Origin of the sequence: Dermacoccus sp. Ellin185 (assembly GCF_000152185.1) — a bacterium.
Classification (GTDB): domain Bacteria; phylum Actinomycetota; class Actinomycetes; order Actinomycetales; family Dermatophilaceae; genus Dermacoccus; species Dermacoccus nishinomiyaensis.
Map to the genome: position 1 here is coordinate 1 of NZ_AEIQ01000061.1, position 56,858 is coordinate 56,858.

A 56,858-nucleotide genomic window follows, 5' to 3' on the forward strand; every position below is an offset into this window, starting at 1 on the left:
CTCGCGGGGGGCGCTCATCGGGCCGACGACCCTCGCGAACCTCGTCGCGAGCTGCGGGCCGCTGCCCGCCCCGTGGCCGCGAGAGATCCGGGAGGGTTTCGTGGGGTTCCTCGCGAGCGGGCCCGGCATCGTCGACGTGTGGGAGGGCCTCGATCTGAGCGGCATCGTCGACGTCTGGCTGCCCGAGTGGTCGACGGTGCGTTCGCGCCCGCAACGAAACGCGATCCACCAGTTCACCGTCGACCGACACAGCATCGAGGCCGTCGTCATCGCGGCGGGCCTGCGCGAGCACGTGGCACGGCCCGACCTGCTCCTCGTCGCCGCGCTGCTGCACGACATCGGCAAGGTCGCAGGCGCGCGTGACCACAGCGCGGAGGGCGCACCCGTCACGCGCGCGATCTGCCAGCGCATGGGCTTCGATCGCGCCGACTGCGACCTCGTCGAACGTCTCGTGCGCGAACACCTCACGCTCGTCGATCTGGCGACGAAACGCGACCCCGACGACCCTGCGACCGTCAGGATGCTCTGCGAGGCGGCCGGCAGCGCCGAAGGCCTCGACCTGCTCGACGCGCTGACGGAGGCCGACGCGCGAGCAGCGGGACCACAGGCATGGACGACGTGGCGCGCCGGCCTCGTGCGCGACCTCGCCGCGCGAGCACGCAGGCGTTTCGCGTCGGGGGAGACGGTCGCAGGCGTGCCCGCACCTGCCGCGACCTTCGAGGGTGCCTCGTCCCCCGACAGGTCATCGCCCGGGGCGACGGCCGAGCAGCGGCCGTCCGAGGACGTGGCGACCGGACGCGCCGTTTCTCTTCCTGCGGTCTCGCGACCCTCAAGTCGCGCCCCCGCGGCGTCAGCCCAGGCCCTGGGCGAGACCGATTCGGTCGCGGAAGGCGACGGGGTGCAGGCGCAGGTCGACGCTGGCAGCCCGTCGGGCATCGTGAGCGCGGACGAGCGGGGACGCGTCGCGGCGGGGGAGGTGGTCGTCGAGATCGAGCCGCTGGAGGGCGTGAGCGGCGTTGTGACCGTCCGCATCGTCGACGTCGACCGGCTCGGCCTCTTCGCCGACATGGCGGGCGTGCTCGGGCTGCGACGCACGTCCGTGCGGTCGGCGAACCTGCGGACGATCGACGGCCTCGCCGTCGACACGTGGGTCGTCGAGGTGCCGCACGGCGACGTGCCGCGCACGAGCGACCTGGCGCGGTCGCTGCGAACGTTGCGCGAGGGCGAGCGCCTGCCGCTGCGTGCCCTCGAGGCGGACGCGCGCCGTCGCGCCGCCGCGGGGCCGTCACGCGCGACGATGCCGCGGGCGTCCGCGTTCGTCGTCCCGGGTGCATCGCAGCACGCGACCGTCATCGAGGTGCGCGCCGCCGACCGTCTCGGATTGTTGTTCGACGTGGGGTCGGCATTCGCCGCCGAGCGGGTCTCCGTGCGCTCCGCGCACATCGCGACATATGCGGGACGCAGCGCCGACACCTTCTACGTCACGGACGAGCAGGGCTCGCCGCTGGCGCCACCGCACGCGGCGCGCGTCATTGGCGCCGTGCTCGACGCCGTCGGCACCGCCGGCTGACGCATCTCTTCGCTCGAACCGCTACCTCGAGGAACTCCGGCACCCGTCCCCATCGACGATCTGCATCCCCATCCGCGAATCCCGTCCCCCTCTGCGATTTTCGTCTACATCTGCATCTACGCCCATGTGGACGAGCATCGCAGATGGGGACAGTCGCCACGATGCGTCGTTCCTCGAGGGCATTCCCGCCGAGACCGAGCGTCGACATCGACGAACGCCGACGCGACGGGCTCGGCATCGGCGCCACTGCACGGTCGATCTGACGGGGCCGCATGGGAGCGGGTAATCTGGGCCGGTGTTCAATAGCCTCTCAGACCGCCTGACAGCGACCTTCGCCAACCTCAAGGGCAAGGGGCGTCTCACCGAGTCAGACATCAACGCGACCATCCGTGACATCCGGATGGCGTTGCTCGATGCCGACGTCGCGCTGCCCGTCGTCAAGCAGTTCACGCGGGGGGTGCGTGAGCGTGCGCTCGGTGCGGAGGTCAGCCAGGCGCTGAACCCCGGCCAGCAGGTCGTCAAGATCGTCAACGAGGAGCTCGTCGCGATCCTCGGCGGCCAGACGCGGTCGATCCAGTACGCGAAGACGGGCCCGACCGTCATCATGCTCGCCGGTCTGCAGGGTTCCGGTAAGACGACGTTCGCGGGCAAGCTCGCGCGTCGGCTGCGCGACGAGGGTCACTTCCCGGTGCTCGTCGCCGCCGACCTGCAGCGTCCGAACGCCGTGCGTCAGCTCGAGGTCGTCGGTGAGCGTGCGGGCGTGCCGGTGTTTGCGCCCGAGCGTGGCAACGAGGGTGGCCACGACGCGGTCTCGGAGACGGGCGAGGGCACACGCAGCCACGGCGACCCCGTCTGGGTTGCCCAGGCCGGTGTCGCACAGGCGAAGGTACGCCAGTACGACGTCGTCATTGTCGACACCGCGGGTCGTCTCGCTGTCGACGAGAACCTCATGCAGCAGGCCGCCGACATCCGTGAGGCGATCCAGCCGAACGAGGTGCTCTTCGTCATCGACGCGATGATCGGTCAGGCCGCCATCGAGACGGCGATCGCGTTCCAGGACGGCGTCGACTTCACGGGTGTCGTCCTGTCGAAGCTCGACGGTGACGCCCGCGGTGGTGCCGCCCTCTCGGTGGCCTCGGTGACGGGTCGCCCGATCATGTTCGCCTCGACGGGCGAGGGCGTGAAGGACATCGAGGTCTTCCACCCCGATCGCATGGCGAGCCGCATCCTCGACATGGGTGACGTGCTGACGCTCATCGAGCAGGCGGAGCGCGCGTTCGACAAGCGCCAGGCCGCCGAGATGGCGCGCAAGTTCATGGACGAGGAGGATTTCACGTTCGACGACTTCCTCCAGCAGATGTCGGCCATCAAGAAGATGGGCAACATCAAGGGCCTGCTCGGCATGATGCCGGGCATGGGTCAGATGCGTGACCAGCTCAACTCGCTCGACGAGCGCGAGTTCGACCGTGTCGAGGCCATCGTCCGCTCGATGACGCCGTTCGAACGCACGCACCCGAAGCAGATCAACGGTTCGCGACGCGCGCGCATCGCGCGAGGTTCGGGCGTCTCGGTCTCCGAGGTCAACCAGTTGCTGCAGCGTTTCGGCGAGGCGCAGAAGATGATGCGTCAGCTGAAGCGTGGCGGCGGCATGCCGGGCATGCCGGGCATGGGTGCGATGCCTGGTGGCGGCGGTGGCAAGAAGGCGAAGAGCCAGCCGAAGAAGAAGGGCAAGAGCGGCAACCCCGCCAAGCGTGCGCAGGAAGAGGCGGCCGCAGCGGCCAAGGCCGAAGCGGCGCGTGCGGCCGCGATGGAGAACGCCTTCGGCCAGATGAACGACGAGCCCGACTACTCGAACATGAAGCTGCCGAAGGGCTTCGAGAAGTTCCTCGGCCCGGGGGCGGACAAGGACTAACCGCGTCGGTCGTCCTTCGGCCCGGAGGAGTTGTGCAGGTTCGTGCGACCGGTATCGCGAACATGCACGACCTCTCGGGCGATCAGCGCCGACGTCGCGCGATAGTGTCGGTTCATGAATGACGATGTGCTTCACCTCACCGGCTGCATCCTGGCCGGGCCTGACGATGAGGTGGGGGAGGCCTGGGTCGTCGACGGACGCATCACCTACGCGCGTCCCGAGACGAACCTCGACGACGCCGTCGAGCTCGACGGCTGGTTCCTGCCGGGGCTCGTCGACGCGCACTGCCACGTCGGGCTCGAGTCGCATGGGGGAGTGCCGCCCGAACGCGCCGAAGAGCATGCCCTCGCCGACCGCGCGGCCGGCGCGCTCCTGCTGCGCGACTGCGGCTCACCCGTCGACACGCACTGGATCGACGAACGTGACGACCTGCCCCGCATCGTCCGCGCCGGCCGCCACATCGCCCGCACCAAGCGCTACATCCGCAACTACGCCCACGAGATCGAGCCCGAAGATCTCGTCGCGTACGTGCGCCAGGAGGCGCGCCGCGGTGACGGCTGGGTCAAGCTCGTCGGCGACTGGATCGATCGCGACGCCGGCGACCTCACCCCGTGCTGGCCCGCAGAGGCACTGAAACCCGCCATCGACGCCGCCCACGCCGAGGGCGCGCGCGTCACCGCGCACTGCTTCGGCGAGCAGTCATTGTTCGACTTCGCGGACGCCGGCGTCGACTGCATCGAGCACGCGAGCGGCCTCACCGAGGAATCCATCGCACTGTTCGCCGAGCGCGACGTCGCGATCGTCCCGACCCTCGTCAACCTCGACAACTTCCCGACGTTCGCCGCTGCCGGCGAGGCCAAGTTTCCCGCCTACGCTGCGCACATGCGCGACCTGCACGCCCGCCGGTACACCACGATCGGCGCGGCCCGCGACGCCGGCATCCGCATCTACGCCGGCACCGACGCGGGCGGTCAACTGCCGCACGGCCTCATCGCGAGCGAGGTCGCCGAGATGACGAACGCCGGGATGAGCAACAGCGAAGCACTCGCGACGGCGACGTGGGGCGCGCGCGAATGGCTCGGCCACGAACGCCTGACGGAGGGTGCGCCGGCCGACATCGTGATGCTCGACGCTGACCCGCGCGACGACGTGCGCGTCCTCGCCGCGCCGCGCCACGTCGTCCTGCGCGGACGCATCGTCGAGTGAGGCCAAACGTATGAGCAGCGCCGAATTCCTCCACGCCGACGGCGAACGTGTCAGCGTCAGCGTTGCCCGGCGAGCCGACATCGAGCCCTACCGACGCGCGATGACGCGCTCCGCGGCACGCATCGGCTCGTGGAACCCCGTCAATCCGGGCGATCTCGTCCACCACCTCGCGGCGCAATCCGAGAAGCACCGCACCTTCCTCATCCGCGCCCATGACGACGTGCGCGCCCCGCACGACACGGCCGGTCTCGTCGGCTGCGTCAACGTGTCGAACGTCGTGCAGGGGCGGTTCATGAGCGCGACGATGGGGTACAACGCATTCGACCCGTACGTCGGGCGGGGGCTGTTCCGCGAAGGTCTCGCGCTCGTCGTCGACATCGCTCTGCGCCCCACCCCGTCGGGCATGGGCCTGCACCGCGTCGAGGCGAACGTGCGCACGACCAACGCGACGTCGGCGGGCGTCCTGCGGTCGCTCGGTTTCAGACGCGAACGCACCGTCCGCCGCATGTTGTGGCTCGCCGACGGCCCGTCGGGCGCCAACGCCTGGCGCGATCACGACTCCTACGCGATCACCCGCGAAGAATGGCCGGCACGCGCCTACGCCGAGCATGACTCTCCGGCCGGCGTCATCGTCCTCGACGACGCGATCAGTGAACTGGTCGCCGTTGCGCTGGCGCGTGAGCTGACGGCGGTGGCCCTGTTCGGACTGCCTTACGCGGCGGCCCTCGACGTCGCTGCGTACGCCGGTGCGCCGATCGTGTGGTGCGCGGGTTCCTCAGCTGAGCGCGCCCTCGTCGATCTGACGGCTCGCGGCGTGCGCGCCGCGCGGCCCGATGACGTCACTGCCGCGCAACTGCGGAAACTCAACGACAGTCCCCACGATGCGCGAGCCTTCGTCCAGCAGGCGCTGAACTTGCGTCCGCGTCTCAGCTGACCACCGCTTCGAGCGTTCCCCGCCGAACCACACCGGACGTCGAGCCACGCTGAGGTCGCGCCACACCGAGCATGCTGCCGGGCCCTCACCACGCGTGTGGTGAGGGCCCGGCAGCATGCTCGGTCAGCGCGTCACTTGACGGTGACGTTCACCGAGTCCGAAGCGAACTGCGAGCCGTTCTCGAGGAACTTGATCGAGTAGGTGCCCGACTGCTCCATCGGTACCTTGACGGTCAGCGTGACAGCCTGGCCGTCAGCGTTCGAGGTGCCCTTGGAGTCGAGCGTGCCCTTCTTCGACTGTGAACCGTTCGAGATCTCATAGCTGTACTTCGCGCTGGACTTGAACTGCACGGCTGTCGTGAAGTAGACCCGCTGGCCCTTGTACGAGGCGTCAATGCTGCTCGCGTCCTCCTTGCAGAACTGAGCCGACGACACGTAAGCCAGGTTCTTGCTGAGGCACGAACGCGTCTCGTGGCTCGAGGCGAAGCCGATGATGTCGCTCTTCGTCACCTTTGCAGAACTGGCTGCCTGCGAGCTGGGCGACGAAGACGAGTCGGGACTGCTGCACGATCTGGTGACAGTTGGGGTCCCAGGCCGCGGTAGCGGTCTGGGTGGTCATGATGGTCTCGTACTCGATGGGGGTCAATCGTCCCAGTCGGGCTTGGCGGCGGCGTCGATGGTAGGTCCGTTCGATCCAGGTGACGATGGCGGTCCGTAGCTGCTCGCGGGTGGCCCAGGGGCGGCGGTTCAGGACGTTCTTCTGCAGCAGTGCCCAGAAGCTCTCGATGGCCGCGTTGTCGGCACAGGTCGCGACGCGGCCCATGCTCCCGCGCAGCCCGTTGCGGTGCAGGGCGGCCACGAACTTCCTTGATCTGAACTGCGATCCACGGTCAGCGTGGACGATGCACCCGGTCACGGTCATGCCCTGCGCGGCGCGGGCGGCGACCGCGTTGTCCAAGGCGTTCACGGCCAGACGCGACTTCATCCGCGAGTCGATGGAGTAGCCCACGATCCGTCCCGACCAGGCGTCCTTCATCGCGCACATGTACACCTTCCCCTCAGCGGTCTTGTGCTCGGTGATGTCGGTGAACCACACCTGGTTCGGGCCTGTCGCCAAGGTGGTGAACTCGCGGTTGACGAGGTCGTCGTGCACCGACGGTCCCGGACGGCGGGCCTTGGACCTGCGGGGCTTGCCGAAGGAGCTCCACCAGGCGTTGTCCGAGCAGATCGCCCACGCTGTCCGGGCCGACATGGGCTGCCCGCCGTGGTGACGGGCCTCGTCGGCCAGGTAGCGGTACCCGAACTCGGGGTCGTCACGGTGGGCGTCGAACAACGCGTTCGCCCGGTACGCCTGCGCGTACTCGGCGTCGGTGACGGGCTTGGTGAGCCACCGGTAGTAGGGCTGGCGAGCGATCTTCAAGACCCGGCACGTGACCGCGACAGGGATGCCGTCGGCGGCGAGCTCGCTCACGAGCGGGTACAACCTTTTCCCGGCAGGTTCGCCTGGGACAGGTACGCCGCCGCGCGGCGCAGGACCTCGTTCTCCTGCTCCAGCAACCGGATCCGCCGGCGGGCCTCGGCCAGCTCGGCCAGGTCGCTGCCCGACACCGGTATCGGGGGCCGGGTGCCGTCGTCGATATCGGCTTTGCGCATCCACGTCGACAACGTCATCGGGTGGATCCCGAAGTCCTTCGCGACCTGCTCGAGCGTCACCCCCGGCTCACGGTTACGGGCCACGCGCACAACGTCGTCGCGAAACTCCTGCGGATAGGGCTGAGGCATGAGTGCATCCTTCCAGGCCACCCTGGCGGGCAAGCCACGTCAGATGTCACCTATCCGTGCAGCAGTCCCGTCGGTCGATGCTGACGAGCTCGTCTCCGAGGTCGCGGGCGACGACTCGGGCGACGATTCAGCGGCGCTCGACGTCTCGGGCGCAGCCGACGTGGCCTGCGACTGGGCGGCCGTGGGGCTCGACGACATGGGGTTGCTCGGCATAGCGGCGCCCGACGATGAGCTGCCGCCGCTCTCGACGGTGCTGCATCCTGCAAGCGTGAGCGAGGCCAGTGCGAGCGTCGGGACGATGGTTCGGCTGATCTTCATGGCTTCCTCCTGGTTGTCGGTGTCATCATTCTGATGCGTTGGACCCGGATCCGGTTCCATCTCGGAGCAAAGAATTCATGAAGCCTCGATAGATCCTGAATGCGGCCTGGTCTCAGCCGTTCACGACGACCCGGAAGTCGCGCCGCACGAGCAGCTTCTCGCCCTTGTAGACCTCGCAGCGGGCGTCATCGCTGCCCGCGACGGTGATGCTCGCCGTCACCACCCCGAGGTTCTTGTCGACGCGCCCTGCCTCGAACGGGAAGTCGAACACCCGCGTGCCCTTGCGGATCCGGACGCGCAGTGGCGACCCCTTCGCCCCCGCGACGACGGCGGAGCACTGCAGGCCCTTGCCGCGCTCGAGCTGGATCACATCAGAGGTCTCGGCGCACGAGAGCGATTTCTTCTTGTGCCCCGGGGTGTCCTTGATCTGGGTGCACATGCGCACCTGGCTGGCGCCGTCGGCGCCCTGTGGGCCCTTGACCTTGACGGAGCCGCTCACCGGCTTGGCGCCGTCGACGGTGAACTCGCACGCGTAGATGCTGGCGGGCATGGCGGGCGGAGCGACGCCGATGTCGCCGCTCAGTGCGACCTCGCCGTCCGAACCGGGCTTGCCGACGTCGCCGGTCTGCTACGTCAGCTCCTCGCCGTCCTTGAGCACACGCATCTTCACCTTGCGTCCCGGTTTGACCGTGGTCGCGCAGGCGAGGTCGCCCCCCTCGTGATCGGCGTCAGTCGACGCTGATCTCGCCCATCTCGTCCCAGCCGTCGCCCTCGACCTGACGCGAGACGATCTTGGGCGTGGCCGTGAGCCATTCAGCCGTCGACGACGTGAAGGCCTTGAAGTGGTCCGAGGAGACGTGCGCCACGGCCGCGTCGTCCTGGAACGCCTCGACGAGCACGAACTCGTTCGGCTTCTCGACGCTGCGGCTCCACTCGAACCACAGGTTGCCCGCCTCGGCGCGCGTGGCCGCGGTGAAGTCGGCGACGTGGTCCATCCACCCGTCGACCTTGTCGGGGCGGACGTCGAACTTGACAACGATGAAGATCATGGTGAGTACCTCTCGAGTGCGCCCGCTGGACGTGACGATGACGTGCCGTGCACCTGCGCGACGCCACGTCATCTTTCTATCACCTCATACCGACAACGCCCCCGGGCGACGGCTCGACGCGCTCACGCGCACGCAGATCGCTCGCCGTACCCGTCTGCGTCACACGGCCGAGCTCAGGCGACCTCGTCGACCTTCTCCGACTGACGAAGGTCGTCGGAGTCGATGCTGCGCGGCATGCGCAGCCCCTCGTCGAGCAGGAAGCGGACGTAGGCGTAGTTGGAGAAGAATCCGGGCAGCTCGTCGGTGAGCGCGCTGCGTTCGAGCACCTCGCGGGCCTCGTCGAGGCGCTCGGACTCGTCGGCGTCGGCGGTGCGCTTGAGCTTGGTCATCTCCTCGTCGATGACGCGCCCGAGCAGCTCCCGCGTCACCTGCGGGCCCTCGGCGAGCTGCGTCGAGTGGTGCAGCCACTGCCATAGCTGGGCGCGGCAGATCTCGACGGTCGCCGCATCCTCCATGAAGTTGCCGATGGCGACGGCGCCCTTGCCGTCGATCCACGCCGCGAGGTACTGCAGCGCGACGCTGACGTTGTGGCGCACGCCCTGCAGGCTCGTCGTCTGCATCGTGCCCTCGAGGCTGACGAGGGCCGCCGCGTCGAAGCGCTGCGGGCGCTTGACGTCGATCTGGTCGAGCTTGTTGCCGAGGACGTGGGTGAAGGCGGACAGCACCGTGTCGACCATCGCGGGGTGGGCGACCCACGAACCGTCGAAACCCTCCTCGGCCTCGCGCTCCTTCTCGGTGTGGACGACGTTGAGGACGCGGTGACGCATGTCGTCGTCCTGCAGCGTCGGGTTGTTCGCGGCGGGCGCGGCGATCGCGTGCGTGCCGCGCTTGTGCGCCGTCGCGACCAGCAGTTCGGTGAACTCGCGCATGAACGGCGTCGTCATCGTGATGCGCTCGCGGTCGGGCAGGACGTACTCGTCGCCGCGGTGGGCGAAGGTACGCACGTAGCTGAAGATGTAGTCCCAGCGGCCCGCGTTGAGACCGGCGGCATGCTCGCGCAGTTCGTAGAGGATCTCCTCCATCGCGAACGCGGCGGGCAGCGTCTCGATGAGGATGCTCGCACGGATCGTGCCGCGCTCGATGCCGAGGGCGTCCTGAGCCTCGGCGAAGACGTCGTTCCACAGGCGCGCCTCGGCCGCCGACTCGATCTTCGGCAGGTAGAAGTACGGGCCGAACCCGGCGTCGATGAGAGTCTGCGCGTTGTGGAAGAAGAACAGGCCGAAGTCGACGAGCGTCGCCGAGATCGGGCGGCCGTCGACCGTCAGGTGCTTCTCGCACAGGTGCCAGGCGCGCGGGCGCATGATGAGCGTTGGACGCTTGCGCTCCGGGTGCGCGCGGTACTCGCGCACCGCGTCGGCGAGCACGATCTGGCCCTCGATCATGTTGAACCACGTCGGTGACGTCGCGTCCTCGAGGTCCGCGAGCCACGTCGAGGCGTTCGACTCCATCGCGTGCTGCGTCATCGAGCGCGTGACGGGGGAGACGAGCTCGACGCGGCGATCGAGCAGCCCCGGCGCGGCGGGCGCGACCTGCCACGACGCGTCGTCACGCACGGACTGCGTCGCGGGGTCGAAGTCGAGGTCAGTGCCCGTGTTGATGCGGCGTGACAGGTCGCGACGCTGAGCGAGTAGTTCGGCGCGACGCCCGGCGAACGCTCCGTCGAGCCGGCCGAGGAAGGCGAGGGCGCCGGGCGTCAGGATCTCCTCGAACCGAGGGTGCAGCTGACCGCGGACGGTGGGGGAAGAGCTCATGAGCCCTCCTTCGGGTGCGCTGTGGGCGTCGTCGGGGCGACGGCTGGGCTGGGCTTGGACTCCATCATGACCGATCGCGACGCCCGGGCGGGCGGCGCTCGCGACGCGGACACGGCCGCGGCACGCATGGTCGCGGGATCGGGCGATCAGGGTGCGCGGCGCGACGGGGGTAGGGGTGAGCCCCCACCCCCACGCGATCGGAGCCAGGTGATCGCGCGGGGGTGGGGGCCGGTTCAGTGGCGGGAGCAGCTCAGAACTGAGCGCTCTCCGTCGACTCCTTCAGCGCGGTCGTCGACGACTCGGGGTTGAGCGTCGTGGCGACCAGGTCGAAGTAGCCCGTGCCGACCTCGCGCTGGTGACGCGTGGCCGTGTAGCCGCGGCTCTCGGAGGCGAACTCGCGCTCCTGCAGCTCGACGTACGCCTTCATCTGCTCGCGGGCGTAGCCGTGGGCCAGGTCGAACATCGAGTAGTTGAGAGCGTGGAAGCCGGCGAGGGTGATGAACTGGAACTTGAAGCCCATCGCGCCCAGCTCGCGCTGGAACTTGGCGATCGTGTCGTCGTCGAGGTGCTTCTTCCAGTTGAACGACGGCGAGCAGTTGTACGCCAGCATCTGGTCGGGGAACTCGGCCTTGACGGACTCGGCGAACTTCTTCGCGAGCTCGAGGTCGGGCGTGCCCGTCTCCATCCAGATGAGGTCGGCGTAGGGCGCGTAGGCCTTCGCACGCTCGATGCAGGGCTCGATGCCGTTCTTGACCTTGTAGAAGCCCTCGTTCGTGCGCTCGCCGGTGAGGAACTGCTGGTCGCGCTCGTCGACGTCGGACGTGATGAGCGTCGCGGCCTCGGCGTCCGTACGGGCGATGACGACGGTCGGCGTGTTCGACACGTCGGTGGCGAGGCGGGCGGCGTTCAGCGTACGAACGTGCTGCTTCGTCGGGATGAGCACCTTGCCACCGAGGTGGCCGCACTTCTTCTCGGAGGCCAGCTGGTCCTCCCAGTGCACGCCGGCGGCGCCGGCGGCGATCATCGACTTCATGAGCTCGTACGCGTTGAGCGGGCCACCGAAGCCGGCCTCGGCGTCGGCGACGATCGGCACGAGCCACTCATCGACGCTCTTGATGCCCTCGGAGAACTCGATCTGGTCGGCGCGCATCAGGGCGTTGTTGATGCGGCGGACGACCTGCGGCACCGAGTTGGCCGGGTAGAGCGACTGGTCCGGGTACGTCTGGGCGGCGAGGTTCGCGTCACCGGCGACCTGCCAACCGGACAGGTAGATGGCCTTGAGGCCGGCCTTGACCTGCTGGACGGCCTGGTTGCCCGTCAGCGCGCCGAGGGCGTTGACGAAGTCCTCGGTGTGCAGCTTCTCCCAGAGGTTCTCGGCGCCGTGCTTGGCGAGGGTGAACTCCTCCTGGATGCTGCCCTGGAGACGGACGACGTCCTCAGCGCTGTAGTCACGCTTGACGTTCTTCCAGCGCTCGTTGGTGTCCCAGTCCTTCTGGATCTCGGCGGCGCGTGCCTGGATGTTCTCGCCAGTCATGGCTCCTGGTCCTTTCCTCGGTGAAGCCTCAGCCGGGTGGCGGTGGGGCTCGATGTGTCCACTCTGGCCGATCGAACTGGCAAGTAACAAGAGTTTTCCGATAAAGATCTGCGATTATTGACACATCGACAGGTTTTTCGGGGTCTTTGGCCCCGAGTGAGCACGAGGTGACGCATGGCGCGGGCGAAGGTGAACGGTATGAGCGACACGAGCGCACCGCGCGAGGGGCGGCTGTCGCGCCCCCACGTCTCCACCGAGACGGCCACCCGACCCGAGCGCGCCGCACCCGACGCCCTGACGATCGGACGCCGCCTGCGTCACGTACGTCAGGGCGCCGAGCGGACGCTCGGAGACGTCGCGGCCGCCGTCGGCATGAGCCCGTCGGCGCTCTCGCTCATCGAGAACGGCAAGCGCGAGCCGCGACTATCGGTGCTGACGTCGCTGGCCGAGGTGCTCGACGTCCCCCTCGCCGACCTGCTCGCGACCGCGCCGCCGTCACGGCGTGCCGCGCTGGAGATCCGACTCGAACGCGCGCAGCGCGCCGAGCAGTACTCGGCGCTCGGGCTGCCGACGGTTCGGGTCGGGCCGCGATTGCCGACGGAGGCGCTCGAGGCGCTCGTCGGGATGCACGAGGCGCTCGCGTCGATGCAGAGCGAGCGCGCCGCGACGCCCGAGCACGCCCGGCGTGCGAACGCCGAACTCCGCACGCGCATGCGGGAGGCCGACAACTACTTCGGTGACATCGAGCAGGCAGCCGCCGACCTGCTCGCCGGCGTCGGGCATGCGGGCGGGCCGGTCTCGCGCACCTCCGTCGATCGGATGGCGGAGCACCTCGGGTTCTCGCTCGTGCACACCTCGGATCTGCCGAACTCGACGCGCACCGTCAGCGATCTGGCCAATCGCCGGATCTACCTGCCGCAGCCGGAGGCGGGCCAGCACGACGCGCGTTCGCTCGCGCTGCAGGCGCTCGGGCACCTCGTCCTCGGCCACGAGGTGCCGGCCGACTACGCCGAGTTCCTCTCCCAGCGCGTCGAGATCAACTACTTCGCGGCGGCCGTCCTCATGCCGGAGAAGGAGCTGGGGGCGCGGCTGCTCGAGGCCAAGGCGGCCAAGGACATCTCTATCGAGGACCTGCGCGACGCGTACGGCGTCTCCTACGAGACGGCCGCGCACCGGTTCACGAACCTCGCGACGAAGGTGCTCGACATCCCCGTCCACTTCATGCGCATCAGCGCCGACGGCGTCATCTACAAGGCGTACGAGAACGACGGCATCGTCTTCCCGGCGGACGCGACAGGCGCCATCGAGGGCCAGCGGGTGTGCAAGCACTGGACGGCGCGTGTCGTGTTCGACCAGCCCGATCTGTCGCGCTCGTACCAGCAATACACGGACACGCGCTCGGGCACGTACTGGTGCTCGGCGTCCGTCGATCGCACCTCGTCGGGCTTGTTCAGCGTCAACGTCGGCACTCCGTACCAGCACGTCAAGTGGTTCCGCGGGCGCGAGACGACGTCGCGCTCGCAGTCGCGATGCCCCGACCCGTCGTGCTGCACACAGCCGCCGGGGGAGCTGACGGCGCGCTGGGGCGGGCACGCCTGGCCGAGTGCTCGCGTGCATTCGCACCTGCTCGCCGCGATGCCGCCCGGCACGTTTCCGGGCGTCGACGACACCGAGGTGTACCAGTTCCTCGAACGCCACGCGCGCGAGAGCTGACGTCCCTTCCTGATGTCGCCCGGGTTCTCGGGCGCCCGCGCCCGAGAACCCGGGCGACATCACGAGGGAACGCGGCGATTGGGCGTAGCTGGCGCCCTCTGGCAGAATGGCGGGGTACCCGTGTGTCTGCCACCGCAGATGCGCGCCTACCCCGAGTCACGGTTCCCCGCGAGGTTCGGTGTGCGTCCGTACAACGCTCGCCGTCACACCCCCTTCGGTCTTGCCGTGGTTCACACGAACAGAAAGTGAGACCGCCACCATGGCAGTCAAGATTCGCCTCAAGCGCCTCGGCAAGATCCGTCAGCCCCAGTACCGCGTCGTCGTCATGGACAGCCGGACGAAGCGTGACGGCCGCGCGATCGAGGAGATCGGCAAGTACCACCCCAAGGAGGAGCCGAGCCTCATCGAGATCGACTCCGAGCGTGCGCAGTACTGGCTCTCCGTCGGCGCGCAGCCGACCGAGCAGGTCGCCGCGCTGCTCAAGATCACGGGTGACTGGCAGAAGTTCAAGGGCGAGCCGGGTGCCGAGGGCACGCTGAAGAAGGCCGAGCCGAAGGCCGACAAGAAGGCCCTCTACGAGGCCGCTCTCAAGGCTGCGCAGAACGCGACGGACTCCTCGAAGGGCGGCGCCACCACGGCCAAGAAGAAGGCTGACGCCCCCAAGGCCGAGGCGCCCGCCGCCGAGGCCCCCGCCGCTGACGCTCCGGCTGCCGAGGCCGAGAAGACCGAAGAGGCCTGATCCTCGTGCTCGAAGAAGCACTGGAGCACCTCGTCAAGGGCATCGTCGACCACGACGGCGACGTCGTCGTGCGTCACAAGGACGGGCGCCGCGGCGAACTCCTCGAGGTTCGCGTGCACCCCGACGACCTGGGGCGCGTCATCGGCCGCTCCGGTCGCACCGCCTCCGCCCTTCGCACCGTGGTCTCCGCGCTGGCCGGCGGTCGCCCGGTTCGTGTCGACATCGTCGACACCGACCGCGCCCGCTGAGCTGTCGCACCGACGAAACCGCCTCCGCCGTCACGGTGGGGGCGGTTTCGTATTGCCGGATGCGTCGGCCGGGCGAGCGGCCGGGGTGTGGTCGCGCCGCGAAGGGCTTGGGCGCGTCGGGCCGGTGGCGGACCTGCGGGGTGCGCCCGCGACACGGGCGCCAGGGCTGTGCTGGTGCGATGCGACAATAGGCGGCATGGATGACGTCGTCGTGGCACGGATCGGCAAGGCTCACGGGTTGAAGGGCGAGGTGACCGTGCAGCTGCACACGGATTCGCCGGAGCAGCGGTTCGTGCCCGGCGAAACGTTCGAGACGGAACCGGCCTCACGCGGCCCGCTGACCCTGCGCTTGGCGCGCGTTCACAACGGCCTCCACCTGCTCGCCTTCGACGAGGCGCCCGATCGCACGGCCGCCGAAGGGTTGCGCGGCATCAAGCTGCTCGCCGAGGCCGACGACCTCGACGAGGACGACGCCTGGTACGAGGAGGACCTGCTCGGGTTCGACGTCGTCGTCGCCGGTGAGAAGGTCGGCGTCGTCAAGGCGCTCGAATCACGCGAGGTGCAGGATCTGCTCGTCGTCGACGGTGTCGAGGGCTACGACATCCTCGTGCCGTTCGTCGAGGAGATCGTGCCCGAGATCGACGAGGACGCGCGCGTCGTCGTCGTCACGCCCCCGCCGGGGCTGCTCGATCTCGCACGTCCCGATGCGCCCGACGCCCCCGACGACAGCGCCGCGCTCGAGGCCACCGATCCGGCGGAGGCGAACTGAACTCGTGCGCTGCGACATCATCTCGATCTTCCCTGAATACCTCGAACCGCTGAAGCTCAGCCTGCCCGGTCAGGCGCAGCGCAAGGGCCTGCTCGACGTGGCCGTGCACGACCTGCGCGACTTCGCGCACGACCGTCACCGCACCGTCGACGACACGCCCTACGGCGGTGGGGCCGGCATGGTGATGAAGCCGCAGCCGTGGTGGGAAGCGCTCGAGCATGTGCGCACCCTGGGCGACGGCACGCCGACGCTCATCGTCCCCGGCCCCGGTGGTGAGGTGTTGACGCAGCGGCTCGCGCGCGAACTCGCAGACGAGGACTGGCTGATCTTCGCGTGCGGCCGATACGAGGGTATCGACGAACGCGTCTACGAGGCTGCGGCCGACGTCATGCCGGTGCGCGTCATCTCCCTCGGTGACTACGTGCTCAACGGGGGAGAGGTCGCCGTCCTCGCGATGATCGAGGCCGCGGCCCGGCTGCTGCCGGGGTTCATGGGCAACGCAGAGTCGCTCGTCGAGGAGTCGCACGAGGACGGTCTGCTCGAGTACCCCGTCTACACGAAACCCGCGACCTGGCAGGGACGTGAGGTGCCGCCGGTGCTGCTCTCCGGCGATCACGGCAAGGTCGCCGCGTGGCGACACCAGCAGCGCCTCGAGCGGACGGCCGCGCGTCGTCCCGACCTGCTGCACGCCTCCTCGGCCCTGACGCCCGGTGGCGTCGACGATCGCTGGGGCGGTGCCCTGATCGCGAAGGCGACGCCCGCCGACGTCGGCGATCTGCTGACGTGCACGCACGCGTGCTGGCTGCGTGAGGGCATCCTCAACGACACGCTGACGATCCCCGCACAGCACGAGACGGTCGAATCGCTCACGGCGTCGCTCCATGAGTGGGACACGTACGTCCTGCGTCATGACGGCCGGTTCATCGGTTCGGTGCGGGGCAAGCTCGTCGACGACACCTGGCACATCGGCCGGCTCATGGTGGTGCCCGACCTGCACGGACGCGGCCTGGGGCGCGCGTTGCTGGAGTTCATCCAGGAGGTCGCCCCGAGCGACGCGACGCGGTTCGAGCTCTTCACCGGAACGGGCAGCGAGCACAACCTCAAGCTCTACACGAAGGCCGGGTTCCGCGGTGTCGTGCAGCCGAACGGCACGACGGTCGTGTTCACCAAGCGTCGCCGGGGGCGCTGAGCGTCGTACCGCGCCTCTCCATGTACCCACGTCCCTGCCTGCCCGGCGGGCAGGGGGGCATCTTTCGCCGGGGCGCCGGGGCTGCGGATTTCCTCATGGCAGCCGTTCCTGGCAGGATGAACCCTTGCGTCATGTCGCCATGAGTCCCCGCCGCAGGGGGAGTGACTCGTGCGGCAGGTACCCCCGGGGTTTCGATGTAGATCATCCCGGGCATCACCTCGCCGATCACGCGGGTCATGAGACTCGACATGCCGCACGTTCCGAACAGCTTTCCGGCCACCATGGCCGGAACTGACCGTGGCAACCTGCGCGTGCCACAGATACGAGAGATCGACATGAACAAGTTCGACGCGATCGAAGCGGCGAGCCTGCGCTCCGACGTCCCGGAATTCCGCGCCGGCGACACGCTCAACGTCCACGTCAAGGTCATCGAAGGCACGCGTTCGCGTGTCCAGGTGTTCAAGGGCGTCGTCATCCGTCGCCACGGCGGCGGCGTCGGCGAGACCTTCACCGTCCGCAAGGTGTCCTTCGGCGTCGGTGTGGAGCGCACGTTCCCCGTCCACACGCCCGTGATCGAGAAGATCGAGGTCGTGACGCGCGGTGACGTGCGCCGCGCCAAGCTGTACTACCTGCGCGACCTGCGCGGCAAGGCAGCCAAGATCAAGGAGAAGCGCGACGCGGTTCCCGCCAAGAAGGCCTGAGAACGCGCACAGCTCCCAGACGGCTCATGACGTCCATGGACGACGAGCATCACCCCGAAGGCGCGACCCCCACGCGGGGCCGCGCCTTCGGCGCATCCCGACGCACGCGTTCGCTGCGTCCTCGTTCGCTGCGGCGCGTGCTCGGGTGGGTGTTGTCGGGCGTCCTCGTCGCGCTGCTGCTCGTCCACGCGTTCGTCGCGGAGACGTTCACCGTGCCGTCGCGTTCGATGCAGCCGTCGTATCAGGTGGGGGATCGCATCGTGGTGGACAAGCTGCACGATCATCCACGGCGGGGTGACGTCATCGTCTTCTCCGGTGCCGACGTGTTCTACGAGCAGACACCGCGCGACGGGGTGCTCGGCGCACTCGACACCGCCGCGGGGTGGCTGGGGTTCCGCCCGAACGACCAGGACTACCTCAAGCGCGTCATCGGGGTCGGCGGAGACACGGTGAGCGTCGGCCACGACGGTAGGCTGCGCGTCGACGGGCGCGTCGTCGACGAGCCGTATCTGCCCCAGGGGCAGCGACGCGCCTCGGCGGAGCCGTTCTCGGTGCGGGTCCCAGCCGATCACCTGTTCGTCCTCGGTGACAACCGCGACTTCTCGGATGACTCCCGCGGACACCTCGGTGACCCGGGTGGAGGGTTCGTCCCACTCGAATCCGTGATCGGCACCGTCGCCGGCACGTACTGGAGCGCACGATGAGACGGCACGATCGATGACGGGAACGCACGCATGACGAGTTCGACCCCGACCCTGCGCCTCGAACGTCAGCTGCTGCGCACGGGGTACACACTTGTCGCAGGCATGGACGAGGTAGGACGCGGTGCGCTCGCGGGCCCCGTCAGCGTGGGCGTCAGCGTCGTCGATGCGGCGACGTCGACGGTGCCGCAGGGTGTCAAGGACTCCAAGCTCGTGCCCGAGCCGAAGCGCCCCGATCTCGCGCGCCGCGTGCGGCGCTGGGCGCTCGACGGCGCCGTCGGCCACGCCTCGCCCACCGAGATCGACGCGCTCGGCATGACGCGCGCGCTGCGCCTGGCCGGCACCCGCGCCCTCGCGCAGCTGAGCGTGCGCCCGGACGTCGTCATCCTCGACGGCAAGCACGACTGGCTGAGCGAGCCCGAGACGGTCGGACTGCTGGGCCTGCTCGAGCCGGAGAGCGCCCCGACGTGGCACGTCGTCACCCAGATCAAGGCCGACATGCGGTGCTCGTCGGTGGCCGGAGCCAGTTTGCTCGCCAAGGTGGAGCGTGATGCCATGATGGTCGACGCGGCCCGCGACCACCCGGTGTACGGCTGGGGGATCAACAAGGGATACTCCGCGCCCGACCACCTCGCGGCCATCGCCGCGCACGGCGCATGCGACCTGCATCGACGCTCGTGGAAGACTTTCCGCGACACGGGCGCGGTGCCCGCCCCGACGAGCGACGAGGAGTGAGATCCCGATGAGTGCTGAGGATCTCGAACAGTACGAGAACGAGCAGGAACTGGCGCTGTACCGCGAATATCGCGACGTCGTCGGCCTGTTCCGCTACGTCGTGGAGACCGAGCGACGTTTCTACCTCTGCAACGCCGTCGACATGACGGTGCGCGGTGAGGGCGCCGACGTGTTCTTCGACGTGACGATGCAGGACGCGTGGGTGTGGGACATCTACCGCCCTGCGCGGTTCGTCAAGAACGTGCGCGTCGTGACGTTCAAGGACGTCAACGTCGAAGAACTCGCCAAGAACGACCTCGAGATCCCCGACGGGCCGGGCTTCACGAACTGAACCGCCCGGCCTGGACCCTATGGCGCTCGCGCTGTGCGCCGCCGCTCGCGTGGCGCCGGTGTCGACGGGCGGGTCGGCGGCCTGGCGCGTCTCGCTCCTGGGGACGGTGACGGCTGCAGGGGCTGCTCGGACCGTGCTGCACCCCTGTTCCACAGGGTGGCCTCCGGCGACGAGCGCTGAGGTGCCCGCACCCGCTTCGCTGGGGTGCGGAGGTGGTCACCATGACCGACAATTCGACGCGGCCACGCGCCGGGAGCACCACGACTGAGCACGAACTCGCCCGACCTGCCGGGCGGGCGCGACCCACGCGCGAGGCCCCGGCCGCGGCCCGTTCGACCCCCTCGACGGGCGCCGCATCACCGCCGGACCCGCGGCGCACGCTCGGTGCGCAGGGCGAGCGTCATGCCTGTGCCTACCTCGCCTCGCTCGGCTACGAGATCCTCGAGACGAACTGGCGATGCAGCGAGGGTGAGATCGACGTCGTCGCGCGTGACGGGCGCGAGATCGTCGTCGTCGAGGTGAAGACGCGACGCTCGCAACGCTTCGGGCCCGCGGTTGAGGCGGTGACGCACGAGAAGCACCTGCGTCTGCGCCGCCTGGCCTGCCTGTGGCTCCGCGAGCGCGAGGTGTCCGCCGCCGCGGTGCGCATCGACGTCATCGGCGTCGACGTGCTGGCCACCGGCGTCCGCGTCGACCATCGTCGGCGGGTGATCCTGTGAGCTTCGGGATGACGAAGGGCGTCGTCGTCTCCGGCATCGAGGGCACCGTCGTCGACGTCGAGGTGAGCGTCGGGCAGGGGTTGCCCCGCGTCATCATCTCCGGGATGCCGGACACGGCGATCTCGCAGTCGCCGAACCGTTTGCGCTCGGCGATGATCCAGTCGGAGCTCGCCTTTCCGGACACGCGCCTGACGATCAACCTCGCGCCCGCGTCGCTGCCCAAGGCCGGTGCCGGGCTCGACCTCGCGATCGGTGTGGCCGTGCTCGCCGCGACCCGGCAGGTGGGTCCTGCCGAGGCGGCCGGCGTCATGCACATCGGTGAGTTGGGGATGGACGGCACGGTGCGGCCCGTCCACGGTGTGCTCCCGGCCTGCCTCGCGGCGTTGGAGGCCGGGCAGCGGGAGGTGATCGTGCCGACGGCGAACGCGGCCGAGGCCGCTCTCGTGTGGGGGCTGAGAATCCACCCGGTGCGCTCGCTGTCGGACGTCGTGGCGTTCCACCGAGTCAGGGCCGAAGGACGCACTCTCGACCTGCCCTGGCCGGAGCCCGCCGACGACGACGTCGAGGCCCCGCCCAGCGACGACATGCGCGACGTCGTCGGCCAGTACGAGGCGCGAACCGCCCTCGAGGTGGCGGCGGCCGGCGGGCACAACGTCTCGCTCATCGGACCGCCCGGTGCTGGCAAGACGCTGCTCGCGAGCCGGCTGCCGGGCATCCTGCCGCCCCTGACGCGGGAGGAGGCGATGGCCGTGACGAGCATCCAGTCCGTCATGGGCGTCTTCCGCGGCGGGCCGCTCGTCGAGAAACCTCCGTTCGTCGCGCCGCACCACGGCACGACGATGCCCGCCCTCATCGGCGGTGGGCCAGGGCGCCCACGGCCCGGGGCGGTGACGCAGGCACACGCCGGCGTCCTCTTCCTCGACGAGGCCCCCGAGTTTCGTCGCGAGGTGCTCGACAGCCTGCGCCAGCCACTCGAACGCGGCAGCGTGACGATCGCGCGGTCGGAGCAGGTCGTGCGCTATCCGTGCCGCTTCCAGCTCGTCCTTGCGAGCAACCCGTGCCCCTGCGGGCACTACATCGGCCGCGGCGCGGCCTGCACGTGCACGTCGAAGGCGCGCCGCACCTACCTCAAACGACTGTCCGGCCCGCTGCTCGATCGCATCGACGTCCACCTCCAGGTCAACGCGGTCACCCGCAGCGACCTCGCGGCCGGGCCGGGGGAAGCGAGCGCGAGCGTCGCCGACCGGGTCCTCGAGGTGCGCGAGCGATCCGCCGCCCGATGGGCGCCGCTCGGGCACCGCCTCAACGCTCAGGTTCCGGGCGCCGTGCTGCGTTCGTCACCCTGGGCGCTCGAGGCGGGCGACATCGCGGTGCTCGACCAGGCGCTCGACACCGGTTCCCTGACGTTGCGTGGCTACGACCGCATCCTGCGGCTCGCGTGGACGCTGTGCGACCTGCGTGGAGCGAACCGCCCCACCCGTGAGGACGTCTTCACGGCCCTCACCCTCAGAGAAGGACACCCCGAGTCATGACCGATCTCGACCCTGTTCCCGACGACGGCATCTCGGCGTTCGGCGCTGCGACGCTCGATGCCTCGATGCTCGATCCCCAAACCCGGCGCGCCGCGCCCCTGGGCGGGGCGTTGTTCTCCATCACCGAGTCGACAACCCCGGGGGCCTGCCTCGATCCCGGCCCTGCCCACGCGGCTGCGCGAGCGGATCGAGCGGGGGCGCGCGACGATGCGCCGGCCCCGGCCATGAGTGCGGGCGAGCGGGCGGCGCGCCTCGTGTGGGCCCACATCGCGGAACCGCGCGATCCCAAGGCTCACGCCCTCGTCGACGCCCTCGGGCACGAGGAGGCGCTCTCCGCCGTCGAGGAATCCCCTGACAAATGGGAGAACTTCACGACGCGGCTACGCGCCCTCGACCTCGACGAGCAACGCCGGCGCCTCGACGTTGTGGGAGCGCGGGTGCTCGTACCCGGCGACGAGGAGTGGCCCACCGGGCTCGACGAGCTACCCGAGACGCCGCACGCACTCTTCGTCATCGGGGAGGGGGATCTCGCCTGCGCCGCAGAACGTTCCGTCGCACTCGTCGGGGCGCGCGCCGCGACGCACTACGGGCAGCGGATCGCGGCGCAGATCGCGCTGGGCGTCGGCGCGCACGGGGTGAGCGTCGTGTCCGGGGGAGCCTTCGGCATCGACGCCGCGGCGCACCGCGGGGCGCTCGCCGGAGACGCCGACACCGTCTGCGTCGTCGCGGGAGGCGTGGATCGCGTGTATCCCACGGCGCACGAAGAACTGTTCGCGCGCATCAGGGAGCGCGGCGTCATCGTCAGCGAGATGCCCCTGGGATTCGCGCCGATGCGCCAGCGTTTCCTTCATCGCAACCGGCTCATCGCCGCGCTAGCTCCCGGGACGGTCGTCGTCGAAGCGGGGCTGCGTTCCGGATCGCTCAGCACGGCCGGGCGAGCCGAGGAACTCAACCGCGTCGTCGGCGCGGTGCCCGGCCCGGTCACGTCAGCGGCGAGCGCCGGCTGCCACGAGCTCGTGCGTGACGGAGTCGCCGTGCTCGTCACCGGGGCGGAGGACGTCATGGAACTCGTCGGCTCCTACGGCCCGCGCGCCACGACACGTGACACGCTGCCCGTGCTCGCGCGGCCCGAGGACGCCGTCGGACCGCGGGCGCGCCTGGTCTGGGACGCGCTGCCGCTGCGTGAGCCGACCTCCCTGGAACGTGTGGCGCGCACCGCGGGACGCCCGGAGCGCGAGGTCGTCTCAGCCCTCGGGGAGCTGCTCGCAGCCGGTCTGGCAGCGCGTGAGGACGGAGGGTGGCGCAAGGCGTGAACGGATCGCCCACCCACACAGCACCAGGGGATCGCGAACGCCACTTTCGCGGTCGTTCGTTGGAACGCCCCCGGAGCGGGACCAGGGACGACGGGCGCTTCCTGCGACGTGTGCTGCGAGCGGTGTGACGCGGCGGGACGTACTCTCGTCGGGTGAGTGGACCGAGCCAGCCACGTGGGCCGAGTGAACGGGTGATCGAGCAGTTCCTCGATCACCTGAGTGCCGAACGCGACCGTTCGACCAACACGGTGCGTGCCTACTCCGTCGACCTGGCGTCCCTGCGCCTCCACCTGACGGGGGCCGACGTCGCCTCGTGGTCCGACCTCACCCTCAACGACCTGCGCAGCTGGCTGGCCGCGCAGAGCGAGGCGGGCAACTCGCGCAGCACCCTGGCTCGACGGGTGTCGGCGGTCAAGACGTTCTGTCGTTGGGCGCGCCGCAGGGGCGTCATCGCGACCGACCCGTCGGTGCGACTCAGCGCGCCGCGCCGCATGACGTCACTGCCCGAGGTGTTGCGAGTCGATCAGGCCGCCGCGATCCTCGATGCGGCGGACGAGGCAGCGGCCGCGGCCGTCCCCGCCGCACGCGGCTGCGGTGAAACAGCCGCTGATGCCGGCTCCGCCACACGCCAGTCAGTTGAGGCGGCCGTCGACGTCGACTCCGAAGCGGGTGAGGCAGGGGCAGCGCCGACGGAGACCGTCTCGCCCCATCAGTCAGCACCGACACCTGCGGCCGGTCCCGAAGAGCGCGCCGTCAGGGCTCGGGACGCCGCCGTCCTCGAACTGCTCTACGCCTCCGGCATGCGCGTGGGCGAGCTGGCCTCCCTCGACGTGAGTGCGCTCGACGAGGCGAACCAGCTCGTGCGTGTCATGGGCAAGGGCCGCAAGGAACGGATGGTGCCGTACGGTCTGCCTGCGCGGGAGGCACTGGAACGGTGGCTGAGGTGCCGTGGGGCGCTCGCGGCCGATGGGGAGCGAGCCCTGTTCGTCGGGGTGCGGGGGCGTCGGATCGACCAACGCATCGTCCGGGAACTCGTCAACCGCGCGACAGCGTCCGTCGACGGCGCGCCGACGCTGTCGCCGCACGCTCTGCGACACAGTGCCGCCACGCACCTCGTCGAGGGCGGCGCCGACCTGCGCACCGTCCAGGAATACCTCGGCCATGCCTCGCTCGCGACGACGCAGATCTATACCCACGTCTCCGCCGAACGCCTCCGGGCCGGGTTCGAACAGGCCCACCCACGCGCGTGAGGCGCGCGTGTCGAGAAACCGCGTCTCTGGTGCCGCGGGGGCCAACCCAAGCCCCCTGACGTGTCGGCGCCGCCGACGAGGCCAGATGCTCACAGGGGCGGAAGAAGTACGGGGCGTCGGTGCGCGATGAGCGTCAGCGGGTCGCGGTAGCTCTTCGGCCCCACCTTGTAACCCCAGTGCAGGCATGCCGGCTCGCAGTGCCCGGGTTCGAGATCGGCCACGTGCTCCCCGCGATGCACGCTCGCCCCCTTGGACACCTGGTGACTGACAGGTTCGTAGGTCGTGTCGAACCCCTGGGGGTGACGGATCGTCAGCACGCCGCGCCCGGCGACACTGCCGCTGAAGGTGACGACCCCGTCAGAGGGCGCGACGACGGGTGCTCCCGGTGACGAGCGCAGGTCGACGCCGCGGTGACCGGCGCCCCACACGACCTCCGGCGGGTCGAAGCGACGCACGACCTCGTGCGGCGTGACCGGCCAGGCGAACCCGGCACTGGGCGCATCGTCCAGCGCGCCGACGCTGGGTCGGGCGAGCGCTTGCGCGGTGGTTGCTTTCCGGCTCGTGTCGACGCTCGCCTGAGTGAGGGCCTGCGTGATGGGCTCTCCGCGGTGCGTGCCGACGACCGCCATGGGCTCCAGCGACGGTTGCGGTGGTGCCGAACGTCGTGGCGGCAGCGGCGCAACGCCCGGGCGTTCGACCCTTGGCCGGGTGAGCCGCGGCCGGACGGGCATCGAGGCCCTCGGTTTCTCAGCCCCGCCCACCACAGAGGGGCCCACCACCGACGATCCCACCACCGACGGGCTCACCACGGCGAACCCCACGAGGCCGGCGGAACCCACGGCGAGCAGGGACGAGACGATGCGCAGGATGGCCATGTCGACAGTCTGCAGCGCACACGCCGTGGGGCCGCGGCGTCAGCCCGAGACCCTGTGGACGGGCCTGCAGATCACGTCGTTCGCGCGCTGCGGCCGTACGTATCCACAAGCCGCTCGATCGCAGCGTCGATGACGGAGCGCTGCTTGCAGAACGCGAAGCGCAGCACACTCGTCATGCCGGAGGCGTCCGGATCGTCGCAGAACGCCGACGCCGGAATCGCGACGACCCCCGCCTCCGTCGGCAGGCGCAGCGCGAACTCGGCTGCGTCGTCGACGCCGAGGGGCGCCGCGTCGGCGAGGACGAAATAGCCGCCCTGTGGCGCAACGGCGTCGAACCCGGCGCGCGTCAGTCCGTCGACGAGCAGAGCACTGCGGGCCGCCATCTCGGCGCGCTGTTCGGCGAAGAACGCGTCGGGCAGGCACAGCCCGGCCGCGATGCCGTGCTGCAGCGGCGTGCCGCTCGCAAAGGTCAAGAACTGCTTGACGTTCGCCACCGCGGCGACGAGGTCGGCAGGGCCACTGACCCACCCGATCTTCCACCCCGTCGTGCTGAACGTCTTGCCACCCGAACTGATCGTCAGCGTGCGCTCGGGCATGCCGGGGGTGCTCGCGAAGGGCATGTGCTCGTGCGGCGCGAACGCGAGGTGTTCGTACACCTCGTCGCTGATGACGACGGCGTCGTGGCGCGCGGCGTGCTCGGCGATCGTCGCGCACTCCGCCGCGGTGAAGACCTTGCCGGTCGGATTGTGCGGCGTGTTGAGCAGGACGAGCGCGGTGCGCTCGCTGAACGCCGCGGCGAGGGCGTCCTCGTCGAGCGCGAAGTCGGGGAAACGTAGCGGCACCGTGCGCCGCACGCCGCCGGCACGCGCGATGTCAGCGGCGTAGGAGTCGTAGGTGGGTTCGAACACGACGACCTCGTCGCCGAGTTCGACGAACGCGAGGATCGCGCTCGCCAGCGCCTCCGTCGCTCCGACGGTGACGAGGACGTCGGTGTCGGGGGAGACCTCCAGCCCGTACCAGTGGTGCTGGTGCGCGGCGATCGCCTCGAGCAGCGTCCGCTCACCACGCGCCGGCGGGTACTGGTTCGCGCCGTCGGCGATGGCCTGGCGGGCCGCTGCGAGCACGGCCTCGGGGCCGTCGGCGTCGGGGAAGCCCTGGCCGAGGTTGAGCGCGCCGGTCTCGGCCGCGAGCGCCGTCATGCGCGAGAAGATCGTCTGCCCGCCGGCGGGGCGGATGGCGCTGCGTCGGCCCGCACGGGGCGCGGGCGAGGTCTGCGGTGCTGGCGTCGTCGAGTCGCTCATCGCTCCAATCTAGGACCCCTGGCGGCAATTTCGGGTTGCCCCCTCGAGCCGGTAAGCTGGAGACACGTCTTTTGTGCCCTGATGCGCGTCGCCCACCTGATCGCACCTCCGGCTTCGAGTTCCGTCTCGAGAGCCGGGTCGAGCAGAGGTGATGTGTGGGCGGGCCGCAAGACGAATTCGCGTGGCCTCACGCCTCGTACATCCTGCTCCGCAGGGCGCACGTCGCGGGCCCTCGCCCTTCGGTCCGTCGATCGTGAACCTCTGTGAGGGGAATGTCCGACGGTGGGTGGTGGTCGGGCCGCCAGGGCAGCAATCCGGCTGCACGAACTGAAACCTCGACATGAAAGGGGACTTCGGCATGGCCGTCGTCACCATGCGCCAGCTCCTCGAGAGCGGCGTCCACTTCGGACACCAGACCCGTCGTTGGAACCCGAAGATGAAGCGCTTCATCATGACGGAGCGCAACGGCATCTACATCATCGACCTCCAGCAGTCGCTGACCTACATCAACGACGCCTACGAGTTCGTCAAGCAGACGGTCGCCCACGGCGGCACGATCCTGTTCGTCGGCACGAAGAAGCAGGCTCAGGAGTCGATCGCCGAGCAGGCCACCCGCGTCGGCATGCCGTACATCAACCACCGTTGGCTCGGTGGCATGCTCACGAACTTCCAGACGATCAGCAAGCGCCTCGCGCGCCTGAAGGAGCTCGAGGCTCTCGACTTCGACGACGTCGCCGGCTCCGGCTACACGAAGAAGGAGCTGCTGCTCCTGTCGCGTGAGAAGGCGAAGCTCGAGCTCGTCCTCGGCGGCATCCGTGAGATGTCGAAGATCCCGTCGGCCGTATGGATCGTCGACACGAAGAAGGAGCACCTCGCCGTCGACGAGGCGCGCAAGCTGGGCCTGCCGGTCATCGCCATCCTCGACACGAACTGCGACCCCGACGAGGTCGACTACAAGATCCCGGGCAACGACGACGCCATCCGTTCGGTCGGCATCCTCACCCGTGTGATCGCCGACGCCGTCGCCGAGGGCCTCGTCGCCCGTTCGTCCGGCAAGTCGGGCGAGTCGGCCGCCGAGCCGATGGCCGAGTGGGAGCGCGAGCTGCTCGCCTCCGACACCGGAGCGAAGGCCGCCGCTGACACGGACACCGAGACGGGTCCGTCGTCGATCAAGAAGGCTGCTGACGAGACGGCTGCCGCTGACTCGACGAACGCTGACGAGGCCGCTGCAGTGGCCGAGGTCGACGAGAAGACGGCGACCGAGGTCGCCGACTCCCAGGCCTGAGAAACTGGCTCGACGTTCATGACGTCTGCACCCGGCGCCGGCACTGCTCGTTGCAGTGTCGGCGCCGGGGGAGCGTAAACCCCCTGCATTCTTTCGACTCACGAGGAGCGAAACACTCATGGCGAACTACACCGCCGCTGACATCAAGGCGCTGCGCGAAGCTACCGGCGCCGGCATGATGGACGTCAAGAAGGCACTCGACGAGGCTGACGGCGACAAGGCCAAGGCCACCGAGATCCTGCGCGTCAAGGGCCTCAAGGGCGTGACGAAGCGCGAGGGTCGTTCCGCTTCGAACGGCCTCGTCGCCGCGAAGGTCGAGAACGGCGTCGGCACGCTGGTCGAGGTCAACTGCGAGACCGACTTCGTCGCGAAGGGCGACAAGTTCATCGCCCTCGCCGAGCAGGTTCTCGACCAGGCTGTCGCGGTCGAGGCCGTTGACGCCGATGCGCTGCTGAAGAGCAACATGGGCGGCAAGACGGTCGCGGAGGTTCTCGACGAGGCCAACGCGACGATCGGCGAGAAGATCGAGGTGCGTCGTGTGGCGCGTCTCGAGGGCGAGAACGTGACGGCGTACCTGCACAAGACGAGCCCTGACCTGCCGGCGCAGATCGGTGTTCTCGTGGCACTCAAGGGTGGCGACGAAGCGACGGCTCGTGACATCGCGATGCACATCGCCGCGTTCTCCCCGTCGGTGCTGACGCGCGACGAGATCGACGCCGAGGTCGTGGAGAACGAGCGTCGTGTCGCTGAGGCCACGGCCAAGGAGGAGGGCAAGCCGGAGGCTGCTCTGCCGAAGATCATCGAGGGCCGTGTCAACGGGTACTTCAAGGAGAACGTGCTGCTGGAGCAGCCGTTCGCGAAGGACGCCAAGAAGACGGTCAAGAAGGTCGCTGATGAGGCGGGCGCGGAGGTTTCGGGCTTTGCGCGGTTCAAGGTCGGCGTGTGACCGAGCCGGAACCGGAGGTTGAGGCCCAGACGCGCGCAGCGCGTCCGGGCCTCGGCCGTAGGTGAGCGCGAAGTCAGACGCCAGAAGGAATGGCGTCTGACACCTTTCATTCAACTCACCGCATGACCCCAGACGAGGCCCGGACCGCGCGCAGCGCGTCCGGGCCTCGTGGCGTGAGGTTGGGGCTCGTCGCGTGGCCGGGGGGACTAGCGTGTGTCCATGAGTGGCTTCATGGTGGATCTGCCGGAGTGCGTGCGTCGCGTCGAGGGGGTCTCGGGCCTGCCGGCGCTGGAGGTGTCGGGGCCGCGGTCGTCGGGTGTCGTGCAGTTGCACGGCGGTCAGGTGACGAGTTTCGTGCCGCGTGGTGGGCGTGAGCTGTTGTGGCTGAGTCCGTTGGCACAGGCGGGTCCGTCGATGGCGATCCGCGGCGGCGTCCCGGTGTGTCTCCCGTGGTTCGGTGCGGGCCGTGACGGCGGGCTGTCGCCGTCGCACGGCCTGGCGCGTCGGGCGCGGTGGAGGCTGCACTCGGTGCGCGAGGAGGGCGAGGCGGTCATCGTCTCGCTCGTGGTCACTCCCGAGGCGGTCGCGCAGCTCGACGGCGCCGAGCACTGGCCGCCGGGGCTGTTCGCAACCCTCGAGATCACGTTCGGCGATGCTCTCGGGCTGCGCCTCGTCGTGCGCAACGAGGGCTCAGACCCGCTGACGTTCGAGGCAGCGCTGCACACGTATCTCGCGGTCGACGACGTGCGCACGGTGCGTGTCGAAGGGCTGACGGGTGCGTCGATGCTCGATCAGGCCAGCGGGGAGCGCTCACGCGTCGAGGGTGACCTGACGTTCGACGGCGAGGTCGACGCCGTGGTCACGGCGCCGAAACAGCCCATCACCGTCGTCCAGGGGCGGACGGAGGGGCGGACGCCGATCTACCGCATCGAGCGCGAGAATCTGCCGGATGCGGTCGTGTGGAACCCCGCCGAGCAGAAGACCGCCTCGCTCGCGGACGTGCCCGACGACGCGTGGCCGCGGTTCGTCTGCGTCGAGGCGGCCACGATCAAGGACGACGCCGTCACCCTCACCCCCGGGCAAGACACAGCACTGGGCGCGACGTACGCTCCGCTCGCAGACTGAAGTTTTTCGGCTGCCCTCAGCAGTGTGAAAAGATTGGCCGACTCATGCCCGACGAAGCGCCAGGAGGCGAAGTGAGCGACACCGACGCGAGCGAGAGGGTGAACGCCTCCCCGGCGATCCCCAGGTACGACCGAGTGCTGCTCAAGCTCTCCGGTGAGGTCTTCGGCGGCGGCAGCGTCGGCGTCGACCCCGACGTCGTGCGGGGCATCGCTCGCCAGATCGCGCCGGCCGTGCGCAGCGGCATCCAGGTCGCGGTCGTCGTCGGTGGCGGCAACTTCTTCCGCGGTGCCGAGCTGCAGCAGAAGGGCATGGATCGTGCGCGTGCCGACTACATCGGCATGCTCGGTACCGTCATGAACTGCCTGGCGCTGCAGGACTTCCTCGAGAAGGAGGGCATCGACACGCGCGTGCAGTCGGCCATCGAGATGACGCAGGTCGCCGAGCCGTACATCCCGCGCCGTGCGATCCGTCACATGGAGAAGGGCCGCGTCGTCATCTTCGGTGCCGGCGCGGGCATGCCGTACTTCTCGACCGACACCGTCTCCGCGCAGCGTGCGCTCGAGACGAAATGCGACGCCGTGCTCGTCGCGAAGAACGGTGTCGACGGCGTCTACTCCGATGACCCGCGCAAGAACCCCGACGCGGTGAAGCTGGATGTCGTCACGCACGCCGACGCGTTGGCGCGCGGGCTCAAGATCGTCGACGCCGCAGCGTTCAGCCTGTGCATGGACAACAAGCTGCCGATGGTCGTGTTCGGCATGGAGGGTGAAGGCAACATCACCCGCGCCCTGCAGGGTGAGAAGATCGGCACGGTGGTCTCCGCGTCCTGACGCGGGGCCGAACGTGGCTGTTCCCGAGAACGTCCGAGAAACGAGAGCGAAACCATGGATATTGACGAGATCCTCCTCGAGGCCGAGGAGAAGATGGACAAGGCGATCGAGGCCACGAAGGAGGACTTCGCCTCGATCCGCACCGGCCGTGCGAACGCGGCGATGTTCAACCGCCTGACGGTCGACTACTACGGTGCGCCGACGCCGCTGCAGCAGCTCGCGTCGTTCCAGACGCCCGAGGCGCGCACGATCCTCATCATCCCGTTCGACAAGTCGGCCATCTCCGAGATCGAGAAGACGCTGCGCGACTCCGACCTCGGCGTCAACCCGAGCAACGACGGCAACCAGATCCGCTGCATCCTGCCCGCCCTCACCGAGGAGCGCCGCAAGGACTACATCAAGATGGCCAAGGACAAGGCCGAGAACGGCCGCGTCAGCGTGCGCAACGTGCGCCGCAAGGCGAACCAGGACATCGACAAGCTGGTCAAGGACAAGGAGGTCGGCGAGGACGACGGCGCCCGCGCCGAGAAGGACCTCGACGCCATGACGAAGAAGCGCGTCGACACCGTCGACGCGCTGCTCAAGGGCAAGGAGGCCGAGCTGCTCGAGGTCTGACCTCGACGCACGCTCGCATTCGGCATGCCCGCTTCGGCGCAGCCTTCGAGCCCACCCCCGCCGGGGGTGGGCTCGAAGGTCGTGTCCGAGACGCTCGCGCCCGCCCCCGCGAAGAAGAACAAGGCCGGGCGCGACCTCAAGGCCGCCATCACGGCCGCACTCGTGCTCGGCGTGCTCGTCCTCGCGTCTCTGCTCATCCGCAAGGAGGCGTTCGTCGTCCTCGCGACGGCCGCGTCCGTCGTCGGCACGCGCGAGCTGCTCATGGCGATGCCGCCGGCCAAGTTCCGCCCGCCGTGGATCCCCGCGCTCGCCTCGGCGGCCGTCATCCCCGTCGCGGCGTATCTGCTCGGGCCGTCGGCGATGCTCGCGGCGCTCGTCGGCAGCGTCCTCGTCTTCATCGTCTGGGGTGCGGCGAGCAACCGCCTCGCGCCCGACACCGCGTCGGCGGCGCTCATCGCGCTGTACGTGCCGGCGCTCGTGTCGTTCGCGATGATGCTCCTGCATGCTGATGACGGCGTCAGCCGCATCATCACGTTCATCCTCGTGACGATCGGCAGTGACATCGGCGGCTACGTCGCCGGCGTGCTGTTCGGCAAGCACCCGATGGCGCCGACCGTCAGCCCCAAGAAGTCGTGGGAGGGCTTCGCCGGGTCGTGGCTGAGCTGCGTCGTCATCGGCGTGCTGACGGTGACCCTCATCCTGCACGCGCCGTTCTGGGTCGGCATCCTGCTCGGCTCGCTCGTCGTCGTCGCGGCCACCGTCGGCGATCTGTGCGAGTCGATGATCAAGCGCGATCTCGGCATCAAGGACATGAGCAACCTCATCCCGGGTCACGGCGGTCTCATGGACCGTCTCGACTCGCTCGTTCTCGCGGCCCCCGTCACCTGGGCCGTTCTCACCGCGTTCGCCAGCTGAGGCGAGGAGTTCTTCCATTGAGCACCACCGAATCGACCACGACCGACCTGCCCGAGCCGACGGCGAAGCGTCCCGTTCCGGGCCAGCTGACGTTCACCGCGCCGCGGCGCGGCAAGCCGCCGAAGCACCTGGCGGACTTCGACCTCGCCGGGCGTCAGGCGTTAGCGAAGGAGCTCGGGCTGCCCGCGTTCCGCGCCAAGCAGCTGTCGAACCACTACTTCGAACGCTTCGTCGCCGACCCTGCCGAGATGACGGACCTGCCGAAGAACGGGCGCGAGGAGATGGTCGCGCAGCTCATGCCGACGCTGCTGACGAGCATCAAGACGCTCGTCGCCGACGGCGGTAACACGCTCAAGCAGGTGCACCGCCTGTTCGACGGCGCGCTCGTCGAGAGCGTCATCATGCGCTACCCCGGCCGCGTCACGATGTGCATCTCCAGCCAGGCCGGCTGCGGCATGAACTGCCCGTTCTGCGCGACCGGGCAGGAAGGGCTGACGCGCAACCTCACGACGGCGGAGATCGTCGAGCAGGTCGTCGCCGGCGCGCGGTTGCTGCGCTCCGGCGAGCTGCCCGGCCTCGACGACGACGAGCGCGAGACGCCGCTGCGCGTCAGCAACGTCGTGTTCATGGGCATGGGGGAGGCGCTCGCCAACTACCGCCAGGCGATCGACGCGATCAAGCGGCTCGTCTCGCCCGCCCCGGAGGGGCTCGGCATGTCGGCTCGCGGCGTGACGATGTCGACGGTCGGTCTCGTGCCGGCCATCGACAAGCTCGCGGCCGAGGGCATTCCGGTGACGCTGGCGCTGTCGCTGCACGCGCCCGACGACGAACTGCGCAACGAGCTGGTGCCCATCAACACGCGCTGGAGCGTCGACGAGGCCCTCGATGCGGCGCATCGCTACTTCGAGGCGACGGGGCGTCGCGTCAGCATCGAGTACGCGCTCATCAAGGACATCAACGACCAGGGCTGGCGCGCGGATCTGCTCGCGAAGAAGCTCAACGCGCGTGGCAAGGGGTGGGTGCACGTCAACCCGATCCCGCTCAACCCGACGCCGGGCTCGAAGTGGACGGCGTCGCGCAAGGGCGTCGAGCAGAACTTCGTCGAGCGCCTACGCGCGGGCGGCATCCCGACGACGGTGCGCGACACGCGTGGTTCCGACATCGACGGAGCGTGCGGGCAGCTCGCCGCCAAGACGGCCTGACACGAGCAGCTCGCCCCGATCATCGCCCCAAATGCGTCATTCGTGATGCGTTTGGGCCGATGATGCGTCAAGCCTGAGGCTGCGATGAGCTCAGGCGCCCGTCAACACTGCGAACGCCTCCGCGGGCGTCTCGACGAGGTGGAGGTGGTCGGCGAAGCGTCGCCCCGCCGCGAGCGCGGTGAGCGCCGGCCAGACGGGGACGACGTCCGTCCACTGTGCGCGCCCGACGAGGACGAGGTGCGGCAGCGGCACGTCGTCGGCGGCGTAGTACAGCGGCGTGACGCTCTGGAAGATCTCCTGCACGGTGCCCGCGGCGCCCTCGAGGACGATGATGCCGCCGCTGGCGCCGGCGAGCAGGTCGTCCTCGCGCAGGGCGTTGGAGAAGAACTTGGCGATGACGTCACCGAAGACGTTGGGCGGTTCGTGGCCGTAGAACCACGTCGGGATGCCGACGCTGCGCACGTCGTCACCCGCGCCATCAGCCACGCCCAGCAGCTCGCGCGACGCGAAAGCGCTGTGCGCCCAGGCGTCGATGCTCGGACGGAACGACTCGACGCTCGCCAGGCACTCCAGCGCCGTGTCGAGGCCGCCGACGCGGTCAGCCGCGCCGAGGTTCGCAGCCTCCATCGCGCCGGGCCCGCCGCCGGTCAGGACGACGTGGCCGCCGCCGGCGAGATCGCGCGCCAACCGGGCGATCTCGGCGTACGCGGTACTCGTGCGTCCCATCGCGTGACCACCCATGATGCCGACGGTGCGTCGGCCCTCGAGGCTCTCGTGCAGGGCGTCGCGCATCGACTCGTCGTGCAGCCCGCGCATGGCGCCCGCATAGGCGTCATGCGCCACGCGGCAGTCACGCGACCAGCGATACGCCTGCGCGTCAGGGGTGTGTTCGTAGCCGCGCTCGAGGCCAGCATAGAGCTCGCCGGCGGAGTAGAGACGCGCGCGGTAGGGGTCGATCGGCAGGTGCGGATCGCTGGGAAACAGGATGGCGCCGCGGTCGGTCAACGTCCGAGCCGTGGACGCCGGCACGTGGCCGCCGAGCACGACGAGACCGTCGAAGCGGTTCGGCAGAGCGATCAACGCCTCGCCGGCAGCGCTGGCGAGGTCGACGCCCTGCAGCCGCAGACCGCTGACGGTTCCGCCGTCCTGCAGATGGGCGAGCAGCTCGTCGGCCGAGTGGATCTCACGAAGCATGAGGCCAAGCGTGGCACACGAGCGATTCGTCGCCGAGCACGGCGGCGAACTCACCCGGAACCTCGCGATCACGAGGCAAGATGGGTGTATGACCGACGTCACGTTCGACCACGCCTCACTCCACGTGCGCAGCCTCGACGACCCCGAGGGGTTCTGGCTCGAGGCCGCCAGCGGCGTCGACTGGATCACCCGACCCAAGGGGGCGCTCGACGCCTCGAGCGCCCCGCTGTACCGCTGGTTTCCCGACGCGCGGCTCAACACCTGCTACAACGCGCTCGACCGGCACGTCATCGCCGGCCGCGCCGATCAGCCGGCGCTCATCCACGACAGCGCCGTCACCGGCACGAGCCGCACGTACACCTACGCCGAACTGCTCGACGAGGTCGCCCGCCTCGCCGGGGTGCTCCAGGCGCTCGGGGTGGAGAAGGGCGACCGGGTCGTCATCTACATGCCGATGATCGCGGAGGCCGTCATCTCGATGCTCGCCTGCGCGCGCATCGGGGCGGTGCACTCGGTTGTGTTCGGCGGCTTTGCGCCCACCGAGCTGGCCGCACGCATCGACGACGCCCAGCCCAAGGTCGTGCTGTCCGCGAGCTGCGGCGTCGAGCGCACCCGCGTCATCGAGTACAAGCCGATGCTCGACGCGGCACTCGCCCGCGCGTCGCACGAGGTGGGGCACTGCGTCATCGTGCAGCGCCCGCAGTGCGAGGCGAGCCTGGGGGAGAAAGGACTTCGACTGGGCGCAGGTCATGGCGCCTGGTGCGGTGCAGCCCGCCGGCTGCGTCGCCGTCGCGGCCACCGACCCGCTCTACATCCTCTACACCTCCGGCACGACGGGGCGGCCGAAGGGCATCGTGCGTGACAACGGTGGCCATGCCGTGGCCCTGACGTGGTCGATGAAGCACGTCTACGGCATGGAGGCCGGTGACGTGTGGTTCACGGCCAGCGACGTCGGCTGGGTGGTCGGCCACTCCTACATCGTCTACGCGCCGCTGTTCGCGGGCCTGACGACGGTGCTGTACGAGGGCAAGCCCGTCGGCACCCCGGACGCCGGCGCGTTCTGGCGCATCGTCGAGCAGTACGGCGTCGCGGGCCTGTTCACGGTGCCGACGGCGATCCGCGCGATCAAGAAGGAGGATCCGGACGGCTCGTTGATCGCCGGGCACGACCTGTCGTCGTTGCGGACGCTCTTCCTCGCCGGTGAGCGCCTCGACCCCGACACCTACGCCTGGGCGCACGACAAGCTCGGGGTGCCGGTCGTCGACAACTGGTGGCAGACGGAGACGGGGTGGCCCATCGTCGCGAACCCGGTCGGCATCGAGTCGTTCGCGCCGAAGCCCGGATCGGCGACCAAGCCCCTGCCCGGCTACGACGTGCAGGTGCTCGCGCCCGACGGCTCGCCCGTCGAACCAGGCGTCGAGGGTGCCGTGTGCCTCAAGCTGCCGCTGCCGCCCGGTACGCTCGCGACGCTGTGGGGTGGCAACGAGCGCTACGTCAGCTCCTACCTGTCCGCGTTCGAGGGCTACTACCTCACCGGTGACGGCGGCTACATCGACGACGACGGGTACGTGTGGGTCATGGGCCGCACCGACGACGTGCTCAACGTCGCGGGGCATCGCCTGTCGACGGGCGCCCTCGAGGCCGCGCTCGCGGGGCACCCCGCCGTCGCCGAGTGCGCCGTCATCGGGGTCGCCGACCAGCTCAAGGGCCAGGTGCCGCGGGCGCTCGTCGTGCTCAAGGCCGGGCGGGAGTACACCGACGACGAGTTGCTCACCGTCCGCGACGAACTCAAGGCGCGCGTGCGCGCCGAGGTCGGGGCGCTCGCCTCGCTCAGCGACGTCGACGTCGTCCAGGCCCTGCCGAAGACGCGATCGGGCAAGATCCTGCGCAAGACGATGCGCCAGATGGCCGACGGTGAGACGCCCCAGGTGCCCGGCACGATCGAGGATGCCAGCGTCCTCGACGCTCTCGGTGAGGTGCTGCGCCACCACTCGTGACGTTCGCGACGCCGCGCGGCGTCGTCCGCGCCGGCTATGACGAGCTGGTGCTGCACCTCGGCGCGGCGGCTGCCGATCTCGGCGCATGCCGAGAACGGTTCGTCCCCGGCACCGCATCGGTCCCGGGGACGAACGCTACGTCACTCGAACTCAGCCGAGCTTTCGAAATCAGCCGAGCTTCGTCACCTCGAGCGTCACGCCGTGCTGACGCAGGCGCTCGGCGTACGGCGCCCCGAGGGCGACGGCGGGCGTGAGGACGCCGCCGTCCGCCTCGCCGGGCAGCGTCGGCAGGTCGCCGAGCGCCAGCGTCACGGCCGCCTCGCCGAGCATGACGGCCGTCGCCTTGTAGCCCGGGTCGCCCTGCGAGGCGACGATCGAGCGGTAGCGGGCGCCGCTCGTCGTCGTCGAGCGGATGTCCATGCGGAAGAAGCCCTTCTCGCGCGCTTCCTCGCTCGGGCCGCTGCCCGGCGCGGGGACGAGGCGTTCGAGCAGCGGGCGCAGACGCTTGACGCCCATCGCGCCGAAGCCCGCCCCCAGCGCACCCGCGACGGCGTACGCCATCGCGCGACCCTTGACGCCCTTGCCGGCCTTCATCACCTCGCGGTAGCGGAAACCCGAGCCGTACACGTGGCCGAGCAGCGCGTTGCTGCGGCGCACGATGCGCGTGTTGTAGGAGGCCATGAGGAACGGCGCGACCCACGCGTCGACGTCGTCGGAGTACCACACCGACAGCGAGTCCTTGAACTCGCCGCTCGGCTCGCGCGAGCGGTCGGGGGAGAGGGAGAACTTGTCGCCGGCGATCTTGCGGCGAGCGGGGTCGTCGGCGATGTCGTCGGCCTGCTGCATCGCCGAGGCGATCGTCCCGCCGCTCATGCCGCCCTTCATCGACGCGTACTCGGTCGTCGCCGTGAGTTCCCCGTCACCGGCCTCACGCGCCGTCTGGGCGAGCAGGAAGACGCCGAGGTCGGAGGGCACCGAGTCGTAGCCGCACGAGTTGACGATACGTGCGCCGTTCGCGCGGGCCGTCGCGTCGTAGCGGTCGATGCAGTCGTGGGCGAAGAGCACCTCGCCGGTGAGGTCGACGTAGTGGGTGCCGGCCTCGGCACAGGCGCCGACGAGCGGCAGGCCGTGGCGCGCGTACGGGCCGACGGTGGAGATGACGACGCGTGCCCGGTTCGCGAGGGCGTGCAGCGACGCCTCGTCGCCGGAGTCGGCTGTCACGATGCCCCAACCGGCGGCGGCTGCGGCCTCGGTGCTCAGGTCGTCGCGCACCTTCTCGACCTTCGAGGCGGTGCGTCCGGCGAGGGCGATGCGGATGTCATTCGGCGCGTGCTCGGCGAGGTGCTTCGCGACGAGCCGGCCGACGAACCCGGTCGCGCCGTAGAGGACGATGTCGAATTCTCGCGTCGTATCAGTCATGCTCCGCAGGCTACCGGTGAGTCACCTGCGCTGCCCACATACCTGAGGGGGGCCTCGATTACTCGTGTGGCCACATTGTGTGCGAATCTGTCCGCATGATGGATGGTGTGGCATGGCGCTGAGTGCATTCGAACTGTACTCGATCGGTATCGGACCCTCGTCGTCCCACACCGTCGGTCCGATGCGAGCCGCGGGGCGGTTCCTCGAATCTCTGCGCGTGGCAGGGCTGTTCGACGACGTCGCGCGCGTCCAGGTCGAACTGTGCGGGTCGCTCGGGCAGACCGGCCACGGGCACGGCTCCGACAAGGCGGTCGTCCTCGGCCTGATGGGTGAGGACCCGGAGACGGTCGACACCGACACCGCGGACGCGCGTTTCCACGCGGTCAAGGAGACCCGCCGTCTCCTGCTCGGCGGCCTGCGCGAGGTGCCCCTCGACGACGACGACCTCGTCCTGCACCGCCGCAAGACGCTGCCCGGGCACCCGAACGGCATGATCGCTCGGGCGCTCGACGCTGACGGATCGGTGCTTCTCGAGCGCGTCTACTACTCCGTCGGAGGCGGGTTCGTCGTCGACGAGGACGCGCTCGGCGCCGACCGTGTCGTGCAGGACACGACGCCCGTCGAGTTCCCGTTCAACACGGGCAAGGAACTGCTCGAGATCTGTGCGCGCACGGGTCTGCCGATCAGCGAGGTCATGATGCGCAACGAGCTGTCGTGGTGCACCGAGGAGGAGGTGCGCTCGGGCATGCTGCACCTGTGGTCGGTCATGGATCAGTGCATCACCAACGGTTTCTCGACCGAGGGCACCCTCCCCGGCGGGCTCAAGGTGCCGCGCCGCGCCCCCGCCATCCACCGTGCGCTGCAGCAGCAGGTCGCGCCCGGCTACCCGATCGACCCGCTCGATGTCATGGACTGGGTCAACCTGTTCGCCATGGCCGTCAACGAGGAGAACGCCGCGGGCGGCCGCGTCGTCACCGCGCCGACGAACGGTGCGGCCGGCATCATCCCCGCCGTCCTCAAGTACTACGTCAAGTTCGTCCCCGGCGCCGATGAGGACGGCATCGTCCGGTTCCTGCTGACGGCTGCGGCCATCGGCATCCTGTTCAAGGAGAACGCCTCCATCTCGGGCGCCGAGGTCGGCTGCCAGGGCGAGGTCGGTTCGGCGTGCGCGATGGCGTCCGGTGCGTTGTGCGAGGTCATCGGCGGCAACCCCGAGCAGGTCGAGAACGCCGCCGAGATCGGCATCGAGCACAACCTCGGCTTGACGTGCGACCCCGTCGGCGGGCTCGTGCAGATCCCGTGCATCGAACGCAACGCGATCGCCTCGATGAAGGCGATCAACGCCGCTCGCCTGTCGCGTCGCGGTGACGGCAAGCACACCGTCAGCCTCGACCAGGCGATGAAGACGATGCGCGAGACCGGCCGAGACATGAGCGTCAAGTACAAGGAGACGGCACGCGGCGGGCTGGCCGTCAACGTCATCGAGTGCTGACGTCCGGGCGAGCGGCGGCCGTCACCGCGTCTCACTGAGGCGCTGAGGGACGACGCCTCGCGTCGTGCGCGATGGTTCGTCGCAGCGGCCTCGGGGGCGGTTGTCAGACGTCTCGTACACAATGGGGGCGTGACCACCCAGCGCACCGTCTCCCTGCTCGGCTCCACCGGTTCGATCGGCACCCAGGCGTGCCAGATCGCGCGGAACAACCCCGAGCGCTTCCGCATCGTCGCGCTCAGCTCCGGCGGGCGTGACCTGGAGCTCGTCGCGCGTCAGGCCGTCGAGTTCGACGCCGAGCTCGTCGGTATCGCCTCCGGTGACGCGGCGCGGCTCGAGACGCTCATCGCCGATGCGGCGTCGGGCGCAGGCAAGCAGGTTGTCAGCCGCGTCGTCAGTGGTGACGACGCGTCGGTGCAGGTCGCGAGCGTCGGTGCGGATGTCGTTCTCAACGGCATCACCGGTTCGATCGGTCTGCGCCCGACGATCGCAGCGCTCGAGGCGGGCAGCACGCTGGCGCTCGCGAACAAGGAGTCGCTCATCGTCGGTGGACCGATCGTCAAGCGTCTCGAAAGGCCCGGGCAGATCGTGCCCGTCGACTCGGAGCACTCTGCCATCGCGCAGGCGCTCACCTCCGGTACGCACGACGAGGTGCGCAAACTCGTCGTCACCGCCAGTGGAGGGCCGTTTCGCGGCATGAGCCGCGCCGAGCTGGCCGACGTCACACCCGCACAAGCCCTGAAGCACCCCAACTTCGCGATGGGCAAGGTCATCACCACCAACTCGGCGACGCTCGTCAACAAGGGCCTCGAGGTGATCGAGGCGCACCTGCTGTTCGACATCCCGATCGATCGTGTCGAGACGGTCGTGCACCCGCAGCAGTACATCCACTCTATGGTCGAGTTCGTCGACGGCGCCGTCGTCGCGCAGCTCGGCTTGCCGACGATGCTCGTGCCGATCGCGATGGGCCTCGACTGGCCGCACCGCATCGCGGGCGTGGAGACACCGATCGACTGGACGAAGGCGATGGACTGGCGGTTCGAACCTCTCGACGACGAGGCGTTCCCCGCCGTTCGCCTCGCCCGTCAGGTGGGTGAGGCCGGCTCGACGTACCCGGCCGTCTACAACGCGGCCAACGAAGAGTGCGTCGAGGCCTTCCACGACGGGCACATCGGCTTCCTCGACATCGTCGACACCGTCGAGAAGGTCGTCGACCAGCACGCGCCCGAGAGCGGCGAACCTGACGTCGACGCCGTCCTGGCCGCAGAGACGTGGGCGCGCGGCGCCGCGCACACGCTGATCGAGAAGGGGCTGCGCTGATGCTGTTCGTCCTCGGGGTGCTGTTCATGATCGTCGGCGTGGCCGCCTCGATCGCGCTGCACGAGATGGGGCACATGGTGCCCGCCAAGAAGTTCGGCGTCCGCGTGCCGCAGTACATGGTCGGCTTCGGCCCGACGCTGTGGTCGAAGAAGCGCGGCGAGACCGAGTACGGCGTCAAAGGCATACCGCTCGGCGGTTACGTGCGCATGATCGGCATGTACCCGCCGAAGGCGGGCGACCCGGACGGCTCCGTGCGCGCCTCGTCGACCGGTCGGTTCAGCCAGCTCGCCGACGAGGTGCGTGAGCAGACCTTCGAGGAGCTGCGCCCCGGTGACGAGAACCGCGTCTTCTACAAGCTCAAGACGTGGCAGAAGGTCACCGTCATGTTCGGTGGGCCGTTCATGAACCTCGTCATCGCTGCGGTCGTCATGACCGTCATGGTGTGCGGCGTCGGCCTGCCGAAGCTCACCGGCACGAAGGTGACGTCGCTGACGACGTGCCTGACGAAGGTCGAACCCGGTCAGAAGTGCCCGACGGGGCAGGAGGCGCCGGCGGCCTCGAGCGGGCTGAAGCTCGATGACGTCATCATCTCGGTCGCGGGGCAGAAGGTGAACAGCAACCTCGAGGCGACCCGCGTCATCCGCGCGCACGGCGGCGAGAAGATCCCGTTCGTCGTCGAGCGTGACGGCCGGCAGCAGACGCTGCAGGTCACGCCGAAGACGACGAAGGTGGCGAAGCTCGACGCCGTCGGCAACCCCGTCACCGACGCGGGTGGCCAGAACGTCATGATCGACGCCGGGTACGTCGGGCTGTCGATCGGTCAGTACACGTTGCAGCGTCAGGGCCCGGGTGCTGTCCCCGGCATGCTCGGCACGAGCATCAAGCAGACGGCGGGCGTCGTGCTTCACATCCCGGAGAAGATGAAGGGCGTCGCGCAGGCGGCGTTCAGCGACGAGGCGCGCGATCCGAACGGGCCGATCTCCGTCGTCGGGGTGACGCGCATCGCGGGCGACGTCGCCGAGTCGTCGAAGGTCGAACTCGGCCAGAAGGTGCTGCTGCTGCTCAACCTGCTCGCCTCCCTCAACCTCGCGTTGTTCGTGTTCAACCTCATCCCGCTGCTGCCCCTCGACGGCGGCCACATCGCGGGTGCGCTGTGGGAGGCGATCAAGCGGCCCATCGCGCGGGCGCGCGGCGTCGCCGGGCCCGTCTACGTCGACGTGACGAAGGCGCTGCCGGTCGCGTACGCCGTCTCGCTCGTCCTCATCGGGATGTCGGTGCTGCTCATCTACGCCGACGTCGTGAAACCCATCACCATCCAGTGAGTCTCGGACCGGCCCAGGGCGTCGCGCGGCGGTCGTAGGATGGGCTCATGTCGGTTTCTCTCGGTATGCCCTCGGCGCCCGCGCCGGTCATCGCTCCTCGTCGCAAGACGCGCAAGATCAAGGTCGGCAAGGTCGAGGTCGGGGGAGACGCCCCCATCTCGGTGCAGTCGATGACGACGACGCCGACGACCGACATCAACGCCACGCTTCAGCAGATCGCCGAGCTGACGGCCACCGGGTGCGACATCGTCCGTGTCGCCTGCCCGAGCCAGGACGACGCGGACGCGCTGCCCGCCATCGCTCGCAAGGCGCAGATCCCCGTCATCGCCGACATCCACTTCCAGCCGAAGTACGTCTACGCGGCGATCGAGGCGGGGTGCGCGGGTGTGCGCGTCAACCCGGGTAACATCCGCAAGTTCGACGATCAGGTCAAGCAGATCGCCAAGGAGGCGAAGGACGCCGGGGTCTCCATCCGCATCGGTGTCAATGCCGGTTCGCTCGACAAGCGACTGCTCGAGAAGTACGGCAAGCCGACGGCCGAGGCGCTCGTCGAGTCGGCCGTGTGGGAGGCGTCGCTGTTCGAGGAGCACGACTTCCACGACTTCAAGATCTCCGTCAAGCACAACGACCCCGTCGTCATGGTGCGCGCCTACGAGATGCTCTCCGAGCGGGGCGACTGGCCGCTGCACCTCGGTGTGACCGAGGCCGGGCCCGCGTTCCAGGGCACGATCAAGTCGGCGACCGCGTTTGGCGCGCTGCTGAGCCGCGGCATCGGCGACACGATCCGCGTCAGCCTCTCGGCCCCGCCGGTCGAGGAGGTCAAGGTCGGCAACATGATCCTGCAGTCGCTCAACCTCAAGCCGCGCAAGCTCGAGATCGTCAGCTGCCCGAGCTGCGGGCGCGCGCAGGTCGACGTCTACACCCTCGCCGAGCAGGTGACGAAGGGCCTCGAGGGCATGGAGGTGCCGCTGCGCGTCGCCGTGATGGGCTGCGTCGTCAACGGCCCCGGTGAGGCGCGCGAGGCCGACCTCGGCGTCGCCTCCGGCAACGGCAAGGGCCAGATCTTCGTCAAGGGTGAGGTCATCAAGACGGTGCCGGAGAGCCAGATCGTCGAGACGCTCATCGAGGAGGCGATGCGCATCGCCGAGGAGATGGGCGAGGACGCGGGCGCCGACGGCGCCGGCCCCACCGTCTCGGTCGGCTGACGCCGGCATGCTGCGACGTTCGGGGGTGCGAGCCCTCGACGCCGGCGACCGCGCCGGCGCGCGGGCGTTGTGCGACCTCGACCCGGTGACGAACGTCTTCGTCGCCGCCCGCCTCGACGAGGGCGCGCTCGGTTCGACGAGCGCTGCCTTCGGTCTCGACGGTGACGTTGGCCAGCCACTCGCGGCAGGGGCGGACTCTTCGGGGTTCGATGCCGACGGGCTGGGTCGAGGCGGCGCTCGCTCGCTCGAGTCCAGTCAACGGCCGCTGCGCTCGATGCTGTGGGCGTCGGCGAATCTCGTCCCCGTCGAGGCGAGCCCTGACGATCTGGAACGCTACGCGGCCCGCGTCAAGTGTGCGCGACGCCGCGTCAGTTCGCTGTTCGGGCCGGCCGAGCAGGTGCTGCCGCTGTGGCAGCTCGTGTCGCGTTCGTACGCGCCGGCGCGCTCGTTCCGCCCCGAGCAGCCGCTCATGGTCGCCTCGCGGGAGGCGCGCGAGCGTCAGGGCATCGAGCCCGAACCGCGCGTGCGCCTGGCCCGACTCGACGAGGTCGACGCCATCGTGCCTGCGGCCGCGGCGATGTTCACCGAGGAGATCGGCTACGCGCCCTACGTCGGCAGTGCCGCGGCCTACCGCGCCGGGGTGCAGCGCCTCGTCATGGGTGGGCGCACCTTCGTCCTGATGGACGGTGCGCGCGTACGGTTCAAGGCCGACGTCGGATCGCTCGCCTCGGGCGTGGCACAGATTCAGGGTGTGTGGATCGACCCCGCCTGGCGCGGCCGCGGGCTCGCCGCACCGTGCATGGCGCGCGTCGTCGACCTGGTCGAGGCGGAGCTCGCGCCCACCGTCAGCCTCTACGTCAACGGGTACAACACCCCCGCGCTGCGTGCGTACGAACGCGCCGGGTTCGAACGCGTCGGGACGTTCGCGACCGTCATCCTCTGATGCGGCGGCGCCGTCGCAGAGGCGACGCGGTGGCACCGCTTATCGATGGGACGAGCGCCCTGCCCCCGCACTTCGACCCGTTTCAACGGCGTTGTCAGGGCGATGTGATGGGGTGGGGGCATGAATCCTGTCACCGGTCTTCGTGAACTTCCGCCCCTGATGCGCGGGCTCGTCGGCGCGTACGTCGTCTCCGGCGTGACGCACCTCGTGCGCCCGCAGGTGTTCGAGCCGACCATTCCGCCGCAGCTACCCAAGGCGCGCGAACTCGTCTACCTCAGCGGTGTCGCCGAACTCGTCTGCGCCGCGGGTCTCGTCAACCCTGCGACGCGCCGAGCCGCGGGTTACGCCTCTGCCGCCCTGCTCGTCGCCGTGCTGCCCGCGAACGTCGAGATGGCGCGTCAGGCGCAGGCGAGTGTCCGACGCCGCTCCACGCCGGGCAAGCAGGCGCGCCTCGCCGGCATGCTCGCGCGGGTCCCGGCGCAGTGGCCGCTCATCAAGGCGAGCCTCGACATCGCTCGCCGCTGACGAGGGCTCGCGAGGCCGACCGTGCGCCGTGCGTGGGTCGCCGTCACTGTGGGTGACGGTTCGCGCCGGACTGATGGGCCCGCGCCGCATTGGCGGGCCCGCGCCGTGCGGTCGGCGTAGACTCCTGCGCGCAGACGCCGCCCGGGCACCGGGCCGGCGATCTACAGTGGCGGCATGACTGACGTGTTCGCGCTCACACCAACCAATCAGGCCGACGTCATGGCCGGGTTCGACGCCGTCGACGCCGACGAGGCGCTCAAGGACGCGGCGAGCGCGTTCGCCTCGCACGAGCATGCCGACGTTCTCGGCCCCCTGCGCGAGCTCGGTGTCATGGCCGGCAGCGAGGAGGCTCGCGAACACGGCATGGCTGCGAACACGTTCACGCCGCGGCATCGCGCCGTCGACCGGTTCGGCGCGCGTACCGACGCCGTCGAGTTCCACCCGTCCTGGCACTGGCTCATGCGCCGCGGCGTCGAGTTCGGTCTCGCGGGCGCGCCCTGGCAGGACGCGTCGGCGGACGCTCACCTGCGGCGGGCAGCGGGCTTCATCACGTGGTCCGGTGTCGAGCCCGGGCACGTCTGTCCGCTGACGATGACCCATGCCGCCGTCCCCGCCCTGCGCGCGGACGAGGCGCTGACGCAGCGTTACGCCGACGGCCTCGCGGCGAGCGTCTACGAGCCCGGCGATCTGCCCGCGGCGAGCAAGGAGGGGCTGCTCGCGGGGATGGGGATGACGGAGAAACAGGGCGGCTCCGACGTGCGCACCAACGTCACCGAGGCCACCCCGTCGGGTTTCGACGACGACGGCGCCGCCGTCTATTCGCTGCGCGGGCACAAGTGGTTCACGAGCGCGCCGACGAACGATCTGTTCCTCGTCCTCGCGCAGGCTCCCGGCGGGCTGACCTGCTTCGTCGTGCCGCGCGTGCACCCTGACGGCACTCGCAACGCGCTGCGCATCGTCCGGCTCAAGGACAAGCTCGGCAACCGCTCCAACGCGAGCAGCGAACTCGAGTTCCACGACGCCTACGCCACTCGCCTCGGTGACGAGGGTGCGGGCGTGCGCACGATCATCGAGATGGTGAGCGCGACGCGGCTCGACTGCGTCCTCGGCTCGGCCGGGCTCATGCGTCGCGCGACGAGCGAGGCGGCCTGGTACACCGCGCGTCGGCATGCCTTCGGCGGCGTCCTCGCCGACAAGCCCGCGATGCAGAACGTCCTCGCCGATCTCGCGATCGAGTCGGAGGCCGCGACGGCGCTCGGCATGCGCCTCGCGGCGAGCGTCGACCGTATCGAATCAGGCGATCCCGGCAGCGAGCACGAGCGCGCGTTCCGTCGCTTCGCACTGCCGCTCGCAAAGTTCTGGGTGTGCAAGCGCACGCCGATGCACGTCGCCGAGGCCCTCGAATGCCTCGGCGGCAACGGGTACGTCGAGGAGTCGGGCATGCCGCTGCTGTTCCGCGAGTCGCCGCTCAACTCGATCTGGGAGGGCTCGGGCAGCGTCAACGCCCTCGACGTCCTGCGCGCCCTGACGCGTTCGCCGGAGGCGTTCGAGGCCTTCAGCCGCGAGCTCGACGTGACCCGCGGCGACCACCCCGGGCTCGACGTCGCGACGAAACAGGTGCTCGCCGACGTCGTGTCGTTGACGCCCGACGACGCGGAGTACCGCGCCCGCGACATCAGCGCTCGAATGGCCGTCGTCCTCCAGGCGAGCCTGCTGCTGCGCAGCGCGCCGTCGAGCGTCAGCGACGCGTTCATCGCGAGCCGCGTGCAGGGGGAGTGGGGCGGCGTGTTCGGCACCCTCGGCACGTCGGCCGCGAGCGCCGCCATCGCCCGACGCGCGACGCCGCGGCCCTGACGCCCTGGCGGTCAGGTGAACAGCCCGCCGAGGCCGCCCTGCTCGTTCGTCGAGGGCATGAGCTTGGCGGCCCACTCCGCGAACGCCTGCGGGTTGCGTGACTGCAGGAGCACGCGCCCGGGCCCGACGAAGTTGAAACGAGCCCTTCACCGGACTTCATCGACTGGATCGAGCGTCCTTCGACCGCCCGACGCGTTGTGAACTGCATCCCCAGGTCGTAGGCGATGACGTGCCCGGTGTGGATGACGTCACGCTCGCCCGGAGCGAGGTCCATGACGTCGACCGCGCCGTAGACGCTGAGGCACTGACCGCTGGCCTCGAGGCCGAAGCCGCCCTCGCCGCCGAAGAGGTTCGTCATGCCACCGAACTGCGAGGTGACCTCCGTGCCCTCGCTGTTGGCCATCCAGTTGCCGCGGGCGACGAAGCAGGGGCGATCGGGCTGGATCTCGAGCGCCAGCATGCCGCCGGGCAGGACGCCGGCGATGTCGCCCCACCCGCCCTCGGCGGGGGCGGTGTACGTCGTCGAGAAGAAGGACTCACCGCAGAGCACGGAGCGCTTGAGCCCCTTCATGATGCCGCCGCTGGCGGCCTTGCTGGAGATCTGCACGCCGGGCGAGTGCGCAGGAGACGGGAGACGGCGAAGGACGGATTGTGACGTCGTCGAATCTGCATGGATCTCAGGAAGGCCTCGCGGCCCGAGCGTCGGGTGGATGCGGGCCGTGCACGCCCTGGGCGGGCCGGGATAGTGTGGGGCCGAGTCACGCGGAGCGACCGCGACACGACCCGAGGAGAGACCGTGGCCCAGCGCATGTCCAACCTGTTCCTGCGAACGCTTCGCGAGGATCCGGCGGACGCTGAGCTGCCGGGCCACAAGCTGCTCGTGCGCGCCGGCTACATCCGACGCGCCGCGCCCGGCGTGTACACGTGGTTGCCGCTCGGGCTCAAGGTGCTGCGTAACGTCGAGACCATCGTCCGCGAGGAGATGGAGGCCATCGGCGCGCAGGAGCTGAGCTTCCCCGCGCTGCTGCCGCGCGAACCCTATGAGGCGACGAACCGCTGGGACGAGTACGGCCCCAACCTGTTCCGCCTGCAGGACCGCAAGGGCGTCGACATGCTCCTCGGCCCGACGCACGAGGAGATGTTCACCATCACGGTGAAGGACATGTTCTCGAGCTACAAGGACCTGCCGACGACGCTGTTCCAGATCCAGACGAAGTACCGCGACGAGGCCCGCCCGCGCGCCGGCCTGCTGCGCGGGCGCGAGTTCATCATGAAGGACTCGTACTCCTTCGATCACACGAAGCAGGGCCTCGAGGAGAGCTACGCCAAGCACCGCGGCGCGTACGTCAAGATCTTCGACCGCCTCGGCTTCGAGTACGTCGTCGTCCACGCCGACTCGGGCGCGATGGGCGGTTCGGCGTCGGAGGAGTTCCTCGCCGTCAGCCGCCACGGTGAGGACACGTTCGTCCGCTCGCCCGGCGGTTTCGCCGCGAACGTCGAGGCCGTCGTCGTGCCGCAGGCCGAGCCCGTCGAGGTGAGCGTCGGCCCCGCACACATCGAGGACACCCCCGAGACCCCGACCATCGAGACGCTCGTCGCGGCCCTCAACGCGAATCACCCGCGCGACGACGGACGCGAGTGGACGGCTGCCGACACACTGAAGAACGTCATCGTCATGCTCGTCCACCCCGACGGCACGCGCGAACCGCTCGCGATCGGCGTGCCCGGCGATCGCGAGGTCGACGCCAAGCGCCTCGAGGCTCAGGTCGCTCCGGCCGACGTCGAGGCGTTCGAGGAGAAGGACTTCGCCGCCTACCCGATGCTCGCGAAGGGCTACATCGGCCCGGGCGTGCTCGGCGAGGAAAAGGCCTCCGGCATCCGTTACCTGCTCGACCCCAGCATCGCCGAGGGCTCGGCGTGGGTGACGGGCGCCGACGTCAGCGGCAAGCACGTCATCGACCTCGTCCACGGCCGCGATTTCACCGCCGACGGCACGATCCAGGCGGCGCAGATCAAGGAGGGCGACCCGGCCCTCGACGGTTCGGGCCCCCTGACGCTCGCGCGCGGCATCGAGATGGGTCACATCTTCCAGCTCGGCACGAAGTATGCCGAGGCGCTCGGGCTCAAGGTGCTCGACGAGAACGGCAAGCTCGTGACGGTGACGATGGGCTCCTACGGCATCGGCGTCTCTCGCGCCGTCGCCGCCATCGCTGAGGACAACCTCGACGACAAGGGCCTCATCTGGCCGCGTCACATCGCGCCCTTCGACGTCCACGTCGTCGCCACGGGCAAGGACGCCGCGGTCTTCGAGAAGGCGGAGCAGGTCGTCGCCGACCTCGAGTCGGCCGGGCTCGGCGTCCTGTTCGACGACCGTCCGAAGGTCAGCCCCGGCGTGAAGTTCAAGGACGCCGAGCTCATCGGCGTCCCGACGATCGTCGTGCTCGGGCGCGGCCTCTCCGACGGCACGATCGAAGTCAAGGACCGCCGCTCGGGCACCTCGCGTGACGTCGGCGTCGACGAGGTGGCGGCCGAGGTGCTCTCCGAGGTGCGCGGCGCCTGATCCGACCCTGCTTCACGAGAGCCACCACGGCCCGACGTGGTGGCTCTCGCGCGTCGAACGGCCGCCGCCCCGGTCACGAGCGGCGCGGGCGCGACGGTCACGAACTGAGAGACGTTTGCGGGCACGCGGCGCGCGGCCCAGGATGACGGGGTGAACGACCCGGGAACCCTGACCCTCACCCTGCTGGCGCTCGCGGCGGCCTGCGCGGGATGGATCGACGCCGTCGTCGGCGGAGGCGGGCTCGTGCAGTTGCCGGCCCTCATGGTCGCGTTTCCGCACGCCGCGCCCGCCCAGCTGCTCGCGACGAACAAGCTGGGTTCGATCTGCGGCACGTCGGTGAGCTCGGCGACGTACCTTCGGCGGGTGCGTCCCGATCTGCGCACCGCGCTGCCGCTCGCCGTGATGGCGTTCGCCGGCTCGATGGCGGGTGCGGCGCTCGCCAGTCACATCCCGCGCAGCGCGTTCAACCCGATCATCCTCGTCGTCCTCGTCGCCGTCGGCGCGTACACGCTGTTCAAGCCGTCGATGGGGCAGCTCGAGAACCTGCGGCACGCCGGCAGCCGGCGCCATTACGCGACGGCGGGCGCCGTCGGCCTGGGCGTCGGCCTGTACGACGGCGCGCTCGGCCCGGGGACGGGCTCGTTCTTCGTCTTCGCGCTCGTCAGCCTGCTCGGCTACCGCTTCCTCGAGGCCTCCGCCAAGGCCAAGCTCGCCAACTTCGCGACGAACCTCGCCGCCCTCGTCGTGTTCATCCCGGCAGGTGCGGTGGCCTGGCGTGTCGGCCTCGTGCTCGGCGTCGCGAACCTCGCGGGCGGCTATCTCGGCGCCCGGACCGCCGTCTCGAAGGGGGCCGGGTTCGTGCGCGCCGTGTTCGTCGTCGTCGTGGGGGCCTTCGTCGTCAAGCTCAGCTACGACACCGCCGCGCAGTTCGGCCTGCTCTGATGCTCAGCCGCGCCCGGCGCCTCACCGGCTACCACGGCTCGAGCGTCCGGCGACGGCGGCGGGTGCCGTCACCCGTCAGGACGCCGGCTTGGCGTCGCAGCCGAACGCACCCATCGTCGCGGTCGTCTTGGCGTAGGATGCTGGGTTCTGCGACGGGGTGGCCAGCTCGACGACGCGCGTCTTCTGGTCCTGATAGGTGGGCTGGTACGTCATAGATTGGCTGATCTTGCCGCCCGCGTCGCGCGTGAAGGTGACGCTCGCGTACGCGCCGTCCGCCGTGCCCGGCAGATATGCGGCCTGCTGGCCGGAGAACAGGTTGCCGAGGGCGTAGGAGACGTATCGTCCGTCGATCTTCTGGCACGGCTGCACGATGTGCGGATGGTTGCCGATGATCCAGTCGACCTGCCCGGAGCGCAGCAACGCGTCCGCGTACTTCTTCTGCTCCGCCGAGACCGGCTTGTACTCACGTCCCCAGTGCATCGACACGACGACGATGTCGGCGCCCTGCTTGCGTGCTTCGGCGGCATCGGCCTCGATGCCTTCCGGGGTGCGCACCGCGTACAGGTTGTCCGCGACCCAGGGCGCGTCCTTGGGAGTGCCCGTCTGGTCGCCGTTGATGCGGTTGTCGAGCGTGTAGCTGTACGACAGTTGCGCGACCTTGAACCCCTTGGCCTCGTAGAACACGGGCTGGCCCTTCTCGCCGGCAGACGCGGCCGGGCCGGCCGCCTGCAGACCGTTCGCGGCCATGACGCTGCGCGTGCTCGCCAGCCCGGAGAGGCCGCGGTCGTAGGCGTGGTTGTTGGCCGTCGAACACCCGTCGAACCCGATGGACTTCACCGTCGTCGCGAACTCGTGGGGCGCGTTGAAGCTCAGCTCGCGCGCCAGGTTCGTGTCGTCACGCGACAGCGGGTTCTCCATCTGGCAGATGCGTAGATCGCCCGCCTTCGTGACGGGGGAGATCTGGCCGAAGAACTGGTCGAAGCGGTACCCCGTGCCGCCTGCGGCACGACGGGCCATCTGCGTGACCGACGGGTGGACGATGAGGTCGCCCGACGCGCCGATCGTGATGCTGCCCGGCTTGTTTTTGACCGGCTCCGGGGGAGCGACCGAAGAGCTGGCCGAGGGACTCGCACTCCCACCGGAACTGCTCGACGCGCCGGCCTTCGATGACGCCCCGGAGCTCGAAGCGCCGCCCGTGTCGTGCGAGCTGCCCGAACAGGCCGTGAGAGCGAGCAGTGAGATCAGTGGTGCGGCGGCGGCCGCGCGTCCCCGAATACGCATGCGGACGAGTTTATTCCCGGCGGGCGTGCTCAGGTCGCGAGGCCCGGGAACGGCGAGACGCTGCCCCCACCGAAGCGCACCGTGCGGGCCGCGCTCGACCACGCGAGCAGCAGCCCGTTGACATCATCGGCGCTGCGCGTGCCCGTCGCCGCGACGGCGCACGCCGACATCAGAGCCGCGGCCGCCTTGCCCGCATCGGCGCGGGCCGCGGCGAGCGAGTCGTAGCGGCGCGCGGGCGCAGCGGGGCTCGCGGAAGCAGACGATGACGACGACGGCGACCCCGATGACGCCGACGATTCCGCGAGCGAGCGCACGGCGTAGAGGTCGTCGAGCAGGTCGGGGACGTCGCCGCGATCATCGGGATCGGTGCGCGCCGCCCACCACTCGAGCGCGTGGATCGTCACCGCGTTCGCGTCGAGAAGCGCCGACGACGAGGGCACCGACGCCGTCGCGGACCACGGCACGGAGACGCCACCCGGCAGCGAGCTGAGCCCGCGCGCGGCGATCGACAGGGCGAGAGGCCTCGATGTCGCCGAAACCTTCTGCAGGCTCGCGCACAGCGCGGGGGAGACCCAGTCGCTCTCGGCGCGGGTCCACGCCGTCGCGGCGGGGCTGCTGCTCGCCGAGGGCGACGACGCCGGGGCGCTCGCGCGGGAGCTCTTTCCGGACGCCGACGCCCATGGCGACGCAGACGCTGACGCCGACACGCTGGGCGCCGCAGTGGCGCTGACGCTGGGCAGCGACGTCGCGCCGATGCCGCGCAGCGTCGCGTCGAGTCGTTTGAGTTCGGCGACGTGGGCGCCCTGCGCGTCGGCGGCCTCCCGGCGGTGGTTCGTCTCCTGGCTCGCCGCGCTCATCGCGACCACGAGGTGACGACGCACAGCCTCGAGGGGGCCCGAATCGGGCGCCGGTGCCGCCGTCGGCCCCGGCAGGGGCGCGTCCTTCTCCACGCGCAGCCTGCATGCGCTCGTGGTGGTGAGGACGACGGCGGCGAGCGCGGTGCGGCGGGTGAGACGAGCATCGGGCATGGGCACAGTCTGGCACGCACTGGCCGCGCGTTCCGGCGGGCGGTGACGCCACACGCACCGTGGGCGCGTCAGGCTCAACGTGCCTTCCCACAGGATGAACACCCCGTGATCCATCATTTGCAGTTTTGCTGAACCGAAGACAAGGTTATGTACTTCGAGCCCGAGAGAAACCACGAAGGAGCGGACGATGACGACGACGAGTGAACGTCCCCGCGCCACGCAGCGCACGGCCAAGCCCGAGGGGCAGTGGGCCAAGGGCGAGTTCGACCCGCTCAACCCGAACGAGGTCTTCAAGGCCGAGGACGCGCCCCTCAACGTGCGCGCCCGCATCCTCGAGCAGTACGCCCGCGAGGGCTTCGACAGCATCTCGGGCACTGACCTGCGCGGCCGCATGCGCTGGATGGGCCTGTACACCCAGCGCAAGCAGGGCATCGACGGCGGCAAGACGGCGACGCTGGCGCCCGAGGAGCTCGACGACGAGTACTTCATGATGCGCGTGCGCATCGACGGCGGGCAGCTCTCCCGCGAGCAGCTGCGGGTGCTCGCGAGCATCTCCACCGATTTCGCACGTGGTACGGCCGACATCACCGACCGCAACAACATCCAGTACCACTGGATCGCGATCGAGGACGTGCCGGAGATCTGGCGCCGTCTCGAGGCCGTCGGTCTCGACACGCTCGAGGCCTGCGGTGACTGCACGCGCACCACGCTCGGTTCGCCGGTGGCCGGCGTGCACCCCGACGAGGTGATCGACGCGACCCCCGCGATCGACTTCATCAAGGCCAACTACGTGGGCGACCCGGATCTCGCGAACCTGCCGCGCAAGTTCAAGTCGTCGATCGCGTGGCTGCCCGACGCCGCCCCTGAGATCAACGACATCAGCTTCGTCGGCGTCGTCCACCCCGACCACGGCCCCGGCTTCGATCTGCAGATCGGGGGAGGGCTGTCGACGAAGGCGTTCTTCGCGCTGCGCCTCGGTGCCTGGGTGCCGCTCGAAGAGGTGCCCGAGGTCTGGCTCGCGACCGTCAAGCTGTTCCGCGACCACGGCTACCGCCGGCTGCGCAACCGCGCGCGTCTCAAGTACCTCGTCGAGGACTGGGGCGCCGACAAGACGCGTGAGGTGCTGGAGCGCGAGTACCTCGGGCGCCCCCTGCTCGACGGGCCCGCCGCGCCCACGCCGAAGCACACGATCGACCACGTCGGTGTGCATCGTCAGAAGGACGGACGCAACCTCGTCGGGTTCGCGCCGATCGCAGGGCGCACGAGCGGCGCGGCGCTCGCGGGCGTCGCCGACGCGATGGAGGCCGCCGGCAGCGACCGGCTGCGCCTGACCGCCTACCAGAAGCTCGTCGTCCTCGACGTGCCCGACGACGCCGTCGAGCCGCTGCTCGAGACGATGCGGCCGCTGGGCTTCGACGGGCGTCCGTCGCCGTGGCGCCGCGCGACGATGGCGTGCACGGGCCTGGAGTTCTGCAAGCTCGCCATCGTCGAGACGAAGCAGCGAGCCCACGACCTCGTCGCCGAGCTCGAAGAGCGTCTCGCTCACCTCGACGACCAGCTCGAGCACCCCATCGCGATCCATCTCAACGGCTGCCCCAACAGCTGCGCCCGCATCCAGGTGGCGGACATCGGTCTCAAGGGCCAGATCATCACCGACACCGCCGGCGAGCAGGTGCCCGGCTACCAGGTCCACCTCGGCGGTGGCCTGGGCGAGGACCTCGTCGTCGGGCGCAAGCTGCGCGCCCACAAGGTCGCCGCGAGCGAGCTGGGCGACTACGTCGAGCGCGTCGTGACGCGGTACATAGCCGCACGCGAGAGCGGCGAGAGCTTCGGCGACTGGGCCCGCCGCGCCGACGAGGAGGAGCTGCGATGACGCAGGTCGTGCGCGAGCCCGACGAGCTGCGTCGGATCGCCATTCGGGCCGCTGGCCAGCTCGACGGTGCACCGGCGGACGCCGTGCTCGATTGGGCGGCCGCGGAGTTCGGGGAACGCTTCGCCGTGGCCACCTCCATGCAGGACGCCGTGCTGACGCATCTCGCGTCGCGCAGCCTGCCCGGCGTCGACGTGCTCTTCCTCGACACCGGGTACCACTTCGAAGAGACGCTGCAGACCCGCGACGCGGTCGCCTCGACGTACGACGTCACGCTGCGCACCCTCGAACCGTCCCAGAGTGTCGCGCAGCAGGACGCGACGTACGGAGCGAACCTCTTCGAACGCGATCCCGATCTGTGCTGCACGCTGCGCAAGACCCACCCGCTCGACGAGGCCCTCGACGGCTACGAGGCGTGGGCCACCGGGGTGCGTCGCAGCGAGGCGATCACGCGGCGCGACACACCGGTCGTCAGCTTCGACGAGCGCCGCGAACGCATCAAGGTCGCGCCGATCGTCGCGTGGAGCGACGCCGACGTCGAGGCCTACATCGCCGAGCACGCCATCGTCACGAACCCGCTGCTCACCCAGGGCTACCCCTCGATCGGGTGCGCCACGTGCACCCGCCGGGTGGCGCCGGGCGAGGACGCGCGCGCCGGACGCTGGGCGGGCCGCGACAAGGTCGAATGCGGGATCAACACATGAGCGCCGCGACCGTGTGGCTCACGGGCCTGTCCGGAGCGGGCAAGTCGACGCTCGCCGAGCGCCTCGTCGCCACCCTGCGCGAGCGGGGCGAACGCGTCGAACTGCTCGACGGCGACGAACTGCGCACCTCCCTCAGCGCCGGCCTCGGGTTCTCCCGGGCGGACCGGAACACCCACGTGACGCGCGTCGGTTTCGTCGCCGACCTGCTCGCCCGCAACGGTGTGTGGGCGATCGTGCCGGTCATCGCCCCGTACGCCGATGCACGCGCCGAGAACCGCGCACGCCACGAGCGCAGCGGTAGTCGCTACCTCGAGGTCTTCGTCGCAACGTCGCTCGAGGAGTGCGCGCGACGCGACGTCAAGGGCCTGTACGCCCGGGCCGAGGCCGGCGAATTCACCGGAATGACAGGCCTCGACGACCCCTACGAGGTTCCGACCAACCCCGAATTGCGTCTCGAGACCCAGGGCCGCTCGATCGAGGAATCCCTCGCCGAGATCCTGCGTCTCATCGACGAGGAGAGGACACCCGCATGACCGAGACGATGACGCCACCGGACGTCTCCACGAACCCCGCCGGCGAGCTGTCGACGTTGCGGGCACTCGAGGCCGAGGCCATCGAGATCATCCGCGAGGTCATCGCCGAGTTCGAACGCCCTGCGCTGCTGTTCAGCGGCGGCAAGGACTCCGCAGTGCTGCTGCACGTCGCACTCAAGGCGCTCGCCCCCGCGCCGTTGCCGCTGACGCTGCTGCACGTCGACACCGGCCACAACCTGCCTGAGGTCATCGCGTTCCGGGACGAGGTCGTCGCCCGTCATGGCCTGCGCCTCCACGTCGCGGCGGTCGAGGACTGGATCGCCGACGGCCGCCTGCAGGAACGCCCCGACGGCACCCGCAACCCCCTGCAGACGGTGCCCCTCGTCGACACGATCGAGGCAGAACGCTTCGACGCCCTCCTCGGCGGGGCGCGCCGGGACGAGGATCGGGCGCGCGCGAAGGAGCGCATCTTCTCGGTGCGCAGCGCCATGGGAGGGTGGGACCCGCGCGGGCAGCGTCCGGAGCTGTGGAACCTCTACAACGGCCGTCACGCCCCCGGCGAGAACACGCGTGTGTTCCCGCTGAGCAACTGGACCGAACTGGACGTCTGGCGCTACATCGAGGCCGAGGACGTCGCGCTGCCGCCGATCTACCACGCGCACGAGCGCCAGGTCTTCCTGCGTGACGGCATGTGGCTGACGCCGGGGCCCTGGTTCGGGCCGCGCGACGACGAACCCCTCGTCACCCGCTCGGTGCGCTACCGCACCGTCGGTGACGGCTCCTGCACGGGCGCCGTCGAGTCCGAGGCCCGCACGACCGCCGACATCATCGCCGAGATCGCCGCGAGCCATCTCACCGAGCGCGGAGCCACCCGCGCCGACGACCGCCTCTCCGAGGCCGCTATGGAAGATCGCAAGCGAGAGGGCTACTTCTAGAGATGACGACCACGACCACCCGTGCCGCCGACGCACCACGTTCGTCCACCGAGCACGCACCGACCGCCTCGCCCGGTTCCCAGCTCCGCCTCGTCGTGGCGGGCAGCGTCGACGACGGCAAGTCGACCCTCGTGGGTCGTCTGCTGCACGACACGAAGAACATCCTCGCCGACACCTACGACTCGATGGTCGCCGCGAGCACGTCACGCGGCGCCGAGCAGGTCGACCTTGCTCTCCTGACGGACGGGCTGCGCGCCGAGCGCGAACAGGGCATCACGATCGACGTGGCGTACCGGTACTTCGCCACGCCCCGGCGCACCTTCGTCCTCGCCGACACCCCGGGGCACGTGCAGTACACGCGCAACATGGTCACCGGCGCCTCCACCGCTGACGCAGCCGTCGTCCTCGTGGACGCGCGACACGGGGTCAGCGACCAGACGCGTCGTCACGCCGCGTTGATGGCGCTGCTGCGTGTTCCGCACGTCATCTTCGCCGTCAACAAGATGGATGCCCTCGAGTGGTCGCGCTCGCGGTTCGACGAGGTCCGGACCCAGGCGACCGACCTGGCCGACAGGGTGGGCCTCAGCG

At 69.8% G+C, this 56,858-nt stretch carries 50 protein-coding genes and 3 pseudogenes (1 of these 53 running past the window's edge); 40 read left to right on the forward strand and 13 right to left on the reverse strand.

Translation table 11 applies throughout. From position 1 onward, the window contains the following. The 4 genes from HMPREF0321_RS05580 to HMPREF0321_RS14770 form a co-directional block, all read left to right on the forward strand. The coding region (locus HMPREF0321_RS05580) for an ACT domain-containing protein (protein ID WP_139023561.1) at nt 1-1,570 on the forward strand (1,570 nt) is incomplete at its 5' end. A 295-nt stretch (nt 1,571-1,865) separates the two neighbouring features. After that, nucleotides 1,866-3,482: a signal recognition particle protein gene (ffh, locus tag HMPREF0321_RS05585; RefSeq protein WP_006944856.1), complete on the forward strand. Its 1,617-nt coding sequence runs from the start codon at nt 1,866-1,868 to the stop codon at nt 3,480-3,482. A gap of 114 nt (nt 3,483-3,596) precedes the next feature. Continuing rightward, on the forward strand, nt 3,597-4,688 hold the full coding sequence (locus HMPREF0321_RS05590) for an amidohydrolase family protein (RefSeq protein ID WP_006944874.1): 1,092 nt from the start codon (nt 3,597-3,599) through the stop codon (nt 4,686-4,688). Nucleotides 4,689-4,698: 10 nt separating this feature from the next. Then, complete coding sequence (locus HMPREF0321_RS14770) at nt 4,699-5,622, forward strand: GNAT family N-acetyltransferase (protein ID WP_006944895.1); 924 nt, start codon at nt 4,699-4,701, stop codon at nt 5,620-5,622. Nucleotides 5,623-5,753: 131 nt separating this feature from the next. Here the strand turns inward: HMPREF0321_RS14770 and HMPREF0321_RS05600 are convergent, their stop codons facing one another. Both HMPREF0321_RS05600 and HMPREF0321_RS15480 read right to left on the reverse strand, forming a co-directional pair. Beyond that, a complete protein-coding gene (locus HMPREF0321_RS05600) occupies nt 5,754-6,056 on the reverse strand; it encodes a hypothetical protein (protein WP_040014551.1) in 303 nt (100 codons plus the stop codon). 157 nt (nt 6,057-6,213) lie between these two features. After that, nucleotides 6,214-7,403: pseudogene (locus tag HMPREF0321_RS15480) on the reverse strand (IS3 family transposase); the annotation flags it as partial. Here HMPREF0321_RS15480 and HMPREF0321_RS05615 point away from each other — a divergent pair. Next, on the forward strand, nt 7,402-7,755 hold the full coding sequence (locus tag HMPREF0321_RS05615) for a hypothetical protein (RefSeq protein WP_040014552.1): 354 nt from the start codon (nt 7,402-7,404) through the stop codon (nt 7,753-7,755). The pseudogene HMPREF0321_RS15480 and the gene HMPREF0321_RS05615 overlap by 2 nt on opposite strands. Before the next feature lie 78 nt (nt 7,756-7,833). On the opposite strand, the gene HMPREF0321_RS05620 is transcribed toward HMPREF0321_RS05615, so the two are convergent. The 4 genes from HMPREF0321_RS05620 to aceA all read right to left on the reverse strand — a co-directional run bounded on the left by HMPREF0321_RS05620 (nt 7,834) and on the right by aceA (nt 12,115). Continuing rightward, a complete protein-coding gene (locus HMPREF0321_RS05620) occupies nt 7,834-8,271 on the reverse strand; it encodes a hypothetical protein (protein WP_040014553.1) in 438 nt (145 codons plus the stop codon). Between the two features lie 178 nt (nt 8,272-8,449). Beyond that, a complete protein-coding gene (locus HMPREF0321_RS05630) occupies nt 8,450-8,770 on the reverse strand; it encodes a putative quinol monooxygenase (protein WP_038568821.1) in 321 nt (106 codons plus the stop codon). A gap of 173 nt (nt 8,771-8,943) precedes the next feature. Next, on the reverse strand, nt 8,944-10,581 hold the full coding sequence (gene aceB, locus HMPREF0321_RS05635) for a malate synthase A (protein WP_006944899.1): 1,638 nt from the start codon (nt 10,579-10,581) through the stop codon (nt 8,944-8,946). 250 nt (nt 10,582-10,831) lie between these two features. After that, complete coding sequence (gene aceA / locus HMPREF0321_RS05640; RefSeq protein WP_006944896.1) at nt 10,832-12,115, reverse strand: isocitrate lyase; 1,284 nt, start codon at nt 12,113-12,115, stop codon at nt 10,832-10,834. A gap of 198 nt (nt 12,116-12,313) precedes the next feature. Here aceA and HMPREF0321_RS05645 point away from each other — a divergent pair, with 198 nt between their 5' ends. From HMPREF0321_RS05645 to HMPREF0321_RS17290, 13 genes are all read left to right on the forward strand, one after another. Further along, on the forward strand, nt 12,314-13,828 hold the full coding sequence (locus tag HMPREF0321_RS05645) for a helix-turn-helix domain-containing protein (protein WP_050786492.1): 1,515 nt from the start codon (nt 12,314-12,316) through the stop codon (nt 13,826-13,828). 259 nt (nt 13,829-14,087) lie between these two features. Then, a complete protein-coding gene (rpsP, locus tag HMPREF0321_RS05650; protein WP_006944878.1) occupies nt 14,088-14,567 on the forward strand; it encodes a 30S ribosomal protein S16 in 480 nt (159 codons plus the stop codon). A 5-nt stretch (nt 14,568-14,572) separates the two neighbouring features. Continuing rightward, nucleotides 14,573-14,815 (forward strand): RNA-binding protein, encoded by a 243-nt coding sequence (locus HMPREF0321_RS05655; RefSeq protein ID WP_006944891.1) that lies wholly within the window; start codon nt 14,573-14,575, stop codon nt 14,813-14,815. Between the two features lie 196 nt (nt 14,816-15,011). Continuing rightward, nucleotides 15,012-15,584 carry a ribosome maturation factor RimM gene (rimM, locus tag HMPREF0321_RS05660; RefSeq protein WP_006944877.1) on the forward strand — a complete coding sequence of 191 codons (573 nt, stop codon included), beginning with the start codon at nt 15,012-15,014 and terminating at the stop codon, nt 15,582-15,584. A gap of 4 nt (nt 15,585-15,588) precedes the next feature. Continuing rightward, entirely contained in the window at nt 15,589-16,773 is a 1,185-nt protein-coding gene (gene trmD / locus HMPREF0321_RS05665; protein ID WP_006944894.1) for a tRNA (guanosine(37)-N1)-methyltransferase TrmD, read from the forward strand. A 335-nt stretch (nt 16,774-17,108) separates the two neighbouring features. Then, nucleotides 17,109-17,474, forward strand: a complete 366-nt coding sequence (rplS, locus tag HMPREF0321_RS05670) for a 50S ribosomal protein L19 (RefSeq protein WP_038571206.1) — start codon at nt 17,109-17,111, stop codon at nt 17,472-17,474. Between the two features lie 26 nt (nt 17,475-17,500). Further along, entirely contained in the window at nt 17,501-18,178 is a 678-nt protein-coding gene (gene lepB / locus HMPREF0321_RS05675) for a signal peptidase I (RefSeq protein ID WP_083603827.1), read from the forward strand. A 30-nt stretch (nt 18,179-18,208) separates the two neighbouring features. Next, entirely contained in the window at nt 18,209-18,910 is a 702-nt protein-coding gene (locus HMPREF0321_RS05680; RefSeq protein WP_006944889.1) for a ribonuclease HII, read from the forward strand. Nucleotides 18,911-18,917: 7 nt separating this feature from the next. Continuing rightward, nucleotides 18,918-19,241 (forward strand): DUF2469 domain-containing protein, encoded by a 324-nt coding sequence (locus HMPREF0321_RS05685; protein WP_006944864.1) that lies wholly within the window; start codon nt 18,918-18,920, stop codon nt 19,239-19,241. 221 nt (nt 19,242-19,462) lie between these two features. Continuing rightward, nucleotides 19,463-19,960 (forward strand): YraN family protein, encoded by a 498-nt coding sequence (locus HMPREF0321_RS05690; RefSeq protein WP_006944876.1) that lies wholly within the window; start codon nt 19,463-19,465, stop codon nt 19,958-19,960. 8 nt (nt 19,961-19,968) lie between these two features. Continuing rightward, nucleotides 19,969-21,492, forward strand: a complete 1,524-nt coding sequence (locus tag HMPREF0321_RS05695; RefSeq protein ID WP_040014554.1) for a YifB family Mg chelatase-like AAA ATPase — start codon at nt 19,969-19,971, stop codon at nt 21,490-21,492. Further along, nucleotides 21,489-22,805 carry a DNA-processing protein DprA gene (gene dprA, locus HMPREF0321_RS05700; RefSeq protein ID WP_006944870.1) on the forward strand — a complete coding sequence of 439 codons (1,317 nt, stop codon included), beginning with the start codon at nt 21,489-21,491 and terminating at the stop codon, nt 22,803-22,805. Before HMPREF0321_RS05695 ends, dprA begins: the two co-directional genes overlap by 4 nt. Before the next feature lie 191 nt (nt 22,806-22,996). Continuing rightward, nucleotides 22,997-24,055 (forward strand): tyrosine recombinase XerC, encoded by a 1,059-nt coding sequence (locus HMPREF0321_RS17290; protein ID WP_006944860.1) that lies wholly within the window; start codon nt 22,997-22,999, stop codon nt 24,053-24,055. An 89-nt stretch (nt 24,056-24,144) separates the two neighbouring features. Here the strand turns inward: HMPREF0321_RS17290 and HMPREF0321_RS05710 are convergent, their stop codons facing one another. Then, nucleotides 24,145-24,684: a M23 family metallopeptidase gene (locus tag HMPREF0321_RS05710; RefSeq protein WP_006944892.1), complete on the reverse strand. Its 540-nt coding sequence runs from the start codon at nt 24,682-24,684 to the stop codon at nt 24,145-24,147. 317 nt (nt 24,685-25,001) lie between these two features. Continuing rightward, nucleotides 25,002-26,231, reverse strand: a complete 1,230-nt coding sequence (locus HMPREF0321_RS05715; RefSeq protein ID WP_006944893.1) for an aminotransferase class I/II-fold pyridoxal phosphate-dependent enzyme — start codon at nt 26,229-26,231, stop codon at nt 25,002-25,004. Nucleotides 26,232-26,589: 358 nt separating this feature from the next. On the opposite strand from HMPREF0321_RS05715, the gene rpsB reads away from it, so the two are divergent. The 7 genes from rpsB (at nt 26,590) to rlmN (ending at nt 33,149) form a co-directional block, all read left to right on the forward strand. Continuing rightward, nucleotides 26,590-27,516: a 30S ribosomal protein S2 gene (rpsB, locus tag HMPREF0321_RS05720; RefSeq protein ID WP_006944867.1), complete on the forward strand. Its 927-nt coding sequence runs from the start codon at nt 26,590-26,592 to the stop codon at nt 27,514-27,516. A gap of 118 nt (nt 27,517-27,634) precedes the next feature. Further along, the gene (tsf, locus tag HMPREF0321_RS05725) at nt 27,635-28,462 is read left to right on the forward strand and encodes a translation elongation factor Ts (protein ID WP_006944863.1); all 828 of its coding nucleotides are present in this window, start codon (nt 27,635-27,637) and stop codon (nt 28,460-28,462) included. Nucleotides 28,463-28,681: 219 nt separating this feature from the next. After that, nucleotides 28,682-29,587, forward strand: coding sequence for a D-hexose-6-phosphate mutarotase (locus tag HMPREF0321_RS05730; RefSeq protein WP_040014556.1), 906 nt, complete (start codon nt 28,682-28,684; stop codon nt 29,585-29,587). Between the two features lie 71 nt (nt 29,588-29,658). Then, the gene (gene pyrH, locus HMPREF0321_RS05735; protein ID WP_006944885.1) at nt 29,659-30,417 is read left to right on the forward strand and encodes a UMP kinase; all 759 of its coding nucleotides are present in this window, start codon (nt 29,659-29,661) and stop codon (nt 30,415-30,417) included. A gap of 54 nt (nt 30,418-30,471) precedes the next feature. Then, the gene (gene frr, locus HMPREF0321_RS05740; protein ID WP_006944866.1) at nt 30,472-31,032 is read left to right on the forward strand and encodes a ribosome recycling factor; all 561 of its coding nucleotides are present in this window, start codon (nt 30,472-30,474) and stop codon (nt 31,030-31,032) included. Nucleotides 31,033-31,113: 81 nt separating this feature from the next. Beyond that, a complete protein-coding gene (locus HMPREF0321_RS05745; RefSeq protein WP_006944862.1) occupies nt 31,114-31,947 on the forward strand; it encodes a phosphatidate cytidylyltransferase in 834 nt (277 codons plus the stop codon). 17 nt (nt 31,948-31,964) lie between these two features. Further along, on the forward strand, nt 31,965-33,149 hold the full coding sequence (rlmN, locus tag HMPREF0321_RS05750; RefSeq protein ID WP_006944853.1) for a 23S rRNA (adenine(2503)-C(2))-methyltransferase RlmN: 1,185 nt from the start codon (nt 31,965-31,967) through the stop codon (nt 33,147-33,149). Between the two features lie 90 nt (nt 33,150-33,239). Here the strand turns inward: rlmN and HMPREF0321_RS05755 are convergent, their stop codons facing one another. Beyond that, nucleotides 33,240-34,343: an LOG family protein gene (locus HMPREF0321_RS05755; RefSeq protein ID WP_006944873.1), complete on the reverse strand. Its 1,104-nt coding sequence runs from the start codon at nt 34,341-34,343 to the stop codon at nt 33,240-33,242. 88 nt (nt 34,344-34,431) lie between these two features. Between HMPREF0321_RS05755 and HMPREF0321_RS05760 the strand changes: the two are divergent. Then, a pseudogene (locus tag HMPREF0321_RS05760) lies at nt 34,432-36,340 on the forward strand (acetate--CoA ligase). Between the two features lie 168 nt (nt 36,341-36,508). Here the strand turns inward: HMPREF0321_RS05760 and HMPREF0321_RS05765 are convergent. Beyond that, nucleotides 36,509-37,759, reverse strand: coding sequence for a trans-acting enoyl reductase family protein (locus HMPREF0321_RS05765; RefSeq protein WP_006944880.1), 1,251 nt, complete (start codon nt 37,757-37,759; stop codon nt 36,509-36,511). A gap of 112 nt (nt 37,760-37,871) precedes the next feature. Between HMPREF0321_RS05765 and HMPREF0321_RS05770 the strand changes: the two genes are divergently transcribed. The 7 genes from HMPREF0321_RS05770 (at nt 37,872) to HMPREF0321_RS05800 (ending at nt 46,417) form a co-directional block, all read left to right on the forward strand. Beyond that, nucleotides 37,872-39,251: an L-serine ammonia-lyase gene (locus HMPREF0321_RS05770; protein ID WP_006944909.1), complete on the forward strand. Its 1,380-nt coding sequence runs from the start codon at nt 37,872-37,874 to the stop codon at nt 39,249-39,251. Between the two features lie 129 nt (nt 39,252-39,380). Next, nucleotides 39,381-40,568 (forward strand): 1-deoxy-D-xylulose-5-phosphate reductoisomerase, encoded by a 1,188-nt coding sequence (gene dxr, locus HMPREF0321_RS05775; protein ID WP_006944884.1) that lies wholly within the window; start codon nt 39,381-39,383, stop codon nt 40,566-40,568. After that, a complete protein-coding gene (locus HMPREF0321_RS05780) occupies nt 40,568-41,890 on the forward strand; it encodes an RIP metalloprotease (protein ID WP_006944854.1) in 1,323 nt (440 codons plus the stop codon). Before dxr ends, HMPREF0321_RS05780 begins: the two co-directional genes overlap by 1 nt. A gap of 47 nt (nt 41,891-41,937) precedes the next feature. Further along, nucleotides 41,938-43,095 carry a flavodoxin-dependent (E)-4-hydroxy-3-methylbut-2-enyl-diphosphate synthase gene (gene ispG, locus HMPREF0321_RS05785; RefSeq protein WP_006944859.1) on the forward strand — a complete coding sequence of 386 codons (1,158 nt, stop codon included), beginning with the start codon at nt 41,938-41,940 and terminating at the stop codon, nt 43,093-43,095. A gap of 7 nt (nt 43,096-43,102) precedes the next feature. Next, nucleotides 43,103-44,038 (forward strand): DUF4081 domain-containing GNAT family N-acetyltransferase, encoded by a 936-nt coding sequence (locus HMPREF0321_RS05790; RefSeq protein ID WP_006944855.1) that lies wholly within the window; start codon nt 43,103-43,105, stop codon nt 44,036-44,038. 120 nt (nt 44,039-44,158) lie between these two features. Then, a complete protein-coding gene (locus HMPREF0321_RS05795; RefSeq protein WP_006944879.1) occupies nt 44,159-44,563 on the forward strand; it encodes a hypothetical protein in 405 nt (134 codons plus the stop codon). 174 nt (nt 44,564-44,737) lie between these two features. Then, nucleotides 44,738-46,417: an acyl-CoA dehydrogenase family protein gene (locus HMPREF0321_RS05800; RefSeq protein ID WP_006944872.1), complete on the forward strand. Its 1,680-nt coding sequence runs from the start codon at nt 44,738-44,740 to the stop codon at nt 46,415-46,417. A 175-nt stretch (nt 46,418-46,592) separates the two neighbouring features. On the opposite strand, the pseudogene HMPREF0321_RS17360 reads toward HMPREF0321_RS05800, so the two are convergent. After that, nucleotides 46,593-46,988: pseudogene (locus HMPREF0321_RS17360) on the reverse strand (AIM24 family protein); the annotation flags it as partial. A 225-nt stretch (nt 46,989-47,213) separates the two neighbouring features. Between HMPREF0321_RS17360 and HMPREF0321_RS05810 the strand changes: the two are divergent. After that, nucleotides 47,214-48,977: a proline--tRNA ligase gene (locus HMPREF0321_RS05810; protein WP_006944902.1), complete on the forward strand. Its 1,764-nt coding sequence runs from the start codon at nt 47,214-47,216 to the stop codon at nt 48,975-48,977. 150 nt (nt 48,978-49,127) lie between these two features. Further along, nucleotides 49,128-49,919, forward strand: coding sequence for a TSUP family transporter (locus tag HMPREF0321_RS05815; protein WP_006944901.1), 792 nt, complete (start codon nt 49,128-49,130; stop codon nt 49,917-49,919). Nucleotides 49,920-49,994: 75 nt separating this feature from the next. On the opposite strand, the gene HMPREF0321_RS14775 is transcribed toward HMPREF0321_RS05815, so the two are convergent. Both HMPREF0321_RS14775 and HMPREF0321_RS05825 read right to left on the reverse strand, forming a co-directional pair. Beyond that, nucleotides 49,995-51,200 (reverse strand): CapA family protein, encoded by a 1,206-nt coding sequence (locus tag HMPREF0321_RS14775; RefSeq protein WP_006944868.1) that lies wholly within the window; start codon nt 51,198-51,200, stop codon nt 49,995-49,997. Between the two features lie 29 nt (nt 51,201-51,229). Then, the gene (locus HMPREF0321_RS05825) at nt 51,230-52,228 is read right to left on the reverse strand and encodes a hypothetical protein (RefSeq protein ID WP_139023562.1); all 999 of its coding nucleotides are present in this window, start codon (nt 52,226-52,228) and stop codon (nt 51,230-51,232) included. A 187-nt stretch (nt 52,229-52,415) separates the two neighbouring features. On the opposite strand from HMPREF0321_RS05825, the gene HMPREF0321_RS05830 reads away from it, so the two are divergent. The 5 genes in view from HMPREF0321_RS05830 to HMPREF0321_RS05850 are tightly spaced (at most 2 nt apart) and all read left to right on the forward strand, a layout consistent with a single transcriptional unit that may run on beyond the window. After that, nucleotides 52,416-54,101 (forward strand): nitrite/sulfite reductase, encoded by a 1,686-nt coding sequence (locus HMPREF0321_RS05830; protein WP_006944918.1) that lies wholly within the window; start codon nt 52,416-52,418, stop codon nt 54,099-54,101. Then, nucleotides 54,098-54,802 carry a phosphoadenylyl-sulfate reductase gene (locus tag HMPREF0321_RS05835; protein ID WP_006944887.1) on the forward strand — a complete coding sequence of 235 codons (705 nt, stop codon included), beginning with the start codon at nt 54,098-54,100 and terminating at the stop codon, nt 54,800-54,802. Before HMPREF0321_RS05830 ends, HMPREF0321_RS05835 begins: the two co-directional genes overlap by 4 nt. Next, a complete protein-coding gene (gene cysC, locus HMPREF0321_RS05840; protein WP_050786489.1) occupies nt 54,799-55,335 on the forward strand; it encodes an adenylyl-sulfate kinase in 537 nt (178 codons plus the stop codon). The genes HMPREF0321_RS05835 and cysC overlap by 4 nt, the downstream gene beginning before the upstream one ends. After that, nucleotides 55,332-56,270, forward strand: a complete 939-nt coding sequence (cysD, locus tag HMPREF0321_RS05845) for a sulfate adenylyltransferase subunit CysD (RefSeq protein WP_006944913.1) — start codon at nt 55,332-55,334, stop codon at nt 56,268-56,270. The genes cysC and cysD overlap by 4 nt, the downstream gene beginning before the upstream one ends. 2 nt (nt 56,271-56,272) lie before the next feature. After that, nucleotides 56,273-56,858, forward strand: the beginning of a protein-coding gene (locus tag HMPREF0321_RS05850) for a sulfate adenylyltransferase subunit 1 (RefSeq protein ID WP_006944912.1). The gene runs 803 nt beyond the window's last position; only the first 586 of its 1,389 coding nucleotides appear in the window; the start codon lies at nt 56,273-56,275; the stop codon falls past the right edge of the window.

What these genes read in the sequence shown, in the direction of transcription:
- HMPREF0321_RS05590 (WP_006944874.1), top strand. Translation starts at nt 3,597, where the DNA reads ATGAATGACGATGTGCTTCACCTCACCGGCTGCATCCTGGCCGGGCCT.
- HMPREF0321_RS14770 (WP_006944895.1), top strand. Translation starts at nt 4,699, where the DNA reads ATGAGCAGCGCCGAATTCCTCCACGCCGACGGCGAACGTGTCAGCGTC.
- HMPREF0321_RS05615 (WP_040014552.1), top strand. Translation starts at nt 7,402, where the DNA reads ATGAGTGCATCCTTCCAGGCCACCCTGGCGGGCAAGCCACGTCAGATG.
- HMPREF0321_RS05620 (WP_040014553.1), bottom strand. Translation starts at nt 8,271, where the DNA reads ATGCCCGCCAGCATCTACGCGTGCGAGTTCACCGTCGACGGCGCCAAG.
- HMPREF0321_RS05630 (WP_038568821.1), bottom strand. Translation starts at nt 8,770, where the DNA reads ATGATCTTCATCGTTGTCAAGTTCGACGTCCGCCCCGACAAGGTCGAC.
- aceB (WP_006944899.1), bottom strand. Translation starts at nt 10,581, where the DNA reads ATGAGCTCTTCCCCCACCGTCCGCGGTCAGCTGCACCCTCGGTTCGAG.
- aceA (WP_006944896.1), bottom strand. Translation starts at nt 12,115, where the DNA reads ATGACTGGCGAGAACATCCAGGCACGCGCCGCCGAGATCCAGAAGGAC.
- HMPREF0321_RS05645 (WP_050786492.1), top strand. Translation starts at nt 12,314, where the DNA reads ATGAGCGACACGAGCGCACCGCGCGAGGGGCGGCTGTCGCGCCCCCAC.
- rpsP (WP_006944878.1), top strand. Translation starts at nt 14,088, where the DNA reads ATGGCAGTCAAGATTCGCCTCAAGCGCCTCGGCAAGATCCGTCAGCCC.
- rimM (WP_006944877.1), top strand. Translation starts at nt 15,012, where the DNA reads ATGGATGACGTCGTCGTGGCACGGATCGGCAAGGCTCACGGGTTGAAG.
- rplS (WP_038571206.1), top strand. Translation starts at nt 17,109, where the DNA reads ATGAACAAGTTCGACGCGATCGAAGCGGCGAGCCTGCGCTCCGACGTC.
- lepB (WP_083603827.1), top strand. Translation starts at nt 17,501, where the DNA reads ATGACGTCCATGGACGACGAGCATCACCCCGAAGGCGCGACCCCCACG.
- HMPREF0321_RS05680 (WP_006944889.1), top strand. Translation starts at nt 18,209, where the DNA reads ATGACGAGTTCGACCCCGACCCTGCGCCTCGAACGTCAGCTGCTGCGC.
- HMPREF0321_RS05685 (WP_006944864.1), top strand. Translation starts at nt 18,918, where the DNA reads ATGAGTGCTGAGGATCTCGAACAGTACGAGAACGAGCAGGAACTGGCG.
- HMPREF0321_RS05690 (WP_006944876.1), top strand. Translation starts at nt 19,463, where the DNA reads ATGACCGACAATTCGACGCGGCCACGCGCCGGGAGCACCACGACTGAG.
- HMPREF0321_RS05695 (WP_040014554.1), top strand. Translation starts at nt 19,969, where the DNA reads ATGACGAAGGGCGTCGTCGTCTCCGGCATCGAGGGCACCGTCGTCGAC.
- dprA (WP_006944870.1), top strand. Translation starts at nt 21,489, where the DNA reads ATGACCGATCTCGACCCTGTTCCCGACGACGGCATCTCGGCGTTCGGC.
- HMPREF0321_RS05710 (WP_006944892.1), bottom strand. Translation starts at nt 24,684, where the DNA reads ATGGCGGTCGTCGGCACGCACCGCGGAGAGCCCATCACGCAGGCCCTC.
- HMPREF0321_RS05715 (WP_006944893.1), bottom strand. Translation starts at nt 26,231, where the DNA reads ATGAGCGACTCGACGACGCCAGCACCGCAGACCTCGCCCGCGCCCCGT.
- rpsB (WP_006944867.1), top strand. Translation starts at nt 26,590, where the DNA reads ATGGCCGTCGTCACCATGCGCCAGCTCCTCGAGAGCGGCGTCCACTTC.
- tsf (WP_006944863.1), top strand. Translation starts at nt 27,635, where the DNA reads ATGGCGAACTACACCGCCGCTGACATCAAGGCGCTGCGCGAAGCTACC.
- HMPREF0321_RS05730 (WP_040014556.1), top strand. Translation starts at nt 28,682, where the DNA reads ATGAGTGGCTTCATGGTGGATCTGCCGGAGTGCGTGCGTCGCGTCGAG.
- frr (WP_006944866.1), top strand. Translation starts at nt 30,472, where the DNA reads ATGGATATTGACGAGATCCTCCTCGAGGCCGAGGAGAAGATGGACAAG.
- HMPREF0321_RS05755 (WP_006944873.1), bottom strand. Translation starts at nt 34,343, where the DNA reads ATGCTTCGTGAGATCCACTCGGCCGACGAGCTGCTCGCCCATCTGCAG.
- HMPREF0321_RS05765 (WP_006944880.1), bottom strand. Translation starts at nt 37,759, where the DNA reads ATGACTGATACGACGCGAGAATTCGACATCGTCCTCTACGGCGCGACC.
- HMPREF0321_RS05770 (WP_006944909.1), top strand. Translation starts at nt 37,872, where the DNA reads ATGGCGCTGAGTGCATTCGAACTGTACTCGATCGGTATCGGACCCTCG.
- HMPREF0321_RS05780 (WP_006944854.1), top strand. Translation starts at nt 40,568, where the DNA reads ATGCTGTTCGTCCTCGGGGTGCTGTTCATGATCGTCGGCGTGGCCGCC.
- ispG (WP_006944859.1), top strand. Translation starts at nt 41,938, where the DNA reads ATGTCGGTTTCTCTCGGTATGCCCTCGGCGCCCGCGCCGGTCATCGCT.
- HMPREF0321_RS05790 (WP_006944855.1), top strand. Translation starts at nt 43,103, where the DNA reads ATGCTGCGACGTTCGGGGGTGCGAGCCCTCGACGCCGGCGACCGCGCC.
- HMPREF0321_RS05795 (WP_006944879.1), top strand. Translation starts at nt 44,159, where the DNA reads ATGAATCCTGTCACCGGTCTTCGTGAACTTCCGCCCCTGATGCGCGGG.
- HMPREF0321_RS05800 (WP_006944872.1), top strand. Translation starts at nt 44,738, where the DNA reads ATGACTGACGTGTTCGCGCTCACACCAACCAATCAGGCCGACGTCATG.
- HMPREF0321_RS14775 (WP_006944868.1), bottom strand. Translation starts at nt 51,200, where the DNA reads ATGCGTATTCGGGGACGCGCGGCCGCCGCCGCACCACTGATCTCACTG.
- HMPREF0321_RS05825 (WP_139023562.1), bottom strand. Translation starts at nt 52,228, where the DNA reads ATGCCCGATGCTCGTCTCACCCGCCGCACCGCGCTCGCCGCCGTCGTC.
- HMPREF0321_RS05830 (WP_006944918.1), top strand. Translation starts at nt 52,416, where the DNA reads ATGACGACGACGAGTGAACGTCCCCGCGCCACGCAGCGCACGGCCAAG.
- HMPREF0321_RS05835 (WP_006944887.1), top strand. Translation starts at nt 54,098, where the DNA reads ATGACGCAGGTCGTGCGCGAGCCCGACGAGCTGCGTCGGATCGCCATT.
- cysC (WP_050786489.1), top strand. Translation starts at nt 54,799, where the DNA reads ATGAGCGCCGCGACCGTGTGGCTCACGGGCCTGTCCGGAGCGGGCAAG.
- cysD (WP_006944913.1), top strand. Translation starts at nt 55,332, where the DNA reads ATGACCGAGACGATGACGCCACCGGACGTCTCCACGAACCCCGCCGGC.